At 75.4% G+C, this 56,582-nt stretch carries 51 protein-coding genes and 1 riboswitch (2 of these 52 running past the window's edge); of the genes, 25 read left to right on the top strand and 26 right to left on the bottom strand.

The features are described 5' to 3' along the window. Positions 1-740 carry the 5' portion of a phosphorothioated DNA-binding restriction endonuclease gene (locus BUE37_RS12675; protein ID WP_073420459.1) on the bottom strand. Its footprint begins 112 nt before the window's first position, so 740 of the gene's 852 nt are visible here — the first part of the coding sequence; it begins with the start codon at positions 738-740; the stop codon falls past the left edge of the window. A gap of 146 nt (positions 741-886) precedes the next feature. Here BUE37_RS12675 and BUE37_RS12670 point away from each other — a divergent pair, with 146 nt between their 5' ends. The 3 genes from BUE37_RS12670 (at position 887) to BUE37_RS12660 (ending at position 3,754) form a co-directional block, all read left to right on the top strand. Next, entirely contained in the window at positions 887-1,399 is a 513-nt protein-coding gene (locus tag BUE37_RS12670; RefSeq protein WP_073420458.1) for an HNH endonuclease, read from the top strand. 151 nt (positions 1,400-1,550) lie between these two features. Then, positions 1,551-2,426, top strand: coding sequence for a hypothetical protein (locus BUE37_RS12665; RefSeq protein ID WP_073420457.1), 876 nt, complete (start codon positions 1,551-1,553; stop codon positions 2,424-2,426). Continuing rightward, complete coding sequence (locus BUE37_RS12660; RefSeq protein ID WP_073420456.1) at positions 2,423-3,754, top strand: DUF4407 domain-containing protein; 1,332 nt, start codon at positions 2,423-2,425, stop codon at positions 3,752-3,754. Before BUE37_RS12665 ends, BUE37_RS12660 begins: the two co-directional genes overlap by 4 nt. Here BUE37_RS12660 and bla read toward each other — a convergent pair. The 4 genes from bla to BUE37_RS12640 are packed head-to-tail and all read right to left on the bottom strand — an operon-like array spanning position 3,751 to position 7,621. Continuing rightward, on the bottom strand, positions 3,751-4,659 hold the full coding sequence (gene bla, locus BUE37_RS12655; RefSeq protein ID WP_083628596.1) for a class A beta-lactamase: 909 nt from the start codon (positions 4,657-4,659) through the stop codon (positions 3,751-3,753). The two genes, BUE37_RS12660 and bla, sit on opposite strands and share 4 nt — an antisense overlap. A gap of 10 nt (positions 4,660-4,669) precedes the next feature. Next, positions 4,670-5,185 (bottom strand): HAD domain-containing protein, encoded by a 516-nt coding sequence (locus BUE37_RS12650; RefSeq protein WP_139252939.1) that lies wholly within the window; start codon positions 5,183-5,185, stop codon positions 4,670-4,672. A gap of 27 nt (positions 5,186-5,212) precedes the next feature. Further along, positions 5,213-6,394, bottom strand: a complete 1,182-nt coding sequence (locus BUE37_RS12645) for a hypothetical protein (protein WP_073420454.1) — start codon at positions 6,392-6,394, stop codon at positions 5,213-5,215. Between the two features lie 15 nt (positions 6,395-6,409). Further along, positions 6,410-7,621 (bottom strand): hypothetical protein, encoded by a 1,212-nt coding sequence (locus BUE37_RS12640; RefSeq protein ID WP_073420453.1) that lies wholly within the window; start codon positions 7,619-7,621, stop codon positions 6,410-6,412. A gap of 162 nt (positions 7,622-7,783) precedes the next feature. Here BUE37_RS12640 and BUE37_RS12635 point away from each other — a divergent pair, with 162 nt between their 5' ends. Then, positions 7,784-8,527, top strand: a complete 744-nt coding sequence (locus BUE37_RS12635; RefSeq protein ID WP_073420452.1) for an endonuclease/exonuclease/phosphatase family protein — start codon at positions 7,784-7,786, stop codon at positions 8,525-8,527. On the opposite strand, the gene BUE37_RS12630 is transcribed toward BUE37_RS12635, so the two are convergent. Both BUE37_RS12630 and BUE37_RS12625 read right to left on the bottom strand, forming a co-directional pair. Then, entirely contained in the window at positions 8,517-9,716 is a 1,200-nt protein-coding gene (locus BUE37_RS12630; RefSeq protein WP_073420451.1) for an SMP-30/gluconolactonase/LRE family protein, read from the bottom strand. The two genes, BUE37_RS12635 and BUE37_RS12630, sit on opposite strands and share 11 nt — an antisense overlap. 164 nt (positions 9,717-9,880) lie before the next feature. After that, complete coding sequence (locus tag BUE37_RS12625) at positions 9,881-10,723, bottom strand: trypsin-like serine protease (RefSeq protein ID WP_175562860.1); 843 nt, start codon at positions 10,721-10,723, stop codon at positions 9,881-9,883. Between the two features lie 130 nt (positions 10,724-10,853). Between BUE37_RS12625 and BUE37_RS12620 the strand changes: the two genes are divergently transcribed. Then, positions 10,854-11,666, top strand: a complete 813-nt coding sequence (locus BUE37_RS12620; protein WP_073420449.1) for a hypothetical protein — start codon at positions 10,854-10,856, stop codon at positions 11,664-11,666. Positions 11,667-11,757: 91 nt separating this feature from the next. Continuing rightward, positions 11,758-13,149, top strand: coding sequence for a DUF4407 domain-containing protein (locus BUE37_RS12615; protein WP_073420448.1), 1,392 nt, complete (start codon positions 11,758-11,760; stop codon positions 13,147-13,149). A 143-nt stretch (positions 13,150-13,292) separates the two neighbouring features. On the opposite strand, the gene BUE37_RS12610 is transcribed toward BUE37_RS12615, so the two are convergent. The 6 genes from BUE37_RS12610 to BUE37_RS12585 all read right to left on the bottom strand — a co-directional run bounded on the left by BUE37_RS12610 (position 13,293) and on the right by BUE37_RS12585 (position 18,233). Then, on the bottom strand, positions 13,293-13,664 hold the full coding sequence (locus BUE37_RS12610; RefSeq protein WP_073420447.1) for a DUF1330 domain-containing protein: 372 nt from the start codon (positions 13,662-13,664) through the stop codon (positions 13,293-13,295). Positions 13,665-13,694: 30 nt separating this feature from the next. Then, complete coding sequence (locus BUE37_RS12605) at positions 13,695-14,435, bottom strand: hypothetical protein (RefSeq protein WP_073420446.1); 741 nt, start codon at positions 14,433-14,435, stop codon at positions 13,695-13,697. Then, a complete protein-coding gene (locus tag BUE37_RS12600; RefSeq protein WP_073420445.1) occupies positions 14,432-15,112 on the bottom strand; it encodes a helix-turn-helix domain-containing protein in 681 nt (226 codons plus the stop codon). Before BUE37_RS12600 ends, BUE37_RS12605 begins: the two co-directional genes overlap by 4 nt. A gap of 94 nt (positions 15,113-15,206) precedes the next feature. Further along, positions 15,207-15,830: an Rv1352/Rv1906c domain-containing protein gene (locus tag BUE37_RS23355; RefSeq protein WP_175562859.1), complete on the bottom strand. Its 624-nt coding sequence runs from the start codon at positions 15,828-15,830 to the stop codon at positions 15,207-15,209. Positions 15,831-16,253: 423 nt separating this feature from the next. Further along, positions 16,254-17,654, bottom strand: a complete 1,401-nt coding sequence (locus tag BUE37_RS12590) for an ADP-ribosylglycohydrolase family protein (RefSeq protein WP_073420443.1) — start codon at positions 17,652-17,654, stop codon at positions 16,254-16,256. A 36-nt stretch (positions 17,655-17,690) separates the two neighbouring features. Continuing rightward, positions 17,691-18,233, bottom strand: coding sequence for a DUF2510 domain-containing protein (locus BUE37_RS12585; RefSeq protein WP_073420442.1), 543 nt, complete (start codon positions 18,231-18,233; stop codon positions 17,691-17,693). 192 nt (positions 18,234-18,425) lie between these two features. Here BUE37_RS12585 and BUE37_RS12580 point away from each other — a divergent pair, with 192 nt between their 5' ends. Together BUE37_RS12580 and BUE37_RS12575 are read left to right on the top strand one after the other, a co-directional pair. Continuing rightward, positions 18,426-21,701: a TM0106 family RecB-like putative nuclease gene (locus BUE37_RS12580; protein ID WP_073420441.1), complete on the top strand. Its 3,276-nt coding sequence runs from the start codon at positions 18,426-18,428 to the stop codon at positions 21,699-21,701. Beyond that, complete coding sequence (locus BUE37_RS12575) at positions 21,694-22,116, top strand: hypothetical protein (protein ID WP_073420440.1); 423 nt, start codon at positions 21,694-21,696, stop codon at positions 22,114-22,116. The genes BUE37_RS12580 and BUE37_RS12575 overlap by 8 nt, the downstream gene beginning before the upstream one ends. 92 nt (positions 22,117-22,208) lie before the next feature. Here the strand turns inward: BUE37_RS12575 and BUE37_RS12570 are convergent, their stop codons facing one another. Continuing rightward, complete coding sequence (locus BUE37_RS12570) at positions 22,209-22,724, bottom strand: C40 family peptidase (RefSeq protein WP_073420439.1); 516 nt, start codon at positions 22,722-22,724, stop codon at positions 22,209-22,211. Positions 22,725-22,736: 12 nt separating this feature from the next. Continuing rightward, positions 22,737-22,888: riboswitch (cyclic di-AMP (ydaO/yuaA leader) on the bottom strand. Between the two features lie 358 nt (positions 22,889-23,246). On the opposite strand from BUE37_RS12570, the gene BUE37_RS23855 reads away from it, so the two are divergent. Both BUE37_RS23855 and BUE37_RS12565 read left to right on the top strand, forming a co-directional pair. Continuing rightward, positions 23,247-23,399 (top strand): hypothetical protein, encoded by a 153-nt coding sequence (locus BUE37_RS23855; RefSeq protein WP_175562858.1) that lies wholly within the window; start codon positions 23,247-23,249, stop codon positions 23,397-23,399. 224 nt (positions 23,400-23,623) lie between these two features. Further along, complete coding sequence (locus BUE37_RS12565; RefSeq protein ID WP_073420438.1) at positions 23,624-24,100, top strand: hypothetical protein; 477 nt, start codon at positions 23,624-23,626, stop codon at positions 24,098-24,100. A gap of 45 nt (positions 24,101-24,145) precedes the next feature. On the opposite strand, the gene BUE37_RS12560 is transcribed toward BUE37_RS12565, so the two are convergent. The 6 genes from BUE37_RS12560 to BUE37_RS12535 form a co-directional block, all read right to left on the bottom strand. Then, positions 24,146-25,045 (bottom strand): SMP-30/gluconolactonase/LRE family protein, encoded by a 900-nt coding sequence (locus tag BUE37_RS12560; RefSeq protein ID WP_073420437.1) that lies wholly within the window; start codon positions 25,043-25,045, stop codon positions 24,146-24,148. Positions 25,046-25,055: 10 nt separating this feature from the next. Then, positions 25,056-25,979, bottom strand: coding sequence for a fumarylacetoacetate hydrolase family protein (locus tag BUE37_RS12555; protein WP_073420436.1), 924 nt, complete (start codon positions 25,977-25,979; stop codon positions 25,056-25,058). 13 nt (positions 25,980-25,992) lie between these two features. Next, positions 25,993-26,922 (bottom strand): MBL fold metallo-hydrolase, encoded by a 930-nt coding sequence (locus BUE37_RS12550; RefSeq protein ID WP_073420435.1) that lies wholly within the window; start codon positions 26,920-26,922, stop codon positions 25,993-25,995. Continuing rightward, on the bottom strand, positions 26,919-28,355 hold the full coding sequence (locus tag BUE37_RS12545) for an amidohydrolase family protein (RefSeq protein WP_073420434.1): 1,437 nt from the start codon (positions 28,353-28,355) through the stop codon (positions 26,919-26,921). The genes BUE37_RS12550 and BUE37_RS12545 overlap by 4 nt, the downstream gene beginning before the upstream one ends. Before the next feature lie 83 nt (positions 28,356-28,438). Next, the gene (locus tag BUE37_RS12540; RefSeq protein WP_073420433.1) at positions 28,439-29,299 is read right to left on the bottom strand and encodes a LysR family transcriptional regulator; all 861 of its coding nucleotides are present in this window, start codon (positions 29,297-29,299) and stop codon (positions 28,439-28,441) included. 128 nt (positions 29,300-29,427) lie between these two features. After that, positions 29,428-30,591: an RtcB family protein gene (locus tag BUE37_RS12535; RefSeq protein WP_073420432.1), complete on the bottom strand. Its 1,164-nt coding sequence runs from the start codon at positions 30,589-30,591 to the stop codon at positions 29,428-29,430. Between the two features lie 208 nt (positions 30,592-30,799). Here BUE37_RS12535 and BUE37_RS12530 point away from each other — a divergent pair, with 208 nt between their 5' ends. The 3 genes from BUE37_RS12530 (at position 30,800) to BUE37_RS12525 (ending at position 32,453) form a co-directional block, all read left to right on the top strand. Further along, positions 30,800-31,501 carry a TIGR03557 family F420-dependent LLM class oxidoreductase gene (locus BUE37_RS12530; protein WP_245794574.1) on the top strand — a complete coding sequence of 234 codons (702 nt, stop codon included), beginning with the start codon at positions 30,800-30,802 and terminating at the stop codon, positions 31,499-31,501. Positions 31,502-31,522: 21 nt separating this feature from the next. Then, on the top strand, positions 31,523-31,765 hold the full coding sequence (locus BUE37_RS24520; protein WP_245794571.1) for an LLM class oxidoreductase: 243 nt from the start codon (positions 31,523-31,525) through the stop codon (positions 31,763-31,765). A 91-nt stretch (positions 31,766-31,856) separates the two neighbouring features. Further along, a complete protein-coding gene (locus tag BUE37_RS12525) occupies positions 31,857-32,453 on the top strand; it encodes an HD domain-containing protein (RefSeq protein WP_073420431.1) in 597 nt (198 codons plus the stop codon). Positions 32,454-32,541: 88 nt separating this feature from the next. Here BUE37_RS12525 and BUE37_RS12520 read toward each other — a convergent pair whose 3' ends face one another. Next, complete coding sequence (locus BUE37_RS12520) at positions 32,542-33,543, bottom strand: zinc-binding alcohol dehydrogenase family protein (protein ID WP_073420430.1); 1,002 nt, start codon at positions 33,541-33,543, stop codon at positions 32,542-32,544. 80 nt (positions 33,544-33,623) lie between these two features. On the opposite strand from BUE37_RS12520, the gene BUE37_RS12515 reads away from it, so the two are divergent. Continuing rightward, positions 33,624-33,986, top strand: a complete 363-nt coding sequence (locus BUE37_RS12515) for a winged helix-turn-helix transcriptional regulator (RefSeq protein WP_073420819.1) — start codon at positions 33,624-33,626, stop codon at positions 33,984-33,986. 3 nt (positions 33,987-33,989) lie between these two features. Here the strand turns inward: BUE37_RS12515 and BUE37_RS23850 are convergent, their stop codons facing one another. Beyond that, positions 33,990-34,430 carry an ATP-binding protein gene (locus BUE37_RS23850; protein WP_073420429.1) on the bottom strand — a complete coding sequence of 147 codons (441 nt, stop codon included), beginning with the start codon at positions 34,428-34,430 and terminating at the stop codon, positions 33,990-33,992. A gap of 69 nt (positions 34,431-34,499) precedes the next feature. Here BUE37_RS23850 and BUE37_RS23845 point away from each other — a divergent pair, with 69 nt between their 5' ends. Both BUE37_RS23845 and BUE37_RS12500 read left to right on the top strand, forming a co-directional pair. Then, positions 34,500-34,850 carry an STAS domain-containing protein gene (locus BUE37_RS23845; protein WP_073420428.1) on the top strand — a complete coding sequence of 117 codons (351 nt, stop codon included), beginning with the start codon at positions 34,500-34,502 and terminating at the stop codon, positions 34,848-34,850. An 11-nt stretch (positions 34,851-34,861) separates the two neighbouring features. Further along, positions 34,862-37,117, top strand: coding sequence for a SpoIIE family protein phosphatase (locus BUE37_RS12500; RefSeq protein WP_083628593.1), 2,256 nt, complete (start codon positions 34,862-34,864; stop codon positions 37,115-37,117). A 3-nt stretch (positions 37,118-37,120) separates the two neighbouring features. On the opposite strand, the gene ilvA is transcribed toward BUE37_RS12500, so the two are convergent. From ilvA to BUE37_RS12485, 3 genes are all read right to left on the bottom strand, one after another. Then, positions 37,121-38,404 carry a threonine ammonia-lyase IlvA gene (ilvA, locus tag BUE37_RS12495; protein ID WP_073420427.1) on the bottom strand — a complete coding sequence of 428 codons (1,284 nt, stop codon included), beginning with the start codon at positions 38,402-38,404 and terminating at the stop codon, positions 37,121-37,123. 215 nt (positions 38,405-38,619) lie between these two features. After that, the gene (locus BUE37_RS12490; protein ID WP_073420426.1) at positions 38,620-44,676 is read right to left on the bottom strand and encodes a DUF4011 domain-containing protein; all 6,057 of its coding nucleotides are present in this window, start codon (positions 44,674-44,676) and stop codon (positions 38,620-38,622) included. A gap of 122 nt (positions 44,677-44,798) precedes the next feature. Then, positions 44,799-45,686, bottom strand: coding sequence for an isocitrate lyase/PEP mutase family protein (locus BUE37_RS12485; RefSeq protein WP_175562857.1), 888 nt, complete (start codon positions 45,684-45,686; stop codon positions 44,799-44,801). 189 nt (positions 45,687-45,875) lie between these two features. Here BUE37_RS12485 and BUE37_RS12480 point away from each other — a divergent pair, with 189 nt between their 5' ends. The 7 genes from BUE37_RS12480 to BUE37_RS23840 all read left to right on the top strand — a co-directional run bounded on the left by BUE37_RS12480 (position 45,876) and on the right by BUE37_RS23840 (position 53,114). Continuing rightward, positions 45,876-46,568 carry a GntR family transcriptional regulator gene (locus BUE37_RS12480; protein ID WP_073420424.1) on the top strand — a complete coding sequence of 231 codons (693 nt, stop codon included), beginning with the start codon at positions 45,876-45,878 and terminating at the stop codon, positions 46,566-46,568. Continuing rightward, positions 46,565-48,625 carry a hydantoinase/oxoprolinase family protein gene (locus tag BUE37_RS12475; RefSeq protein ID WP_073420423.1) on the top strand — a complete coding sequence of 687 codons (2,061 nt, stop codon included), beginning with the start codon at positions 46,565-46,567 and terminating at the stop codon, positions 48,623-48,625. Before BUE37_RS12480 ends, BUE37_RS12475 begins: the two co-directional genes overlap by 4 nt. Before the next feature lies 1 nt (position 48,626). Further along, the gene (locus BUE37_RS12470) at positions 48,627-50,504 is read left to right on the top strand and encodes a hydantoinase B/oxoprolinase family protein (protein WP_073420422.1); all 1,878 of its coding nucleotides are present in this window, start codon (positions 48,627-48,629) and stop codon (positions 50,502-50,504) included. Next, positions 50,501-51,121 carry an isochorismatase family protein gene (locus BUE37_RS12465; protein WP_073420817.1) on the top strand — a complete coding sequence of 207 codons (621 nt, stop codon included), beginning with the start codon at positions 50,501-50,503 and terminating at the stop codon, positions 51,119-51,121. Before BUE37_RS12470 ends, BUE37_RS12465 begins: the two co-directional genes overlap by 4 nt. A gap of 128 nt (positions 51,122-51,249) precedes the next feature. Further along, the gene (locus BUE37_RS12460; RefSeq protein WP_073420421.1) at positions 51,250-51,789 is read left to right on the top strand and encodes a hypothetical protein; all 540 of its coding nucleotides are present in this window, start codon (positions 51,250-51,252) and stop codon (positions 51,787-51,789) included. Positions 51,790-52,037: 248 nt separating this feature from the next. Then, positions 52,038-52,493, top strand: coding sequence for an NUDIX hydrolase (locus tag BUE37_RS12455; RefSeq protein ID WP_073420420.1), 456 nt, complete (start codon positions 52,038-52,040; stop codon positions 52,491-52,493). Positions 52,494-52,970: 477 nt separating this feature from the next. Further along, a complete protein-coding gene (locus BUE37_RS23840) occupies positions 52,971-53,114 on the top strand; it encodes a hypothetical protein (RefSeq protein ID WP_175562856.1) in 144 nt (47 codons plus the stop codon). Between the two features lie 64 nt (positions 53,115-53,178). Here BUE37_RS23840 and BUE37_RS12450 read toward each other — a convergent pair whose 3' ends face one another. Beyond that, positions 53,179-55,365 carry an MMPL family transporter gene (locus BUE37_RS12450; RefSeq protein ID WP_073420419.1) on the bottom strand — a complete coding sequence of 729 codons (2,187 nt, stop codon included), beginning with the start codon at positions 55,363-55,365 and terminating at the stop codon, positions 53,179-53,181. A gap of 102 nt (positions 55,366-55,467) precedes the next feature. On the opposite strand from BUE37_RS12450, the gene BUE37_RS12445 reads away from it, so the two are divergent. Further along, positions 55,468-56,199: a TetR/AcrR family transcriptional regulator gene (locus BUE37_RS12445; RefSeq protein ID WP_073420418.1), complete on the top strand. Its 732-nt coding sequence runs from the start codon at positions 55,468-55,470 to the stop codon at positions 56,197-56,199. Between the two features lie 100 nt (positions 56,200-56,299). Beyond that, positions 56,300-56,582 carry the 5' end (the start) of a hypothetical protein gene (locus tag BUE37_RS12440; protein WP_083628591.1) on the top strand. The gene runs 689 nt beyond the window's last position, so 283 of the gene's 972 nt are visible here — the first part of the coding sequence; it begins with the start codon at positions 56,300-56,302; its stop codon lies beyond the right edge, outside the window.

Below are 56,582 nucleotides of genomic sequence, written 5' to 3'. Positions count from 1 at the left end.
TAGACCGCCTGGCCGTGCGGCGTGCGAGCGGAGAAGCGCTGCGACACCACGACGGTCAGCTCGTCGTCGAGGCCGAGGACGCCGCGGTCGAACAGCTTGTGGTGCAGCGAGCAGAGCGCCAGAACGTTGTCGAGCTCGTCGGGCCCGTCGACGGTGAACCAGCGGATGTGCGCCGCCTTGAGCGCCACGGGCATGCCGCCGACCTGACCGTCGAAGCCACAGAAGGCGCACTGCCGGTCCCACGCCTCGAGCACCTGCGTCGGCCAGGTGCTGCTGCGCTTCCGCTCGGCGACGGGATCGCCCGCGCCGCCGTGCAGGAGCTCCGGGTTGAGTCCGACGGCGATGAGCACGTCGGGCGCCACGGTGGCCGGGAAGTGTGCCTCCACCAAGCCGCGGGCGACGTCGCCCACCAGCGCCGGACGGGACCGCAGCGCAGCTTCGAGTGACTCCTCGAACCGCCCGGTCACCCCAGCCCGCAGGGTGCTCACCTTGTCCATGGGCACATCCCGGTCCAGCGTCCAGACGCCGTCGGACCGCAGCCGAGTGAAGGGGTAGGCGGCGCTCTGCGCGCGCCCCGTCCGCGACGGTCGCCCGAACTCCTCGAGCAGGTCCGCGAGCTCCTGTTCGGCGACGTCCCAGGGCAGCTCGCTCGATCCGCTGGCCGCCAGCCGGCTCAGCGCGAGCAGCACCAGCAGCGGCTTGTGCGGTGAGCGGCGTCCGTCCTGCTGGTGCTGGCGCAGCTACGCCAACTGCTCGAGGACCGCGGCCGCCTGAGGATCCGGAACCGTCACGACCCCCAGTCTCTCCGACGGCGGCGCCCCCCTCCGGAGCGAGACGCCGGGGGCCCGGCTGCAACGGGATGCACGAGACAGCCGACCCTCCTCGCGTGACCGCGACCGCCTCCGTCCTCGAACCGTCAGACGTCTACGGCGATGTGGTGAGCGGCGTGCTGCACGAGGTCCTCGGCCGGCCGTGGCTCGTCGCGCTCCTCGCCGTCCTCGCGCTGGTGAAGGTGGTCGGGGTTGGGCGCGCCGTCGTCCACGGCCGGCACCCGCGCGACCCCGTCCGGCGGCTCTCCCGGACCGACCGGCGCGTGGTCCTCGACCGGGCCAGCCACCGGTGCGAGCACCACTCCCTCGTCGAGGGCCGCTGCCGCGCGACCGAGGACCTGCAGGCCGACCACGTGCACCCGCACAGCCGGGGCGGCGCCACCGCCGTCGAGAACGGGCAGGCGCTCTGCCGGCGGCACAACAAGCAGAAGTCGGCGCGCGTGCCGTGGGACTGGCAGCTCCGCCGGCTGGCCCGCCGGCGGGTGGCCTACTCCCCGCCCGGAGTCCCGACGGCGGTCGTGCGCCGGCCGCACCGCCCGTCCGAGGTGACCTCGCCCACGCCTGCTTGAGCGCTGCGGGTGCCGTCTGACCCGAACGGGTGAGCGCACCGTGCCTTCCGTCGGTCCCGCCCGGTACGACTTCCCCTGGACTTCGATCCGATCGAGTTCCGGTGGTCCGAGGTTGTGCTGACGGCGGGGACGTCCCGCAGGTGGGGGAGACGTGTTCCGGGAGCCGCTGCGCCGCGATCCGCTCGTCGTCGGGTGGGCGGCGGTTCTGCTCCTGGCCGGCTTCGTCGCGCTGAGCAACAACACCGAGTGGAGCGGCTCGCTCGAGGCCGACCGCGTCGCCGGCTTCCTCAAGGACCTCGCCGAGGCCTTCCTCTGGTCCTTCTTCCTCCTCCTGCTCCTCGCCTGGCTGCGCGCCAAGGCGTGGCGGGACACCGGCGGCGGCCGCGGACCCGCCCGCGGGCCGCGCCCGCCGCAGCGGCGGGACTCGTCGCTGCCGTGGACCGACCGCTGGATCCGCGACTGGCGCGAGGAGGCCGCCTCCGGCAGGACGGCGACCGGGGTGGAGCCGCAGCTGCTCGCCTGCCGGCACGGCATCGCCGCCGACGCCGGCGCCTCCGACACCCAGGTGCCCGTCCTGCGCGCCCTCTCGGTGAGCCACACGATCGTCCGGCCGGGCTCGGCCGTCCTCGTCACCTGGTGCTTCGAGCACGCCCGCGACGTCGTCGTCGACGGCCGCGGCGGCCACCCGCCCTGCGGCGAGGCGCTCGTCCACGTGCACGCCAGCCGCCGCATCGAGGTCACCGGCCGCAACCGCTTCTCGACGACGCCCGCGGCCACGCCCGTCGTCGTCGCGGTGGCCGTTCCCCAGCTCGACCTGCCCACCGTCGCCGCCCCGCCGCCGGTGTCCCTGTACGCCGACGTCGCCGCCACCGTCGGCGCCCCCTCGCCCGTCACCCAGCGGCTCGACGCCTTCTGGGCCACCCAGGACGCACTGCACCCGCGGATCGAGGTGACGCCGCGGCTCGTCGGCGTCCCCGGCTCGCTGGTCGACAGCCTGCGCCGCGCCACCCGGAAGGACCCCCGGTGACGTCCCTCAGCCGAGCCGCCCTCAGCGAGCACCTGCTCACCGTCGCCGGCGCCAACCGCGAGGTCCTGCGCGAGGCGCCGAAGGAGCGCGGCAAGCAGGTCGCGATGGGTGCGGTCCTGCTCTCCACCGCCGGCCTCGCCGTCGTCTCGGCGAGTTACGCCCTGCACATCGCGCTCCACCTGTGGGTCCCGGTCGCGGTCGTCGGCGGCCTCGTGTGGGGGCTGGTCATCCTCAACCTCGACCGCTGGCTGGTGGTCTCCTCGCCACGCCTGAAGCACTGGTGGAGCACGTTGGCCATGGCGCTGCCGCGCGTGGTGCTCGCCGTCCTCATCGGCGCCGTCGTCTCCACCCCGCTGACGCTCGCCGTCTTCAGCGCCGAGATCGCCACCGAGGTGGAGGTCATGGCCGCCGAGGCCGAGGACGAGTTCAACCAGCGCATGCAGGCCGACAGCCGGACCGTGGACCTGCGGGACAAGCAGACGCGGATCGCCGAGCTGGAGGCCGACCTCGCCGACGGCGTCACCCAGGCCGACGTCGACGAGGACCCCGCCGTCGTCGACATGCAGCGCCGGCTGGACGAGGTGACCGCGCGCTACGAGGCCGCGGAGGCGGCCTACAACGCCGAGATCGACGGCACCGGCGGCACCGGCGACCAGGGATTCGGCCCGGCCACCGACGCCCGCCGCGCCGACCGCGACCGGCTGCGCGCCGAACGCGACGCCCTCGCCGCGGAGCTCGACACGCTCAAGGCGCAGACCTTCGAGTCGCTGCAGGGCGAGGAGGCGCAGAAGACCGTCGACCAGCAGAACGAGTTGGCCGGCCTGCGCGCCGACGTCACCTCGCTGCAGCGGCGGCTCGCCGCCGAGGCCGCCGCGCACGAGGCGGCGGTCGACGACAGCGACGGCATCCTCGCCCGGCTCACCGCCATGTCCCGCCTGGAGGAGGGCAACCCGACCCTGGCGACGGCGCACCGGCTGCTGTTCTGGTTCATGACGGCGATCGAGTGCCTGCCGATCCTGTTCAAGACGATGCTCGCGCTCGCCCCGCCGTCCCTCTACGAGCGCCTGCTCGCCCTCGGCGACGAGAAGGTCGAGGAGCGCGTGCGGCTGCGGATGCAGACCGAGTACGAGGAGGCGGAGGTTCTGGCGCGGTCGGCGCTCGCGGCCGCCGAGGCGCGGGCGGCGCGGACGCTGGAGGCCGAGTCGCGGGCGACCGGGATGGTGCTCGAGGCCCAGCTCGACGTCACCCGCGACGGCGTCGACCGCTGGCGCGACGAGCAGCTGGCGCGCTCACCGCACGTAAACGGCACCGTCCTCACCAAGCGCTAGCCGAGTCCCGCGACGACGACCCGGGCCGCCTCCGCGATGAGTGCGTCGTCGTGGCCGGCGTCCGGCTCGTCCCGGCTCGACATCACCGCCAGCACGATCGGCGCCCGCCCGGGCGGGGTGAGCACGGCGACGTCGTTGCGGGTGCCGTAGGCGCCGGTGCCGGTCTTGTCGCCGACGTCCCAGTCGGCGGGCACGCCGGCGCGGACCAGCGCGTCGCCGGTGGTGTTGCGCCGCAGCCAGTCGAGGAGGTGCGCGCGGTCCTCCTCGGCGATGCGCGGTCCGTCCACCGCGTAGGCGCGCAGCGACCCGGCCAGCGCGCGGGGCGTCGTCGTGTCGCGGGGATCGCCGGGGACGGCGCTGTTGAGCTCCGGCTCGGTGCGGGCGACCTCGGTGACGTCGTCGCCGATGGCCTCGAGCGCCGCGTCGAGTCCGGCCGGCCCGCCGAGCTCGCGCAGCAGCAGGTTGAGCGCGGTGTTGTCGCTGGAGCGCACCGCTGCGTCGCACAGCTCCGCGAGCGTCATGCTCCCGCCGACCCGGGTCTCGGTCACCGGCGAGTACGCCGTCGTCAGGTCCGCGGGGGTGACGGGCACCGGCCGCTGCAGGTCCGCCGGCGACGTCCGCGCCAGCAGCGCCCCGGCCGCCAGCGCCTTGATCGTGCTGGCGTAGGCGAACCGCTCGTCGGCCCGGTGCTCGAGCGTCGCGCCCGAGCCCGTGTCGACGGCGAAGACACCCAGCCGCGCGTCGAACCGCGCCTCCAGGGCGGCGAGGTCCCCGGCGACGTCCGGGGCCGGTGCGCTCGTGGCGGTGGAGGTGGTGGTCGCCGGGGGAGGAGCAGCCGACGGCGAACCGCAGCCCGCCAAGGCGACGGTCACGCAGACGAGACCGGTCAGCGGGGCACGGCGCACGCCCGCCGTTCTACCCGAGCCACTCCTCGACCCGGTCGAGCTGCTCGTGGGTGAGCCCGACGTAGAGGTCCGGCGCGACGACGAGCACGTGCGGGTTCGCGGCCAGCCAGTCGCCGGTGTCGTCGGCCTGCTCGGCGAGGTCGTCGTCGATCCACACGATCCGCCGGTCGGGCTCGGCCGCGGCCACCTCCTGCGCGGCGGTGAGCTTCCACCAGCCCGAGCCGCCGCCGAAGACGCCGAGGAATCCGGTGGGCGCTGCGCCGGCGCGGGCGTGCACGCGCAGCCCGCGCGGCAGGCCCATCGGCTCGGCGAGCAGCCGGTCGGCGTCGCCGGCCCAGGTGGTCAGCCACTGGATCTCCACCCGGCCCGACTCGTGCAGCTCCCGCAGCCGGGCGGTGATGGTCGGGTCCCACGCCAGCCGGTAAACGTTGAACGACCCCTGCTGCCACCCCGCAGGCAGCTCGCGGCGGGGCGCGTTGAGCACGCCGTCGACGTCCAGCAGCAGGATCGGACGGTCATCGGCCATGCCCATGCCTACACGCCGGGGCGGCGCTCAGCCGACCAGGTGCGCGACGTCAGCCCCGGCGCACACCCCGGACGCGAGCAGGATGCCGCCGTCGGCGGAGAGCGCGAGGTCGGTGGGGGCGCCGCGGTCCTCGCACAGGATCACCTGCTCGCCGACCTCACCGGTGGCGAGGTCCACGGGTGCGACGGTGTGGACGTCGCCGTCGCCGAGGTTCAGCCACACCCGTCCGTCCGGGCTGACGGCGACCTCGGCGGCCAGGTGCGGCAGCGCGTGCGCCGCCAGCACGGCGCCGTCGCGGACCGTCACGAGCCGGTGGTCGGCGCCGCTGGTGCTGAGCGAGACCACGGCGGTGCCGTCGGCGAGCACCTGCAGCGCGTGGCCGTGGCCCTCGCTGCCGTCGCCGATGACGTCGACCGGCGCGCCGACCAGCCGCAGGCCGGCGTCGTACTCGGCGAGCACGGCGTCGGAGTCGCCCTCGCCGGGCGCCCGGTAGGTCGTCACCAGTGCGACCAGCCCGCCGTCGGGGCGCAGCGCCAGGCCGGCGACGGTCGCGCCGCCGGGTGCCGCGACCTGCAGGTCGGCGCTCGCGGTGACCGTCCCCGTCGCGACGTCGACCGCCGCCAGCCGGGTGACCTCGTCCCCGCCGACGACGTACCAGCGCAGCGCCGCGTACAGGGTGCGGCCGTCGGGGGACAGGACGGCGGTCGCGCGGTCGGCGGTGCCGAGCTGCGGATCGGCCGGCAGGACGCGGAGCTCCGGCTCCTCCGCACCCGGCGCCTGCACGGTGAACGCGACGTCGAGCGCTTCCTCGTCGTCGCCACCGTCGCCGGACAGCACCGGACCGACGGTCACGACGGTGCCGTCGTCGGCCACGTGCACCTCGGCGCCGAAGCCGCCGCCGGCGTACGGGGCGCCCGCGGTGACGGTGCCGACGGCGAGCCCGTCCGCGCCGGGCACCAGCTCGACCAGCGCGCTGCCCGGGCCGCGGCCGATGCGGGTGTCACCGGCCAGCAGCACGAGGAACGAGCCGTCGTCGAGGGCGACCGCGTCGCGGGGCGTCAGGTCGTCGTCGACGTCGGCGAGGTCGACGGTGTCGAGCAGCCCGGGCGAGGGGACGGCGGGCGCCGTCGCGGTGCCGGCCACGGCGGACGAGCAGCCGGCCAGCAGGACCGCGGAGCAGAGCAGCGCGAGGAGGAGGCGGGTACGCACGGGAGATCCTCCCGGTCAGCCGAGGAGGACGGCGAGGGCGCGGTAGAGGCTCTCGTCCTGCTCGCAGGCGACGGTGGCGGCGACCGTGCGCCCGTCCGCGGCGAGGGCGAGCGGGGCCGGGATCCCGGCCGGGCAGAGCTCGACGTCCGCGACGACCTCACCCGTGTCGAGCTGCACGGCGGCCAGGCCGACGCCCTCCCCGGACCGTCCGTGCACCAGGTGGGCGTGGGTGCCGCCGGGTGCGACGGCGAGGTCGGTACCGATGCCGGGCAGGACGGTGGTTGCGGACACCGCGCCGTCCCGGACGGTGACCAGCCGGCCCTCCCCGGTGTCGAGGTCGCCGGCGAGGACGGAGGCCAGCACGCTGCCGTCGGCCAGCACCGCGAGCGCGTAGCCGGTGCTCTCCTCCTCGTCCACCAGCTCGACGGGCGTGCCGAGCGGCTGCAGGTCGGCGTCGTACTGCGCGAGGACGGCGCCGTCGACGTCGCCCTCGGCGTCACGGTCGGTGCGCACCAGCGCGGCCAGCCCGCCGTCGGGACGGAGCGCCAGCTCGGTGGCGACCGCCTGGCCCGGCGTCTCCACCGCCAGCGGCGCGCTCGTGGTGACCTCCCCGGTGGCGACGTCGACCGCCGCGAGCCGGTTGACCGTGCCGCCGTCGACGGTCCAGCGCAGGCTGGCGACGAGGGTCGCGCCGTCGGGGGAGAGGACGCCGGTGCCGAGGTCGGGGGTGCCGAGCTCGGCGTCGGCGGCGATGCGCACGAGCTCCGGCTCATCCTCGTCCGGCGCGAGGACGGCCAGCGCCAGGTCCTGCTCGCGGCCGCCGTCGCCGCTGCCGGGGTCACCGGGTTCGGGCAGCACGGGTGCCAGCGCGACGACGGTGCCGTCGGGTGCCACGTGCACCTCGCCGAGGTCGGCGAACGGGGCGCCCTCGGTCACGGTGCCGACGGCGAGGCCGCCGTCACCGGGGACCAGCTCGACGACGGCGCTGCGGTGGTCGCCACCGAGGTCGCCGGTCCTCAGGACGACGAAGCCGCCGTCCGGGGCGGCGGCGACGTCGGAGACGCGCAGGTCGCCGTCGACGGCGGCGTCGAGCTCGGTGGCCCCGAGGACCTCGGTGAGCGGGCCGGCGGCGGGCGTCGCGGAGCCCGGAGTGGCGGTGCCGGCGACGGTGGACGAGCAGCCGGTCACGAACAGCAGGGCGACGGCGCCGAGCCGGGACGAGCGCATGCGGGGACTCCTGGGGATCGGGGAGGACTGCCCGCACTCTCGGTCGGCGATCTTGCGGAGACCTTGCGTCTCGCCAACACGGGGGATGCGCACCGCGCGCCGGACCCGTTCCGGTACCCGGGCACGTCAGGGTGTCGGGACACCGCCGACTTGAGGAGCACCGTGCGCATCGGCACCTGGAACGTCAACCGTGTCTACCGCGACTCGGAGAGGGCCCCCGGCATCAAGGCCTGGCTGACCGGACAGCAGGTGGACCTCTGGCTTCTCACGGAGATCCACGGCGACTGGCATGCGCGGGGGGACGGACTCACCGTGTCGCCGAAGCGGAGTTGGGGGGCAGAGCGGCAGCGCTGGGCGGCGATCGAGACGTCCTTGACCGTTACGAAGCTTGCGCCTTCGCTCGGACCGCAGCACCCGGGTGAGGAGGGCCTTGCGATGGCTCGCGTTCGATGCGACGACGCCAATGTCCTTGTTGCATGCTCGGTCCTCCCGCTGGAGGGATCGGGGGAGAACTGGGTGGGGCTCCCGGAGGGACGCCTCAAGCAATTCCGCTTCGTGCTCCGGCATCACATCGACCGCATCAACTCCGAACGGCGGGCGGGCGAAGCGGTCATCTGGGGTGGCGACTTCACGCAGGAGTTGAAGGCTCCGTACTCCGGTGGCACGCCCGATGGTGCGGAGGCGCTGCGGTCAGCATTCGAGGAGCTGGACCTCCGGCCGCTCACCGAGTCGGTCGAGCGCCTCAAGAGCGACCATCCCGCGATTGACCACCTAGCCGTCAGCCCCGAGTTGGCCACGGGACCGGCAGAGACGCATCGACCGCCGTGGTCGGATGGGAAGTACCTCAGTGACCACGCTGCCTATACGGCCGAGATCGCCTGCCCCGGACGCTCCGTCATTCGATGAGGAAGGCCAGGTCGGACCAGACGCCGTCCTCGGTGCAGCCCGCGGTGACGACCACCGTCTGCCCGTCGGTCGCGAGCGCGAGCGGTGCCGCGTACCCGTTCGGGCAGAGCGGGACGTCGTCGACGACCTTGCCCATCGCGACGTCGACCGCCGCGAGGTGGGCCCCGCCCTCGCCGCGGTCGAAGTCGCCGCTGTAGCTGGCGTACACGCGGTCCCCGGACGGAGTGACGGCGAGGTCGAGCGCGGGCCCGGGCAGGTCCGCGGCCGACCGCACCGCGCCGTCCCGCACGCTCACCAGCCGCGACGTCCCGGGGTGCTCCCCGGGCGTCTCGACCGACACCACGACCGTCCCGTCCGGCAGCACGGCCAGCGCGAAGCCGCTGCTGTCCTCCTCGTCGACCACCTCCACCGGCGCACCGACGGGCCGCAGGCCGGCGTCGAACTCCGCGACCAGGGTGCGGTTCAGGGATCCCGCGGCGTCCCGGTCGGCCGTCACGAGCACGGCGACACCGCCGTCCGGGCGCAGCGCCACCTCGTGGGCGCCCACCGTCCCCGGCGACTCCACGCCCAGCGGCGCGGTCGCCGTCACCTCGCCGGTGGCGACGTCGACGGCGGCCAGCCGGGTCGCCGTCCGGCCGTCCACGGTCCAGCGCAGGCTCGCGTACAGCGTGGCGCCGTCGGCGGAGAGGACGCCGCTGCCCGATTCGGGGCCGCCCATCCCGTCCACCGCGCCCACCGGCCGCAGCTCCACCTGGGGGCTGCCCGGCGCGAGAACGGCCAGCGCGAGGTCCGGTCCGTCGGAGCCGTCGAGGGCGACGTCGCCGGACTCGGGCGGGACCGAGGCCAGCGCGACGACCGTCCCGTCCGCCCCGGCCACGAGTTCACTGGGGTGCGCGAAGGCGGGCGCCTCGGTCACCGCGCCGACGGTCGGGCCGCCGTCGCCGGGGACCAGCTGGACGAACGCGCTGCGACCGCTGCTCCCCGCCTCCGCGATGAGCAGTGCGGTGACGCCGCCGTCGGGGGTGGCGACGACGTCGGCCACGCGCAGCAGCCCGTCGGCGCTGGGGTCGAGCGAGGTGGCGGCGGGCGGTGCGGCGACCGAGGCCGCCGGGCTCGAGGTGCCGGCGACGCTGGTCGAGCAACCGGCGAGGAGGAGCACGGCGACGGCGCCGAGTCGGGACGGACGCATGGCGGGGGCTCCTGGGTGCGGGGGAGCCGCCCGGTCCGGCGGCCCTCGCTCGCAGGGTGGGCCGCCGTGCTTGACCTCCACTTGCGTCCGACGAGGACCGGCCCGGAGACGACGGAGGCCGCCCCACCGCGACGCTGCGGCGGGACGGCCCCGTCAGGACTGCGTCAGAGGGTGACGAACTCGATCTCGTCGGCCTCGTCGCCGGCCTTGTCCAGGATGAAGTCGATGACGTCCTGGGTGTCGGTCCGGTAGGCGAAGCCGGTGCCGGCGCAGGCGCCGTTCATCACGAACGAGTTCACCGCGGTCACGGTGTCGCCGACGAGGACCGGGCCGCCGGAGTCGCCGAAGCACGTGCCGCCGCGGCCGCCGCCGGGGTTGGTCGACAGCTTCACGTTGTAGCCGCCGGCGTTGGTGCCGTTGAGCCCGATGACGAAGCTCTCGGCGGTGAGCCTCTCGCGGTAGGCGACCTGCTTGGTCTGGCTGCCGTTGCTCTCCTGCACGCCGTAGCCGGAGATCGTCGTGGTCGCCGAGTTGCCCGGGTGCGAGCGCTTGTAGCTGTCCAGCGAGCCGGCGGTGGCCAGCGAGGCGTACTCGGTGATGTCCGGGTACACCTCCGTCACCGGCTCGTCGAGGATCATCAGCCCGGCGTCCTTGGTCTCGGGGATGTTGCCGAGCCCGGTGTAGCCGTACGAGTAGATCTCCGACGACGTCACGCCGTACTCGTCGTCGTACGGGTAGGCAGTGCCCAGCGCCTGGACGTCCTGCTCGAAGTACACCCGCGCGCTCGTGGCCACGGTGCCCTGGTCGTCCAGGGTCACGCAGTGCCCGGCCGTCAGGAAGACGGTGTCGGTGAGCAGGCTGCCGGAGCAGCGGTGGGTGGCGTTGCCGTCGGCGTCGAAGAAGACGGCGAGACCGACGTAGTCGTGCTCGTTGTCGTCGGTGAAGTTGCCCGTGATCGCCTGCGCGGCGGTCCCTCCGGCCAGCACCAGCGCCGATGCCAGTGCCACCGTGGTGACGGTCTTCCGCATCCGGTTTCCCCCTCGGTCACGTGCCGGCCTCGTGCCGGCCGCCGGAGGTTAGGCAGACTTGCTAACGACACGCCAGAGCGGAGACGGATCGTTCCGTAGCGTGAGGGGCGTGGAGACGCCGGACCCGCAGCTCACCGCCCTCGTCGACCGGTACCGCCACCTCGTCGAGCACGGGGCGACGGTCGTGGTCGAGCAGGGACGCGAGATCCACCTCGGTGACATCGAGGCCCGCACCGTCGTCTTCCGCCGCGACGACGGGATCCACCAGGTCGACCGCTTCGACCGTGGGCACCAGTGGTTCGAGATGGAGGCGCGGGACCTCGCCGAGGTCGAGCTCCTGATCGCCGACCGCTTCGGCTCCTCGGTGCACCGGCATCCCGACGCCTGGCGCTTCGACTGCGTGCAGCGTGCCGACGGCCGCGTCGAGGTGCGCCAGGACGGTCGCCTGCGGGCCACCTTCGCCGACCTGCACGGTGCCCGCGTCTTCTCCGGCTTCGCCGCCCTGACGCCGGCGGAGCTGACGGCCACACCGCCGCGGGCCGGCCGGACGGGGTGGGCGCCTCCCGTCGACGACGAGACGCGCGCCGTCCTCGACCGGCTGCGCGACGTCAGGGACCTCGCCGTCGACGAGGACCGCTGCGAGGTGCACCTGGACGAGCACCGGAGGGGCGCCCGCCTCACCCGGGTCAGCGGCGTCTGGCACGTGTGGGAGGGCAACGACCACTCCGTCCCCGGCCCGCCGACCCTCATGACGACGGCGGCCGACGTCGTCGAGCACCACCTGCGCCTCCGCTTCGCCGGCGACCCCGCCCCCGGCGAGCCCGTCGGCGAGCTCGTGCGCGACGGCGTCGTGGTCGCCCGCGGCGCCGGCGTCACCACCGGGCTGCTTCACGCGCTCGGGGACGGCGTGGGACGCGTGTGACGACCGGGTCCCGACCACGACCGGGACTGCCGATCACTCGGGGGAGCGGCGGACGAACCACGACCCCCGGCGCTCGGGGAGTGCTGACCACATGGCTGGACGACGACGGCTCCAGGACCGTCTCGCGGTCCTCGGCGGCGCGCGGCCCGACCTGCTCGAGTCGGCGCCGGGTGCGCGGCCGCGGTTCGCCGCGCTCGGCGGCGTCCTGCTGAGCACCGGTGGCCTCGCCGTCGCGTCGGCGTCGTTCGCCCTGCACATGGCCCTCGGCGTCTGGTGGCCGTTCGCGCTGCTGCTCGGCCTCGGCTGGGGCGCCGTCGTGGTCAACCTCGACCGGATGCTGCTCGTCGGCATGGCGCACGACGCCTCGCTCAAGCGGAACCTCGCCCTCGCCGTCCCGCGCGTGGGGCTGGCGCTGGTCCTCGGTGTCGTCGTCGCCACCCCGCTGACGCTGCAGGTGTTCCACAAGGAGATCGACGCCGAGATCACCGTCATGCAGGCCGAGGCCGCCGACGCCTACCGCGAGTCGCTCGAGGCCGACGCGCGCTTCGCCGGGCTGGACGAGCTGCGCGAGAAGGTGGCGCTGGAGCAGGACGTCGTCGCCACCGGCGGCTCGGCCGACCCCGCGCTGGTCGCCGTCCAGGCCGACCTGACCGCCACGCAGGCCGCCTACGACGCCGCCCTCGCCACCCAGCGCGACCTCGAGGCCCGCGCGCAGTGCGAGCTCGACGGCACCTGCGGCACCGGCGACGCCGGTACCGGCGAGGCCTACCTGCAGGCCCGGGCCGCCGCCGACGCGCAGGCCGGCGTCGTCGCCTCGGCCCGTGCTGAGCTGGACGACGCAACTGATGCCGCCGCCGGCGCGGAGGCGCGCAGCGCCGACCTCGCCGCCGCCGCGCTCGCCACCGACTCCGCCGAGCTGGCCCGGCTGACCGCCGAGCTCGACCGGCTGCAGGCCGCCTTCGACAGCACCAACGAGGGCTCGGGCGGCATCCTCCTGCGCCTGGAGGCGCTCGACCGGCTCAGCGAGCGCAACGCCACCCTGGCCGCGGCCAAGTTCATGCTGTCGCTGCTGTTCATGTGCGTGGAGATCCTGCCGGTGCTCATGAAGGTGCTGCTCAACTTCGGCCCGCCGACGGCCTACGACCGGCTCGCGGCGCTGCGCGACAGCGGCGATGTGGACATCGAGGAGCTGCAGCAGCAGTCGCGGCGCTCGGTGGCCGAGGCCAAGGAGGAGCTGCTGGTCATGGCCGAGCAGGAGCGGCTGGACCGGCAGAAGGCCGCGATCCGCGTCCGCCGGCTCGCCGCGCTGGCCCAGGAGCAGATCGACGCCGAGGAGGCCGCGCGCCCGGTGCCGCAGCCTGCGCCTCCCGTGGACGAAGCCGGCCGCATCTGGGACACCGGCCCGATCCGGCTGGCCCGCTCGGCCGCCCGCACCATCCGCCCGACCCGCCGCCCGGGCGCCCGGGTGACCTCCGGCGTCTGACCGGCTCGCCGGTCACGCACCTGGACGCTCCCCTCGGGTGGTGTCCTGCCGGACGCTCGTGCTCTGCCCACGGTGACGGGGCAGAGCACGACTGTCTCTAGGGGGACATCGCGTCCCGTCGGCGCAGCCGCGCCCGGTGAGGATCAGCCGCGCTGCCACTCCGTGGTCGGCTGCAGCACGGCCTCGGTCAGCGCCTCGGTGCGGAAGTGCGTGAACTGCTGGTACTCGGGATCGGCCACCATGCGGCTGAACGCCTCGCGCGAGGGATAGCGGACCAGCAGTACGGCGTCCCAGTCCTGCCCCTGCTCGGCCACCAGCGGGGTGCCGCCGTTGCCCGCGTAGAGGACCTCGCCGCCGTGGCGGGCGAGGAACGTCTCCGACAGGGCCTTCGCGTACTTGTCGTAGGACGCGCGCCCGCCCTCGGCGAACCGGAGCAGGTTGAGCATCACCACCGGGCCGCCCGGGTCCTCCTGGAGGAAGCGCTTGAGATCGGCACCGCGGGGATCGATCGCCATGGCCGGACGCTAGCAACGCGCCTCCGGGGCTCAGCCCAGGAGCAGTCGCCACACGGCGTAGCCGTCGTCGGCCGCGTCGCCCAGTGCCCGCCACTCGGCGGCGTCCGGATCCCCCAGCACGCGGTCGAGTCGCTGCAGCCGTTTGCGGTCGCTGCCGGCGAAGCGGGCCCGCTCGGCAAGTGGGTCGCTCATCAGGCTCGCGAGGAAGGCGGCGTCGCCGCTGTGCCGGGCGCGGTCCCGGGTGGTGGTCTGCCAGGCCGCCGCCTTGAGCACCAGCGCGCCCAGGAGGTCCCGTACCGGCACGGTCGCCGACCGGCTCCCCTTGACGACGGCGAGAGGTGTCGCCCGTCGCAGCGCCTGGTGGCCGCCGTCGATCTGGATGGTGTCCCCGCCGGCCGCGGTCCGCAGCGACCAGCGCGGCGGGGAGTGGTCGGGCGCCAGGACGTCGACGACGGCGCCGTCGGCCTGGCGGCGGAAGCGGTACACCTTGCCGGTGCTGTCCGGCTCCGGGCGCAGGTCGAGCTGGCGCACCGCCTGCACGCAGCGGCTCAGGCCGGCCCGGTCGCTGAGGAGGTCGGCCAGCACGTCGACGTCCTGACTGGCCCGGGTGGGCGCCCGGCCGGCGGCGATCCCGTGCAGCATGACCATCTGCCCGCCCACGAGCACCCAGCCCGCCGGATCGAGCTGCGCGGCGATGTCGAGCACGAGGTCCCACAGCCGGTCGAGCGCACCGGTCAGCGGCGGGAGGACGACCGTCGCGGGAGCGGTCATCCCCGAAAGGCGACCAGCGCCGCGGTGAGCAGGTCCAGCCCTGCCCGCCTGGTGCGGACGTCGGAGGACTCGGCCAGGTCGACGGCGACCACCGCCACCGGCATGTGCTGCCGGCCGGCCAGCGGCAGGTCGGCGAACCTCGGGACGCGGACGACGACGTTCGGCTCCCCTCGGTCCGACAGGCCGAGGTCCCGGCGGAGTCGCTCGAGCGTGCCCTCGGTGCAGTAGCCCTCGACCGCCGCGCCGGCGGCGACGATGTCCGCTCCCACCGCGTCGGCCGCGGACAGCCCCGAGGCGACGAAGCCCTCCACCGCGGACACCCGGTCGCGGTACGCCGGGAGTGCCCGCAGCTCCCGGCGGTCGGCGCGCTCACGTGCCGCCGCCACCACCTGCTCGGCGTCCGAGGACCGGAGCCGCGCCGCGACCCGGGACCGGGCCGACCGGTCCAGCCAGTCCGCGCGCTCGCCGGACAGCTCCCAGAGGGTCGCCCAGGCGGTCGGTGCCGCGAGGAGGCGGCCCGGGCCGACGGGCATCCGGGCGCGCTCGTCCACCGCGTCGTCCGGGAGGACCAGAGTCCGGCCGATCCGCTCCGCCGGCAGGGTCCCGGTCCGGACCAGCCGGCGCACCTCCTGGGCGCTGACGCCCAACCGGGCCGCTGCCTCGTCGACGGTCAGCACGGGCGACTCCTCGGTTGCAGAATTGGTGCGCTAGCGCATCAATTCTGCAGCACCGCCGTTGTGGCGAGGCGGCGGCTCGCCGGTCATATGTCGATCAGGCGATGCGGCTCCAGGTGCCGCAGTCATCGGTCCGGAAAGCCACGTCGGTGGGGAGGACCTCGACGTAAGCCTGTCCGTCGACGAAGTAGTCGGAGGCGATGATTGCGTCGAGCTCACCCGTGAGGTCGCTCAGCCGCTGCCAGGAGCAGGTGGAACCTCCTGTCGATCGGTAGGTACCCGCCTGAACGTCGCTCCCGACCATAAAAGTGCCGTCCTGGAAGGCGGTGCTGACGTCGGGGCCCGCGAAGTCCGCTGGCGTCCAGCGACCGCAGTCGTCGGTGGAGAAGGCCACATCCGTGGGCAGGACCTCGACGTAAGCCTGCCCATCCAGGAAGTAGTCAGAGGCCAGGATGGCGTCGATGTCACCGCTCACGTCGCTCAACCGCTGCCAGGAACACAGTCCGCCGCCGGCGCTGCGATAGAGGCCGGGGGTGATGTCGGCACCCACGAGGTAGGTGCCGTCACCGAATCCGGGAGGCTCGGGGGCCACCTCCGGCGAGGGCTGAGGCGGCTCGATGGCGGTGGTGGTCGGCACCGGGACGCCGTCGGCTTCTTCTTGCGCGTCGCCGGGTCCGGATACGGCGCTCACGAGCAGACCGATGAAGAGGAGCACCACCACGGATGCGGCGATCGCACCCAGGATCGAGTACGGACGACCGCCGTGCTGCGGTCCGCCGGGAGGTGGTGGGCCCCAACCCGGTGGCGGACCCCATCCCGGAGGAGGTCCCGGCGGCGGTCCCGAAGGTGGCATCCCCGGCGGACCCCAGGGCGGCCCTGGCGGCCCCCACGGCGGAGCGCCTGCGGGCATCCCGGGCGACGGGCCCCAGACGGGGGGTGGGGGAGGTGGCGGAGGACCCGACCGCGTCCATGGCGGCGGAAAGCCGCCGGGCGTGGGTCGGCCATCGCCAGGGTGGCCCTCGCCTCCCGGCTGGTGCATCGATGTGGTCCCTTCGTCGATGAGTGCGACCGCGGGAGTATCCGGTGTCCGGGCAGCCTGCGGAGAACTGGTCCGCCCGGAAGTGGCGCGACGTCCCCTCGGGCGTCAGCGGGTGGCGGCCAACCGCTCCAGCGCCGCGGTGAAGGACGCGTTCCACAGGCCGAGGTGGGGCCAGCGCTCGGCCACGTGTGCCGTCGCCTCCTCCACCGACATCCCCTGCTCGCGCACCAGCCAGCCGCGCAGCACCAGCCCGGTGCGGGACGCCCCGCCGTGGCAGTGCACGAGCACCCGGTGTCCCTCTGCGTGCAGCGCGGTGAGGTCGTCGAGGACGTCCGCGAGCATCACGTCGAGGTCGACGTTGTGGTCGTTGTCGGCGATGTAGGACATCCGGTGGTTGGTGTGCGGGAACGGCTCACCGAGCCGGCACAGCGAGATGACGGCGAAGTCCTCGTCCGAGTACCGCGCGCCGTCGAGGTTGCCCGCCCAGATCCCCGGCAGGACCTCCACCGGGCCGATCCGCGGGATGACGCCGGGGTCGTACGACGGCACCGGCTTACCGTCCAGCGCCGCGGCCAGCTGCTGCAGGTCGGCCAGCCGCCACACCCGGTCGCCGTGCCCGGGCACCGTCCCGTGCACCGGGGAGGACCACCGCATCGGGATGCCGCCCATCCCGTACACCGCCCCGGCCAGCCCGCCGGCCACGCACGCCACCGTGTCGGTGTCGCCGCCGAGGTCGATGACCAGCCGCAGCACCTCGGCGAAGTCGCGGCCGGTGCGCAGCGCCCACAGCGCCTGCCCGAGCGTCGGCCACACGGCGCCGTTCGACTCCGTCGCCATGGACGGCTCCCAGTCCGGAGCCAGCACCGTCGCCCACCGGTCGCGGTGCTCCTCGGCGACGAGCGACAGGGCGGAAGGGGCGGCGGCCAGCGGGTCGCCGCCGTCGAGTGCCACCCGCATCAGCTCGTGGAGGACGGCACAGCCCTCGCCGGCCGCCGGGTCGCCATGCGTCAGGGCCGAGATGCGCCGGGCGGCGTCCACGGTCGCCTCGGTCCCGTCGCGCGAGAACCGGATTGCCGCCGGCGTCGTCCGCATGAGCGAGCCGTTGCCGGCCGCCCGGCCGGTCCGGGCGAAGTGCTCCGCGGCCGCGCGGTCCCACGGCAGGCCCGACTCGAACACCGCGCGCGTCTGCACGCCGATGTCCGGCGGCCCGGCCGCGGCCCAGGCGGCGAACCGGCCGAACAGGTCGGCCTCGTCCAGCCCGCCCCGCTCGACCAGCGACTGCGCGACCAGCAGCGCCATCTGCGTGTCGTCGGTGAACTCGCCCGGCTCCCACCCGAGCGACCCGCCGCCGCACATCTCCGTCGCCGCACCCCGGGCCGCCGTGGGGAAGCGGGCCGAGAACGCGCCGGGCGGGCCGAACTCGAAGGGCGCCCCCAGCGCGTCGCCCACCGCCGACCCGACCAGCGCCCCGGTCACCCGGTGCGAGCGGTGCAGTCCTGCCGTCACCGGCTCAGTCTCCGTGATCGGTCAGCCGGGACGCCGTCAGCCTCGACGCTGCGTGTGTTCTGTCCACCTGACTCCGTCGAACCAGCGGACGAACTGGGCGTTCATCTGGTCGGGGTACCAGCCAGGCGGAAGCTGCTGCAGGCCCGACTGCGCCTGCTGCACCGGCGCCGAAGGCAACGCCTGCGGCGTCGTCTGCGATGAGTGCGGCGCCGCCGGAGGAATCTGCGGCGGCATGGGTGCCGGGGACGAGACCTGTGGCGTACCCGCAGCCGGCATCGTGCCCTGCCCCTGCTGCTGCATCTGCTGGGCAACCTGCTGAGCGTGGATCTGCTGCTGGTGCCAGGCCTGTTGCTGCCACGCCTGCTGCTGGTGCCATGCCTGGACCTGCTGCTGTACCGCCATGTGTTCCTGCTGGGCGATCATCTGCCGCTGGTGTTCGAGCGCCATCGCCTGCTGGGCGACCTGTACGCGAGCTGCGTTGCGCGTTTGACGGGCGTAGCGGGTCGCGCGCTGCTCCTTGTCCCGGAAGGACACCAGGCCGAACGTCGAGAGCGACACGGTCTTGCGGAGCAGTCCCACGGGTTGTTCCTTTCTTTCGGCAATGGGCGTCCGCATCCTTGCCGCTCCTCCGCGCATTGAGGCGCCTTGGTGAGCGTGTCTGGCACCAAGGGAGGACGGCGCTCTCCGCGTGTGGGCGCTGTGACTCGGCGACGGTGCCCACCGGCGAGGGACCAGCCGATCACGGCGACCACGTGAGAACGTCCCGTCTCGATGTACCGCACCGACGGCTCCCTGGTCCTGAGCCCCACCGACCTGACCCGCCACCAGGCCTGCGCGCACGTGACGACCCTCGACCTCGCCGTCGCCGACGGCCGGCTCAAGCCCCTCGCCGGCGGCCCCGACGACCACGCGCTGCTCATCGCCGACCTCGGCACCGAGCACGAGGAGAAGTACCTCGCGGCGCTGGAGGCCGAGGGGCGCGGCGTCGTCCGCATCCCCACCCGGTTCGACGCCGCCGGCCGCCGCGAGGCCGAGGCGCTCACCGTGCAGGCGATGCGGCAGGGCGTCGACGTCATCGCCCAGGCCGCGTTCTTCGACGGCGTCTGGGGCGGCGCCGCCGACTTCCTCCTCAAGGTCGCGACGCCGTCGAACCTCGGCGCCTGGTCCTACGAGGTCGCCGACGCCAAGCTCGCCCGCCGCGTCAAGGTCCCGGCGCTGCTGCAGATGGCCACCTACGCCGAGCGCCTCGCCGTCCTCCAGGGCAAGGCGCCCGAGCACGTCTGGGTGGTCACCGGCGACGGCGCCACCAACCCCTGGCGGCTGGTCGACGTCGCCGCCTACGCCCGCCGCGCCCGCGCCAAGCTGGCCGGCTTCCTCGCCGACCCGCCGCCCACCGCGCCCGTCCCCGTGCCGTACTGCAGCCAGTGCTCGTGGAAGCCGCGCTGCACCGCCGAGCTGGCCGACGCCGACGACCTCAGCCTCGTCGCCGGCATGCGCGCCGACACCCGCGCCGCCCTGCGTGCCGCCGGCATCACCACCCTCGAGCAGCTCGCCGGCGCCGACCCCGAGACGCTCAAAGCTGCCCGCATCGGCGCCGCCACCCGCGCCCGCGTGCAGGAGCAGGCCCGCGAGCAGCTGCGCGAGCGGCGCACCGGCGTCCCCACCCGCACCCTGCTGCCGCCCACGAAGGGCCTCGGCCTGCTCCGGCTGCCCGAGCCCAGCGACGGCGACCTCTACCTCGACTTCGAGGGCGACCCGCACTCCGCCGACGGCGCGGGCCTCGAGTACCTCGCCGGCATCGGCCGCCGCGACGGCAGCTTCACCGCGCTGTGGGCGCACGACCCCGCCGCCGAGAAGCAGATGGTCGCCGACCTGATCGACCTGATCCTCGACGCCTGGCGCGCCGACCGCGGCATGCACGTCTACCACTACGCCGCCTACGAGGTCAGCGCGCTCAAGCGGCTGACCGGCCGCTACGGCGTCCGCGAGGCCGAGCTCGACGAGCTGCTGCGCAACGAGCGCTTCGTCGACCTCTATCCCGTCGTCAAGCAGTCGATGCGGATCAGCAAGGGCTCGTACTCGATCAAGAAGGTCGAGGCGTTCTACGGCCGCGAGCACACCGGCGACGTCGCCGACGCCATGGGCAGCGTCATCGCCTACGAGAAGTGGCTCGCCGACCGCGACCCGCAGCGCCTCGTCGACATCGAGCTCTACAACAAGGACGACGTCGACTCCACCCGCGAGCTGCACGACTGGCTGGAGACCCAGCGCGAGGAGCTCGAGCGGGAGTTCGGCGGCCAGGACCGCCCGCTGCTGTCGGAGGCCACCGGCCCGGTCGAGCGCACCGACGCCGAGCTGGCCGAGCTGGCGCTGGTCGACCGGCTCAAGGACGCCGGGCACGACCTGCTCGGCGACCTCGTGCAGTGGCACCGCCGCGAGGCCCGCCCCGGCTGGTGGGAGTTCTTCGCCCGCAAGGAGATGGACGACGACGCGCTCGTCGAGGACGGCACCGCGCTCGGCCGGCTGGGGGCTCCGGTGGAGGTCGGCCAGGAGAAGCGGTCGAAGTTCTACGAGTACCGCTTCCCGCCGCAGGACACGAAGCTGTCGGTCGGGTCCACGGCGGTCGACGTCGACCAGCGGGCGGGCATCGGCACCGTCGTCGCGCTCGACTCCGCCGAGGGCCGCGTCGTCGTCAAGACGGCGAAGGCCCCGGCCACGCCGCGCGCACTCGGGCCGAGCGGTCCGCTCGACGACAAGGGCATGCGCGCCGCCATCACCGCGACCGCCGACGACGTGCTCGCCGGCACGCCCTGCCTCGGGCAGGCGCTGCTCGAGCGGCGGGTGCCGGCCGACTGCCGCCGTCGTCCCGACGAGCAGGCCGGCGACGCCGTCGTCCGGATCGGGCTGCGCCTGGACGGCGAGGTGCTCGCCGTCCAGGGCCCGCCCGGCAGCGGCAAGACCCGTGCGGCGTCGATGCTCATCCGCGCGCTGCTCGACGCCGGCAAGAAGGTCGGCGTCACGGCCACCTCGCACGCCGTCATCGGCAACGTGCTGTCGGCCGTCGACCGGCCCGCGCTGCAGAAGTGCGACGAGCACCAGGCGTGCGGCGCGCCCGGCGTCGAGTGGTCGAAGGACGGCAAGGACGTCGCCCGGCGGCTCGTCGACGGCGACGTGCGGCTCGTCGGCGGGACGGCGTGGTTCTGGACGCAGCCCGACCTCGCCGAGGCCGTCGACGTGCTCGTCGTCGACGAGGCGGGGCAGTTCTCGCTGGCCAACGCGGTCGCCGTCGCCCGGGCCGGGAAGTCGCTCGTCCTGCTCGGCGACCCGCAGCAGCTCGCCCAGCCCTCGCAGGGCGTGCACCCCGGCGACTCGGGGCTCTCGGCGCTGGAGCACCTGCTCGAGGGGCACCCGACCGTGCCCGAGGGCCGCGGGATCTTCCTCGACACGACCTACCGGATGCACCCGGCGCTGACGCGGTTCGTGTCGGACCTGGCGTACGAGGGCCGGCTGGAGTCGGCGGCGCTGCGCGAGCGGATCACCGTGCGGCCGGGCGGGCTGGTGTCGGGCAGCGGGCTGGCGGTGCGGTCGGTGGCGCACACGGTGCCGGCGGCCGCGTCGTCGATGGAGGAGGCCGCCGAGGTGGCCGCCGTCTGGCGGTCGCTGCAGGGCGTCGGCTGGGTCGACGCCGAGGGCGCCGAGCGGCCCGTCGGGCCGGACGACGTGCTCGTCGTCGCGCCGTACAACAACCAGGTGGCGCTGATCCGCTCGCTGCTGCCCGACGGCGCGCGGGTCGGGACGGTGGACCGGTTCCAGGGGCAGGAGGCGCCGGTCGTCGTCTACTCGACGACGTCGACGTCGGCCGACGAGGCGCCGCGCGGGGTGTCGTTCCTGTACGACCTCAACCGGCTCAACGTGGCGGTGTCGCGGGCGAAGGCGCTGGCGGTCGTGGTGATGAGCCCGCAGCTGCTCGACGCGCAGGTGCGGACGCCGGAGCAGCTGCGGCAGGTCAACGCGATGTGCCGGCTGGCCGAGCTGGCCGGTGTCTGACACCGCGGAGCTGGCCGGCCTGCTCGGCGTCGGCGCGGACGTGCTGGTGCGCGCGCTCGGCGACGGCTGGACGGAGGTCGCCGGGCCGCCGCACGAGCGGTGGTTCGTGAGCGGGCGCCCGGTGCAGGTGGCCGTCGGCTGGGACGGGTTCGGCTTCACGCTGGCCCGCCCGGAGCCGCGGTGGTCCGGGAACGAGCTGGTGTGGGAGTTCGCGGCCGAGCGCGGCTTCGGCTCCGACGAGGTCGTCTACGAGCGGGCGGTGCTGGCCGAGGCCGCCGAAGAGGTCGCCCGCCGTCGCCGGCGGACGTTCCGCTGGTGCCCGGTGTGCCGCGAGGTCAACGCCCGCGAGCACGTGCACGACAACACCGGCCTGTGCATGCGCTGCGCAGAGCGCCACCTCGGCGTCACGTACTGAGCGGGCCCGGGGAGGGCCGATAGCGCGACAAAGGCCCTCTGAGGACCGGTGACGGCGCCCCGGTCGGCGGTGACCGGGGCGCCGTCCGTCCGTCAGGCGACCCGGCGGGCGCCCTGGTAGCCGGTCATCGAGTCGAGGTTCACGACCGCGACCGGCTTGCCGGCGGTGGACGCGTGCACCATCTGGCCGTTGCCGATGTACATGCCCACGTGCGAGACCGGGCTGTAGAAGAACACCAGGTCACCGGGCTTGAGGTCGGACTTCGCCACCGGGGTGCCGAACGTCGACTGGGCCCGCGAGGTGCGGGGGATCTCCACGCCGGCCGCGCGGTAGGCGAAGCTGGTCAGCCCGGAGCAGTCGAACCGGTCGGGACCGGTCGCGCCGTACTGGTACATGTCACCGCGCTGGGCGAGCGCGGTGTCGACGGCCGCCTGGGCGACGCCGTTCGGAGCGGCCACCGGGGCCGCCGCCACGACCCCGCCACCACCGCCGCCGCCTGCGGCAGCCGAGGCCGGGAGGGGCGAGAGCGCGATGCCGGCTCCGGCGATGGCCGCGACGGCGATGCCGCGGAACGAGCGACGGGCGAGGGGCGTGCGTGCAGTCGTCATGGACGACGGTTCTCCTGTTCTCCACGGTCGCCTACCGGGTTAGCTGACGGGTTCGGGCGGGGGAGTCGCCCGGCGCGAGAGGTCGCGCTTCACCCCTGGGACTCGATGGGTCCCCGGTCCGGAGGGCGGCTGGCTGCCGGCGTCCGGTTCGGCGTGGTCCGGCGGGTGTCACACGGGTTCGTGACGGGGGCCCGGCCAGGACCAGCGGGAACGGTAGGGAGGGCCTCGGACCGTCACAACCGCCCGAGGGGCGCGCCACGCCCGGTCCCGGGCCGTGGACTTGACGGCGGCCACGCATCCGACACGCCACCGCCACCAGCGCCGATGCCTCTCCGGAGCCGGCGGCGCGCGACCGCGGACGCGCGGGGACACGCCGTGCTCCACGAGAAAGGACGGCGCGGTGCGTCCGCACGCGGTGTCAGGAGCCGCCCACGGACGGGCGGTCTCCGAGCGTGGGGACGTAGCGGTTGCCGGACGCGTTGACGGGGCACGGAACGGGGGATCGAGAGAGAGGAGCACCCCATGGGAATGATGAGGAACCTCATCGCCTCCGGCGTGGCCGCGAAGGTCGTGCAGGAGCTCAAGAAGCCGCAGAACCAGGCGAAGATCAAGCAGTTCGTCCGCGACTTCCAGGCCAAGCAGAAGAAGGGCGGCACCGGCGGCCGCGCCTACTGACCGCTGATCCGCCCGCGGCCCCCGTCCCACCCCGGGACGGGGGCCGCGGTGCGTCCGGGGCCGGTGCGACGGTCCGTTGCGGTTCCGAGACGGCTCGGTCCCCGGCGTCCCGGACGGCGACCCGACCCCGTGTGACGCTCGCCGGCGTCTCTCCGCGACGCCGGCGCCGACCTCCCCGGGAGGCGCTGCCGGCGCGCGTCCGCACGACCACCACGGGGTGCCCCATGAACCAGTCCTCCGCCCGCCGCCGACTCGGCGCGCTTCCCGTCCTGCTCGCCACGGGCCTCCTCCTCGCCGGTTGCGGGGACGACGGCGAGACCGGCCTCCCCGCGCCCACCTCCACCCCGTCGGCCCCGGCGACGTCGTCCGCGGCGGCCCCGACCACGCCCGCCCCGACGACGCCCGCCCCCGAGCCCGCGGTGGCCCCTGCCCCCACGCCGGAGGTGACGCCGGCTCCCGTGGTCGTGGACTTCCTCATGCCCGCCGTGGTCGGCATGACGCTGCAGGACGCCCAGGACCTGATCCAGACCAACGGCGTCTTCCTCAGCCTGTCCCACGACCTGCTGGGCAGCCGCAACCAGGTCCTCGACGCCAACCGGCGGGTCTGCACCCAGAACATCGCACCCGGCCAGCGGGTCACCGGGGACGTCGACGGCGCCATCGACCTCGGCGCGGTCAAGCTCGACGAGCTCTGCCCCTGACGTCCGGCCGCGGCCCCGTCCCGGTGGGACGGGGCCGCGGTGCGGTCAGGGCCGGCCGGCGTGCGGGACGTCGACCTCCGTCGCGAGCAGCACCGCCTCGCGCACCGGCGCGCGGTTGTGCTCGTAGAAGTCCGGCGCCGCGCACATGAGCAGCGTCCGGCCGTCCTCGCCGCCGAGCATGCAGGCGTAGACGCCCAGCCCCTCGGGCGCGGCGACGGCGTCGACGATCTCGCCGCCCTCGGCCACCCGCACGACCCGCCCACCGACGGCGTCGGCCGCCCAGATGCAGCCGTCGGCGTCGAGCGCGCAGCCGTCCGGCGCGACGGCGAGCTGCCCGAGCACCTCGTCCACGGTGCGCCCGGTGACCTCCGGCCCGAGCGACGCCCACACCCGCCGGTTGGTCAGCGACCCGTCGTCGCCGAGGTCGAACGCCGTGTACCGGTTGCCCAGCGTCTCGCCGACGACCAGCGTGCCGCCGTCCGGCGTGATGACCGAGCCGTTCGGGAACTGCAGCCCCTCGGCCGCGACCGACACCGTGCCGTCGGGGTCGATCCGCTTGAGCGACGCCGTCGCCGCGTCCCCGCCGCCCATCAGGTCGAAGCCGAAGTCGCCGACGAACACGTGCCCGCCCGGGCCGACGACGAGGTCGTTGAGGTGCCCGCCGCAGTGCTCGGTCAGGTCGGCGTAGGTCGACAGCGCCGAGCCGTCCCAGCGCAGCACCTCGTGGGTCTTCATCGACACGACCACCAGCGACCCGTCCGGCAACCAGCCCTGCCCGGACGGCTGCCCGGGCACCTCGAACCGCACGGTCTCCTGCCCGTCGGCGGTCACCGTGCTCACCGTGTGCCGGTAGAAGTCCGACACCCACCACGTGCCCTCGTGCCAGCGCGGCCCCTCGAAGAACCCGCCGCCGGTCAGCACCGTCCGCACCTCGCGCTCTGCCATGCCGCGGACCCTAGGAGCCCGACGCCGGCGGCCCCAACGGAACGGGATCCGGGCCGGCGACGACCGGCGCCGTCACCGTGCCGATCCGCTCGATCGTCACCGCCACCTCCACGCCCGGCCGCAGCCACGGGTGCCGCTCCTCGCCGTGCAGCGACCGCAGCTCCAGCAGGCAGCCGGTGCCGACCGTGCCGCTGCCGACGACGTCGCCCGGCCGCAGCTCCGTTCCCCGCGAGGCGTAGGCGAGCATCTGCCCGAACGACCAGCGGACGTCGGCCCAGCTGCCGCCGCCCTGCTCGACGCCGTCGACCGAGGCGCTCATCCGCAGCGCGTAGCCGTGCCCGGAGCGGTACGGCTCCAGCTCGTCGGGCGTGACGAGGACCGGGCCGATCGTCGTCGCGCCGTCCTTGCCCTTCGCCGGTCCGAGGCCGATCTTCGACTCGACGCCCTGCACGTCGCGGGCGCTCCAGTCGACGAACACCGTGTAGCCGGCGATCGCCGCCTCGGCCTCCTCCGGCGTCAGGTCCGACCCGCCCCGGCCGACGACCGCGGCCACCTCGACCTCGTAGTCGAACGCCTCCGAGCCGGGGGAGACCGGCACCGGCTCGCCCGGACCGCGGACGGCCGCCGGGTTGGTGAAGTAGAAGACCGGCTGCTCGAACCAGACCGGGGACACCTCCCGCCCGAACGCGGCCGCGGCGTTGCGCGCGTGCTGCTCGAAGGACAGGAAGTCGCGCACCGACGGCGGCCGCGGCACCGGCGCGCGCAGCACCAGCCCCTCCTCCGGCAGCACCTCGGCCGGCTTGCGTTCGGCAGCCGCGGCGAGGTCGGGCAGCAGGTCGACCAGGGCGGCGTCGAACCCGTGCGCCCGCCCGTCGCGCAGCAGCCCGGCCCGCTCGGCGCCGTCGGCCGGCGAGACGTAGGTGACCCAGCGCATCAGCTCTCCTCCCTCACGCGCGGCAGCCGATCGGGCCGCCGTGGAACTCGACCATGTCCGGCCAGATGTCGGCCAGCGGGAGCCGCTCGCCCGGCGGCCGCCCGTCCAGCTCGGCGTAGGCGCGGTGCAGGTTGCCCACCAGCCGCTCGGACTCCTGCCACCCCGCGTACGGGTTGTCCGCGCGCCGCCGGGCGGTCTCCAGGGGTGTCCACCCGGCCGCGTGGCCCTCCCGCGCCGTCGCGTCGACGAAGGCCGCGTAGCCGGCCAGGTCGTCGAGCAGCCGGGTCACCTCCGCGCCGCGGCACACCGGCCCGTGCCCGGGCACGAGCACCTCCGGCTCCAGCGCGCGCAGCGCCTCGACCGCCCGCGGGTACCCGGACACGCTGCCCTCGGCGAGGAACGGCTGGCCGCCCGCGAAGGCGATGTCCCCGGCGAAGACCACCCGCTCGGCGGGCAGCCAGGCGACGACGTCGCCGCGCGTGTGCGCCGGCCCGACCGCGTGCAGCTCCACCGCCCGCTCGCCCAGGTGCAGCGTCATCGCGCCGGTGAACGTCAGATCGGGCGGCCGCACCTCGAGCCGGCCGTAGTCGGGCCCGGTGAGGACCTGGGCGGCGAGCAGGCCGCTGGCCAGCTGGTCCTCCCGGCTGTGTGCGTGCCCGACCACCGGCGTGCCCTCGGGGACCAGCCAGTTGCCGAAGGTGTGGTCGCCGTGGTGGTGGGTGTTCACCACCGCGCGCAGCCGGCCGGGGGCGACGCCGGCGACCGCCCCGAACAGCGCCCGGTTGCGTGCCTCGGTCGAGGTGGTGTCGACCATCAGGCCCGCGCCGTCGTCGCCGGTGACGACGCCGGTGTTGTTGATCATCCAGCTGCCGTCGGGCTGCACGTAGGCGAAGACGCCCGGTGCCACCTGCTCGAGGGCGGCCGCGGAGATCGCGGTGCTCACCGGACCGCCGGCTGCGGGCGGTTGGCCTGGAAGAGCGGCTCCATGACGTCCCATCCGTTCTCGGGGGTGCCGGGCAGTGTGACCCCGGCGTCGGACAGCCGCTGCAGCAGGCCGTCGCAGACCTCGTCCGCCTGCCGGCCCAGCGCGGCGAGGTCGTGGTCCACCAGCGCGCCGTCGCGCTTCACCACCCGGCCGTCCACCAGCACGGTGCGCACGTCGGCGACCGTGGTCTGGAAGACCAGCGAGCCGACGACGTCCGGCCGCGGGTGCATCTCGAACGAACCGCCGCCCACCACGACGACGTCGCCGCGCTTGCCCGGCGTCAGCGAGCCGATCCGGTCGCCCATGCCCATCGCGTCCGCGGCGTTGACCGTCGTCCAGGTGAGCGCCTCGCGGGCCGTCGTCGTCACGGTCTCCGGCATCCGGCCGGCCAGGTTGACCGCCTGCGTGGCGTCCCAGCGGTCGAAGCCGAGGCCGAAGCGCATCTCGTGCCACAGGTCGCCGGAGTTCAGGCTGATGACGTCGGCCGACAGGGTCGGGGCGATCCCGTGTCGCCGGCACCGCTCGAACACCGGCCGGCCCATGCCCATGTTCAGCTCGGTCTCCACCGAGATCGACACCTTGCCGCCGGTGCGGGCCAGCGCCGCCCACTCGTCGTCGTCGAGGGTGTTGCAGTGCACGTGCACGATGTCGGGCCCGAGCTGGCCGGCCTCGTCGAGCTCGCGGATGCCGCCGGTCACGCAGCTGCCCCACACGCAGCCGGTGTGGCTGACCACCAGCGCGCCGAGCTCCCGGGCGACGGCGAGCTCGTCGAGCGTGTGCTGCCACGGCTGGCCGAACACCTCGCTCAGCGAGACGCCGAGGGTGACCAGGCCACGCGGGTCGGGGAAGTGCTGCCCGGCGAGCCGGCGAAGGTCGCGCACGCGGTCGTCGTGGGTGCCGAACTGCGGGTCGGCCGGCCGGCTCTCGAAGAACCCGTGGCAGTGCGCCGCTCGCACGCCGGACTCGACGATCCCGGCGACCGCCGCGTCGGAGTGCGCCGGGGTGTTGTTGGTGTGCGAGAAGTCGAGCAGCGTCGTGACGCCGGCGTTGAGCGCGTCGGCGCCGCCGAGCAGCTGGCCGACCCGCACGTCCTCGGGCGTCATCGCCGGCGAGATGGCCAGCCGGATGCCGAAGTAGTAGTCGCCGAGCGTCCAGTCGGCGCAGATCCCGCGCACCACAGACTGCCAGGTGTGCCGGTGGGTGTCGATCAGCCCGGGCAGCACGACGCCGCCGGTGGCGTCGACCACCTCGGCGTCGTCGACCTGCAGGGAGGGGGCGACGGCGACGATCGCGCCGTCCTCGATGAGCACGTCCCCGGTGGGCAGGTCGCCGATGGCGGGGTCCATCGAGACGACGTGGCCACCGGTGACGAGGGTGCGGTGCTGGGCCATGGGGTGCCTCCGCGGCGTCGGGAAGTGGGCCCGACCACTCCACACCCGGCGCGGCGCCGGATCATGTGCCGGATCGGCAACGGTCAGCCGGCCGCCACCGCGTCGGCGGCCCGCCGGAACGACTCCACCGCCGGCCGCCGGTCGGCCACGCGGGTGACGACGGCGACCTCGACCGGTGGCGCGTCGAGCGGCACGAACCGGACGTCGGGGCGCGGGAAGAAGGCCGCGGCGGCCGCGCCGTGCATGCCGATCCGCCCGGTGGTCGCGACGGCCGCGGGGATCGACGCCGGGTGCCGCACCGCGCTGCCCCGCCCGTCCATGCCGGCCGGGCCGACCCAGTCGCGGAAGCGCGGGTGCGCCGAGGACATCCGCAGCCACGGCTCGTCGGCGACGTCGTCGCGGGTGAGCAGCGGGGCGTCGGCCAGTGGGGAGGAGGCCGGCACGACGACGACCGACGGCGTCCGCAGCACGGTGCGGAACTCCAGCCCGTCGACGGCGCCCAGGTGTTGCACCAGGCCGACGTCGAGGTCGCCGCGGCGGACGGCGTCGTACTGGTCGTCCATGTCGAGGTCCTCGAACAGCAGGTGCACGCCCGGCGCGGCCGCGGTGACCACGTCGCGCAGGGCGGGCCAGCGGTCGGCCGCACCGAAGCCGAGGACGCCGACCCGCAGCGCGCCGTCGTCGGGCTCCCTCGGCGCGGCGGCGTCGGGCAGCCGGTCGAGTGCGGCGAGCACCGTGCGGGCGTGCGCGGCGACCCGCTCGCCGGCCGGGGTGAGCGCCACCCGCCGGCTGGTGCGCTCGACCAGCCGGGCGCCGACGTCGCGCTCCAGGCGCTGGATGCGGCGGGAGAAGTGGCCGGGGTCGAGGTAGTGCCGCCGCGCCGACCGGCCGAAGTGCAGCTCCTCGGCGAGCGTGAGCAGGTAGCGCAGCGACTCGACGTCCACGGCCCACCTCCGGCGCCGGCCGGCTCCGTCGCCGCCCGCGCGGCCCACTGTCCTGCACGCGGCACCGGTCCGGGAAGCGGTCGTGCTCTGCACACACCCGTGTGCAGAGCACGACCGTCCCCGGGACCTCAGTCGCCCTTGACGTTCACCACCTGGCGGAGCGTGTGCCGGATCTCCACCAGATCCGCGGCGTCGGCCATGACGACGTCAATGGACTTGTAGGCATCCGGGTGCTCGTCGAGGAAGGCGTCCGACCGGCCCCAGGCGATGCCCGACATCCGCGCGTCCAGGTCGGCCCGGGTGAACCGCTTGCGCGCCGCCGACCGGGAGAACGCCCGGCCCGCGCCGTGCGGCGAGCTGGTCAGCGACGCCTCGTCGCCCCTGCCGACGACGACGTAGCTCGCCGTCCCCATCGAGCCCGGGATCAGCCCCCACTGGCCCGCGCGCGCGGAGATCGCGCCCTTCCGGGACAGCCACACCTCGCGCCCGTAGTGCGTCTCGCGCTCGGTGTAGTTGTGGTGGCAGTTCACCGTCTCGAGCCGCTCGACCTCGGTCCCCAGGAACCGGCCGAGCTGGTCGACGACGCGGTCCATCATCTCCTCGCGGTTGAGGTAGGCGAACCGCTGCGCCCACCGCAGCGCCTCGATGTAGGCCTCGAACTCCGGCTCTCCCTCCTCCAGGTACGCGAGGTCCCGGTCGGCCAGCTCGACGCCCTTCGCCCGGCAGCGCTCCTGCGCGATCCGGATGTGCCGGGACGCCAGCTTGTTGCCGACGCCGCGCGAGCCGGAGTGCAGGAAGGTCCACACCCGGTCGGCCTCGTCGAGCGACACCTCGATGAAGTGGTTGCCCGAGCCGAGCGAGCCCAGCTGCAGCGGCCACGAGTCCGCGACCGTGTCGGCCTGGTCCGCGCCGGGCAGGGCGCGCAGCTCCTCCACCCGCGGGACGGCGGTCTCGCGCAGCTTGCGGTTGCGGCCGCCGGCGGACAGCGGGATCGAGCGGGAGATCTGGCCGTGCAGGACGGCGAGGTCGCGCCCGGCGAGGTCGCCGGCGGTGAACGGGGTGCGCACGGCCATCATCCCGCAGCCGATGTCCACGCCGACCGCCGCCGGGATGATCGCGCCGTCGGTCGGGATAACCGAGCCGACGGTCGCGCCCTTGCCCAGGTGGGCGTCGGGCATCAGCGCCAGGTGCGGGTGGATGAACGGGAGTGCGGCGGTGCGCTCGGCCTGCTCGCGGGTCGAGTCCTCGAGGATCGACGCCCAGCTGAGCAGGCGGTCGCTGATCTTCTCCATGGTCCTTTCGTCTCTGCGGTGCGGGGCCCGGTCCCCGCGGTCGGTGGGGCCGGTGCAGTGAACGCGCTCGGCTCGCGCGGCGCGACCGGATTACCCCGCGACGGCCCCGCGGACCCGGCGTCGCGGACCCCGGCGTGCCGTTTCCGTTCCGCACGCCACGGGCAGCCCCGCTGCGACCGCCGGACATCCAGCAGTGAGGACGCACGTCATGCAGGTCGGACTGAAGCTCGCCACCGAGGCCTTCCCGCCGGAGGAGGTCGTCCGCCAGACGGTCCGCGCCGAGGAGGCGGGCTTCGACTTCGTCGAGATGAGCGACCACTTCCACCCGTGGCTGGACACCCAGGGGCACAGCGGGTTCACCTGGTCGATGCTCGGCGCGATGGCCGCGAAGACGGAGCGGATCGGCCTGGTCACCGGCGTGACCTGCCCGATCATTCGGTACCACCCCGCCGTCATCGCGCAGGCCGCGGCGACGGTGCAGATCCTCTCCGGCGGCCGGTTCACCCTCGGCATCGGCGCGGGGGAGCGGCTCAACGAGCACGTCGTCGGCACCGGCTGGCCGGCCGTGCACGTGCGGCACGAGATGCTCCGCGAGGCGCTGCAGATCATCAAGCTGCTCTGGCAGGGCGGGTACCGGACCTTCGAGGGCAAGTACCTGCAGCTCGAGGACGCCCGCGTCTTCGACCTCCCCGAGCAGCTGCCGGTCATCGCCGTCGCCAGCGGCGGGCCGCACGCCTCCCGGCTGGCCGCCGAGTACGGCGACGGGCTGTTCGCCACCGAGCCGCGCGAGGACCTCGTCAGCGCCTTCCGCGAGGCCGGCGGCTCCGGCCCGCACTACGCCGAGGTGCCGATGGCCTGGGCCGAGACCGAGGACGCCGCGATCCAGGAGGCCCTGGAGAAGAGCCGCTAGGCGCTCACCGGCTGGAAGGTCATGAGCGAGCTGCCCAACCCGGTCAACTTCGACGCCGCCAGCCAGACGGTGAAGGAGGACGACATCCGCGGCCAGTTCTCCGTCGGGCCCGACCTCGACCTGCACGTGCAGCAGGCGCAGCCCTACGTCGACGCCGGCTTCGACCACCTGGTGCTGCAGAACGTCGGCCCCGACCCCGACGGCTTCATCGACGCCTGCGCCGGCGGGCTGATCGAGCGGGTCCGGGCGCTGAAGGCCTCCTGACGCCGCCGTCCCTGCCGATCTCCGCAGCGGTCCTGCCACCGCGCGCGGCAGCGGGGGAGGAGGGCGCGGCCCGGCGGCAGACTCGCCGGCCGTGACCTCCTCCCTCCCCGCGTTGCCCGACACCCCCGCCTGCCGCCTCGCGCGGGAGGTGGTCGCCGAGTTCTCCTCGCCGGCGCTGGTGAACCACTGCCTGCGCAGCTACCTGTGGGCCGCCGACCACGCCCGCCGGCACGGCATCGCGTTCGACGACGAGCTGCTGTTCGTCGCGGCGATGGTGCACGACCTCGGCCTGTCCCCGGTCTTCGACAGCGCGACGCTGCCGTTCGAGGACGCCGGCGGCGCCGTCGGGTGGGTGTTCGCCGCGGGCGCGGGCTGGCCGGTGGAGCGCCGCCGCCGGGTCGCGGAGATCGTCGTCGCGCACATGGCGCCGGAGGTCGACGTCGCGGCCGACCCCGAGGGGCACCTGCTGGAGCTCGCCACCGGGCTCGACATCTCCGGGCGCGACCCGGAGGCGTGGCCCGCCGACCTGCGCGCCGCCGTCCTCGCCGGGTACCCGCGGCTCGGCCTGATCGACGAGTTCGTCGCCTGCTTCACCGACCAGGCCCGCCGCAAGCCCGACTCCCTCGCCGGCCGGTTCACCGCGGCCGGCTTCGCCGACCGCGCCCGCGCCAACCCGCTGGACAGGTAGCCCGGGACCGGGTCGTGCCCTGCCCACGGAGCCAGGTCCTGCTCTGGCCACGGGGACGGGGCAGAGCACGACCTCCCCGGGGAGGACGTCAGGAGGCGGTGAGGACGACCTTCCCGATCGTCGACGACGACTCGACCCGCCGGTGCGCCTCGGCCAGGGTCGCCGCGTCGACCGGCGACAGCCGCGCGGTCAGCGTGGTGCGCAGCACCCCGGCGTCGACCAGCCGCGCCACCTCGTCGAGCAGCTCGCGCTGGGCGGTGCTCTCCGGGTCGTGCAGCGGCCGGCTGAACATGAACTCCCAGTGCCAGCCCTGGCTACGCTCCTTGAGCGGCAGGGTGTCGAGGCCCTCGGGCTCGTCGATGGCCACCACCGAGCCGCCGACCGTCATCACCCGCGCGAAGGTCTCGACCATCCCGGCCGAGTACGGGCTGAACACGTACCGCACCCCGCCCGGCGCCACCCGCGCCACCTCGGCCACCAGGTCGCGGCGGTCGACGACCTCGTGCGCGCCGAGCCCGCGCACCCACTCCTCCGCCTCCGGCCGCGACACCGCGGCGACCACGGTCAGCCCGGTGAGCTGCCGGGCGAGCTGCACGAGCACCGACCCGACCCCGCCGGCCGCGCCCATCACCAGCAGCGTGCCCGTGCTCTCCCGGGTCAGCGCCCAGCGCTCGAACAGCGTCTCCCAGGCGGTGATCGTCGTCAGCGGCAGCGCAGCCGCCTCCGCCCAGTCCAGCGACGCCGGCGCGTGCCCGGCGATCCGCTCGTCGACCAGGTGGTAGCGGGCGTTCGTGCCGGGCCGGGCGATGGAGCCCGCGTGGTAGACGGCGTCCCCGACGGCGAAGGCGGTCACCGCCTCGCCCACCGCGACCACCGTGCCGGCCGCGTCGAAGCCGAGCACCCGCGGCTGCCCGCCCGGGTCCGCGCCGCGGCGCAGCTTGACGTCGACCGGGTTCACCGAGACCGCCCGCACCTCGACGAGCAGGTCGTGCGGGCCGGGCGCGGGGACGTCGAGCTCGACGTCGGTGAGCACGTCGGGGGAGCCGGGGGAGGAGTAGGCGACGGCGGGCATGCGGGACGGGAGGGACATGCCGACGACGCTATGCGCGGGGTACCGGTTTCCCGCAAGGGAGCTTGGTTTCTCCGGGGAACCACGGCAGGGTGGGGGCCGTGACGACGGCGCACCTGCCCACCTGCGGGCCCAAGGACGTGTACGCGGCGAACTGCCCCTGCCGGTCGGTGCTCGACCTGCTGGCCGACAAGTGGAGCGCGCTGGCCCTCGGCGCCCTCGAGGACGGGCCGCGCCGGTTCGGCGCCGTGCGGCAGCGGCTGCAGGGCATCAGCCCGAAGGTGCTCACCGCGGTGCTGCGCCGGCTGGAGGAGGCCAGGCTGGTCGACCGGACGGTCTACCCGGCCGTCCCCCTGCACGTGGAGTACGCGCTCACCGACCTCGGCCGCGACGCCACCGTGCCGCTGGCCGCGCTGCGCACCTGGGTCGAGCAGAACATCGACCGGTTCCCGGCGCGCGCCTGAGGCTCACCCCCGGTCGAGCAGCCGCAGCGCCGGGCGGGACAGCCGCTTCTCCAGGCTCACCCGGTGCCGACCGTCGGGGTCGCGGCGGAAGTCCAGCGAGTCGACCAGCGCCTGCATCAGCCGCAGGCCCGCGCCGCCGTCGCCGTCGAGGCCGGCCGCGGTCAGCGAGGACCGGGCCGCGGCCTCGTCCCGGTCGAAGCCGGAGCCGTCGTCGATCACGGTGATCCGGCAGACGGTGTCGTCGATCGCGACCGACACCTCGTACCCGGCGTGGTCACCGGCGTGCCGGACGACGTTCGCGCACGCCTCGGTGAGCGCCAGCGTCGTCTCCTCGACGACCGGCCGCTCGACCTTCAGGTGCTCCAGCGCCTGGCGGCACAGGCCGCGGATGAACGGCACGCTGTCGACGTCGACGGGCAACGTCACGGTGAACGAGATGTCCACGCCGGGCCCCTCTCTGCAACAGCGGGTTACGCTCCTCCGGTCCGTCACCCGTGGAGGAGGAGCCCGATCGTGCAGTTCGCCGTCGACCGAGCATCGGTCAACGGCCGGCCCGGGCTGAGGGTACGCGGAGAACTCGACATCGCGACGGTGCCCCGGCTGGCCGAGGGCGTCGCCGCCGAGCTGGCCGCCCGGCCGCGGTCGCTGGTCATCGACCTCACCGACACCGTGTTCATGGACTCCGCGGGCGCCCGCGAACTGGCCCGCGCCGCGAAGCAGTCCGCCGCGGCCGGCGTCGCGCTCCAGGTGGTCTGCCCGCGGGAGAACAAGCCGGTCCGCCTGGTCATCGACCTGCTGGAGCTCCACCGCCTCGTCCCGGTGGTCGAGGTCGCGGGCCTCACCGGCGGGGAGGTCGGGTCGTAGGGTCGGTCGCGATGACCAGCACCCCGACCGGCACTCCGACCGGGACCCCGGCCGATCCGCCGCCGTCCCCGGCTCCCGACCCCGTCCGACGGCGGGTCGACGACGAGGCGCTGGCCCGCTGCGCCGAGGAGCCGATCGCGGTCCCGGGGGCGGTCCAGCCGCACGGCGCGCTGCTCGCGGTCACCGAGCCGGGCCTCGAGGTCGTCGTCGCCTCGGCCAACGCCGCGCAGGTGCTCGGCACCGACCCCGCCGGGCGGACGCTGGCCGACCTGCTGGCTCCCGCCGAGCTCGACCGGCTGCGCGCGGCGCTGGCCGCGGACCTGTCGGAGGCCGACCCGCTGCGGGTGGCACCCGGCGGCGCGGAGCTCGACCTGGTCCTGTCCCGCAGCGGCGACCTGCTGGTCACCGAGTGGGAGCCGGTCGCCGGGGCCGAGCAGGCGGGCGCGGCCTGGCACCGCCGGCTACCGACCGTGCTGCAGCGGCTGTCGGCACCGACGTCGCTCGAGGGCCTCACCGGCGTCCTCGCCCGCGAGGTGCGCGCGCTCACCGGCTTCGACCGGGTGATGGTCTACCGCTTCGACGCCGAGTGGAACGGCGAGGTGGTCGCCGAGGACCGGCGCCCCGACCTCGAGCCCTTCCTCGGCCTGCACTACCCGGCCAGCGACATCCCCGCCCAGGCCCGCGCCCTGTACGCGACCAACTGGATGCGGCTCATCCCCGACGCCACCTACACCCCCGTCCCGCTCGAGCCGCCGCTGGTGCCGGACACCGGCCGGCCGCTGGACCTCTCCGGCGCGATGTTGCGCAGCGTCTCCCCGGTGCACCTGGAGTACCTGGCCAACATGGGCGTCACCGCGTCGATGTCGGTCTCGCTTCTCGACCGCGGGAGGCTCTGGGGGCTCATCGCCTGCCACTCCTACAGCGGCGCCCACCGGCCCTCCTACGCCGACCGCACCGCCGCGGAGTTCCTCGGCCGCACCGCCTCGCTGCTGCTGCACACCACCGTGGAGGCCGGCGACCGCGACGCCGCGGTCGGCGTCACCCGGCGCGAGGCCGACCTGGTCGGCGCGATCGGCCGCAGCCCGCGCACCCCGGCCGCCGCGCTCGTCGACGGCGAGGTCACCGTGCTCGACCTGCTGCCCGCCGCCGGCGCCGCGGTGCGCCTGGACGGGCGGCTGCACCTGCTCGGGAGGACCCCGCCGGCTGAGCGGGTCGCCGAGGTCGTACCCGCGGTGCTGCGCGCCGGCGGGGTCACCGACGCCCTCGGCCGCGACGTGCCCGGCGCCGCCGACCTCGCCGCCGACGCCAGCGGCGTGCTCGCCGTCGAGGTCGGCGGCGCGCGCGGCGACTTCCTCGCCTGGTTCCGGCCGGAGACCCCGCGCGAGGTCACCTGGGGCGGCGACCCGCGCACCTCCAAGGTGACCGCGGGCCGGCTGTCCCCGCGCCGCTCGTTCGCCCGCTGGACCGAGACCGTCCGCGGCACCTCCCGCCCGTGGCACCAGCACGAGGTCGCCGCCGCCCGCGCGCTGGCCACCCACCTCGGCGAGGCCGTGCTCGCCCGCGCCGGGGAGGACGACCGGCTCTCCGCGGCGCTGCAGCGCACCCTGCTGCTCGAGGAGCTGCCGAAGGTGCCCGGCGTCGCGCTCGGCGCGCGGTACCGGCCCAGCGAAGCCGACGTCGTCGGCGGCGACTGGTACGACCTCGTGCCGCTGCCCAGCGGCCGGCTCGCGATAGTCCTCGGCGACGTCGCCGGGCACGGGCTGTCCGCGGCGGCGGTGACCGCGCAGCTGCGGCACGCCCTGCGGGCCTCGCTGCTGCGCGACGAGGGCCCGGCCGCGGCGCTCACCGAGCTCAACCGGCTGGTCGGCGCGCTGCTGCCGGGCGAGATGGCCACCGCCGTCGTCGCCCAGCTCGACCCCGCCACCGGCGAGCTGGCGCTGGCCAACGCCGGGCACCTGCCGGCCGTGCACGCCGGCGGCGGCGGCGCGCGGCTGGTCACCGACGGCCGCGGTCCCGCCCTCGGCCTGCTCGACGACGCCGACTACGGGCAGACGGCGCTGCGCCTGGACGCCGGCGACCGGCTGCTGCTCTACAGCGACGGCCTGGTCGAGCGGCGCGGCCGGCCGCTGCCCGAGGGCATCGAGGCGGTGCGGGAGGCGGTGGCTGCCGGCGCGGGGACGCCGCAGGACGTGGTCGACGCCGTGGTGGCCACGCTCGACCCGCCCGGCACCGACGACGTCACCGTGGTCGGGCTGGCCCGCGTCTGAGGGTCAGGCGCCGCCGCGGACGAGGTAACGGTAGGCCGGCGAGTCCGGGTCCAGGTGCTGGATCCGCAGCGGGCTCGCCGCGGTGCGCGCGAGCAGGCCGGGCAGGCTGTCGGCGCTGCCGAGCTCGATGCCGGTGAGCGCCGCGCCGGTCTCGCGGTTGTCCCGCTTGACGTACTCGAACAGCACGATGTCGTCGTCGGGGCCGAGGACGTCGTCGAGGAAACGGCGCAGCGCGCCCGGCTCCTGCGGGAACTCGACGAGGAAGTAGTGCTTGAGGCCCTGGTGCACCAGGGACCGCTCGACCACCTCGGCGTACCGGCTGACGTCGTTGTTGCCGCCCGACAGCAGGCAGACGACGGTCTGCCCGGGCTCGACCCGCACGGTGCCGCCGGTCAGCGCCGCCGTGGCCAGGGCGCCCGCGGGCTCGGCGATGATCCCCTCGACCTGGTAGAGCTCGAGCATCTCGGTGCAGACCTGGCCCTCGGGCACGGCCACGAGCTCGGCGCCGGAGTCGCGGACCAGCGGGAAGGTGACGTCGCCGGCCCGGCGCACGGCGGCGCCGTCGACGAACGTGTCGATGGTCGGCAGCTCGACCGGATGCCCGGCCGCCAGCGCCGCGGCCATCCCGGCGGCGCCGGCGGGCTCCACCCCGACGAGCCGGGTGGCGGGGCTCGCCTGCCGCAGCCAGGTGCCACAGCCGGCGAGCAGCCCGCCGCCACCCAGGGGCAGGACGACGACGTCGGGGGCGCGGCCGAGCTGCTCGAGCACCTCGACGGCGACCGTCGCCTGACCGACCACGACCGGCCAGGCGTCGAACGCGGGGACGAGCGTGGCGCCGGTGGCGGCGGCCCGGGCCTTCGCGGCCGCGGCGGCGTCGTCGTAGGTGTCGCCGGCGACGACCAGCTCGACCATGTCACCGCCGAGCGCGCGGATGCGGGCGCGCTTCTGCCGCGGGGTGGTGCCGGGGACGAACACTGCCCCGCGGACGCCGAGCGCCCGGCAGGCGTACGCCACGCCCTGGCCGTGGTTGCCGGCGCTGGCGCACACCACCCCGGCGGCGCGGGCGGCGTCGTCCAGGCGGCTGATCGTGTTGTAGGCGCCGCGCACCTTGTAGGAGCGGCCGACCTGCAGGTCCTCGCGCTTGAGCCACACGTCGGCGCCGGTGAGCGCGGACAGCCGCTCGTTGCGCTGCAGCGGCGTGCGCTCGGCGATCCCGGCGAGCCGGCCGACGGCGTCGCGCACGTCTGCGGGGAAGCGGTCGAGCTCGGGGACGACGGCGGTGCTCACGGGGGTCCATCCTCCCTGGCGGGGCGGGTGTGCTCCCGGGCGGAGTCGTGCTCTGCACACCTGTGCGTGCAGAGCACGACTCCGCTCCGGGACACATGTCTCCTGAGCGCGGTCGTGCTCTGCCCCGCCGGTGTGGGCAGAGCACGACCGCGCCCGGCGGCCCTCCTGCAGGGGCCCGTCACGAGCGTGCGAGTGGCGGGGGGCAGGAGGGTCCTTCAGCAGGCGGTGACGCGGCCGTCGTCGGTGACGGCGAGCCGGCCCCCGGCAGTGCCGCGGTCGAGCACCGCGGCCAGCAGCGGGGTCAGCGACGGCGTGCGGCGGCGGTAGCCGAACACCTCGGCGGTGCGCAGGAACAGATCCTCGCGGGGCAGCCCGCCGACGGCGCGGCAGAGCGCCACCATCGCGTTGACCACCTCCTGCGCCGGCACCTGCTCCAGCGGGCGCGTGGCGCTGGTGGTCTGCCGGCGGTAGACGGTCCAGCCGGCCGGGTCCAGCGACGCCGGCCAGACGACGTCGCCGTCCAGCGTGTGCGGCGGCAGCAGGGCGAGCAGCGCGTCGCGGCGGGCGTCGGTGACCCGGGACAGACCGAACGCGCCGGCGGCGATGCGCGCGAGGCGGTCGCGGTGCACCGGCCCCTCGGCCTTGAGCCCGGCGGCCAGCACCCGGGTGACCAGGCGGGCGTGGCGCGGGTCGGCGAGGGCGTCGAGGACCTTGCGGTCGCCGGCCGGCTTGGGCGCCCAGGCGCGGAAGCGCTGCTCGACGGGCCCGGACTCCGTTGACTCCGCAGACTCCCCGGCCTCCTCGGGCTGCTCGTCGGCGACGGGCGGGACGACGCTCAGCGCGACCGGCGGGACGGCCTCGGGCTCGTCGGCCACCGGGTCGGCGTCGGCGCGGGGGAGCGGCAGCGCGGCGACCGCGGCCGAGACCACCGAGCGCAGCGACGGCAGCCCGCGTGGGCCCGGCTCGGGGGCGGGCTCGGTGGTGACGGGCTCGGGCGCGACGGGCTCCGGCGCGGCGGGCGACTCGACCGCGGGCACGGCCTCGACTACGGTCAGCACCGGCGCGGGGGAGGCGGTGGCCGGCGCGAGCACCGGCGCGGGCGCGGCGTCCACCGCGGCGACCAGGCGGTCGAGCACCGCGTCGCGGTCGCGCAGCCACGACGGCAGCCAGACCCGCTCCACCGCGGGCCAGCCGAGCAGGCCCGACAGCACGTCGACGGGCAGGCCGTCGCGGTCGCCGACGGTGCGCCGCCGCGCCCACGCCGGGCCGTCGAGCAGCACGGCCACGACCGGGGCGTCCGGCGCCCCGGAGCGGGCCAGCGACAGGTCGACGCGGAAGTCCGACAGCCCGACGTCGGTGCGCACGACGAGCCCGCGCGCCCGCAGCGCGCCGGCGATCTCCTCGCGGTGCCGGTCGGGCGTCCCGGGCCGGCGCGCCTCGCGGGGCAGCGCCTCGGTGCCGAGCGCGGCGAGGTCGAGGTAGGCGCGCAGGTGCTTGATGCCGAGCGACGACGTCTGCTCGGCCCGTAGCGCCGACGGGTCGAAGGAGGAGAAGACGACCACCTGCCGGCGCGCGCGGGTGACCGCCACGTTGAGCCGCCGCTCGCCGCCGATGCGGTTGAGCGGGCCGAAGTTCAGCGGCAGCACGCCGCGGTCGTCGGGGCTGAAGCCGGTGGAGAACAGCACGACGTCGCGCTCGTCGCCCTGCACGTTCTCCAGGTTCTTGACGAACAGGCCCTCGCCGTCGGTGCGGTCGAGCGCCTCGGTCAGCCGCTCGTCGCCGGCGTCGCGCAGCAGCGACTCGATGTAGGACCGCTGCTGGGCGTTGAAGGTGACCACGCCGATCGAGGGCACCGCGCCGGGCGAGGCGTCGAAGCGGCGGCGGATCTCCGCGACGACGGCCTTGGCCTCCATGGGGTTGGTGCGCAGCAGCCGCCCGGCGCCCGAGCGGTGGAACGTGCCCTGCACCCGGACCAGCGAGATGCCGTGGCCGTCGACGTCGGGGGTCGCCGGGCCGTGCGCCGGCGCGGGGAAGGAGGACAGCCGGTTGTCGTAGTAGTGCGCGTTGCTGAAGGCGATCAGCGACTCGTCGCGGCTGCGGTAGTGCCAGGACAGCCAGTGCCGCGGCACGCCGGCCTGCACGCACTCCGACAGGATCGACTCCTCGTCCTCCACGGCGACGCCGAGCAGGTCGGGCAGGTCGTCGCCGCCGCCGGCCGCGGGCTCGCCGAAGGACGTCGGGGGCATCTGCCGGCTGTCGCCGACGACCACCGCGGAGCGGGCGCGGCCGAGCGCGCCGACGGCGTCGGCCACCCGGATCTGCGAGGCCTCGTCGAAGACGACCAGGTCGAACTGGCCGGCGCGGACGGGGAAGAAGCGGGCCACCGAGTCGGGGCTGACCAGCACGCACGGCAGCAGCGCGGTCACCAGGTCGCCGTACTGCGTGAGCAGGGCGCGCACGCCGAGTCCGCGGCGGCGGGTGAGCTCCCGCTGCAGCTCGCCGAGCCGGTCGGTGCCCTCGGACCCGACCGCGTCCAGCCGGCGGGTGGTAAGCACGGCGGCGGGCAGCGCGGCGGTGAGATGCCGGCGCACGGCCCGGGAGGCGGCGGTGAACCGGTCGATCGCGCGGCCGTGCGCGGCCTCGTCGAAGGCGTCGAGGCCGGTGGCGGCGCGGCGCTCGGCAGTGGAGGCGGCGGCCAGGCCGTGCTCGAAGGCGCGCGGCGCGTCCTCGGCGGGCAGCCGGCCGCTGACCAGCGCGGCGCGGGCGTCGAGCAGGCCGGCGGCGCGCAGCGGCTCCAGGGTGTCGAGGAACTCCGCCCAGCGGCGCAGCGACATCAGCCCGGAGTGCTCGACGCCGCGCTCGGGGCGGGTCATCGCCCAGCGCAGCAGCACGCCGTCGTCGCCGCACCAGTCGGCCAGCCGGCGCGGGGTGCTGCGGCAGACACGCAGCAGCTCCTCCAGCCCGTCGCGCAGCCGGGCGACCGCGGCGGCCGCCGCGGCCGACGGGCCGGGGCCGGAGACGACGTAGCGGCGCAGCGCGACGGCGAACTCCCGCGCGCTGTCGGCGACCGCGCCGGCGCGGCGCAGCCAGGCCACCTGGCCCTCGAGCAGGTCGGGCTCCAGCAGCGGGTTCCAGCCGGCCGGGACCGACAGGCCGGGGATGACGGCGGCGCGCGCGGCGATCCCCGCGGCGGCGCTCTGCACCCGCCACAGCGCCGCGGTCAGCTCGGGCACGTCGCGCAGCCGCACGGCGACACCCGGGCGCAGCACCGGCGCGAGCTGGGCGCGCACCTCGCGCAGCCCCTCCTGGCGGGCCCACATCCGCCCCGCCTGCGCGGTCTGCGCGGCGACGAACAGCTCGCCCAGCGGCAGCGCGAGCGCCTCCGGCGTGGCCAGCTCCAGGCCCGGGTGCACCGTGCCCGCGAAGGCGGCCACCTCGGCCAGCACCGCCGTCGTCGCGGCGGTCCAGCGCTCGGTGGGCACCTCGTCGAGGACGTCGAGGCCGACGGCGGGCCCGGACAGCAGGTGGGCCAGGTCGTCGAGGTCGCCGGGGCTGCGCACCTCGCGCAGCGCCCGCGCCAGGTGCTCCTCCGCGGGCAGCGCGCGCATCGCGTCGTCGACGGCGATGGCGGCCCGGTGCGCGGCGGGGAGGTCGACCCGCGCGGTGTCGACGAACGCCCACGGGTGCCGCGGCGAGGGCCGCACCAGGTCGGCGACGTCGGGCAGCAGGGCCAGCGCCCTGCGCACCGCGGTGAGCGTGTCCTCCGGGGCGGCCGCGGCGAACGACTGCGCCACCGGCAGCGCCGGCACGTCCCCGCCGACGGCGAGCCGCGCGGTGCGCGCCGAGTAGTAGGACATGCCGGCCGCGTTGACCGCGTGCAGCCGGTCGGCGTAGCGGGCGAGCGTGCGGCGGGCGGCGCGCAGGTCCTCGCCGTCGGCGGCCAGGGCCTGCTCGTCGGCGACGACGACGGCCTCCAGCGCGTCGCGGAGCCGGGCCCGGACGGCGGTGGCGCGGGCCCGCTCGTCGTGCAGGTCGAGCACCAGCGGGCCGAGGCCCACGGCGTCGAGGCGGCGGGCGACGACGTCGAGCGCGGCCCGCTTCTCGGCGACGAACAGCACCCGGCGGCCGTCGGCGACGGCGCGGGCGAGCAGGTTGGTGATGGTCTGCGACTTGCCGGTGCCGGGCGGGCCCTCGAGCACGAACGTGCGCCCGGCGACGCCCTCGGCGACCGCCTTCAGCTGCGAGGCGTCGGCGGGCACCGGGCAGCGGGCGGCGAGCTCGTCGAGGTCGACGTCGGCGGCCGCGGCCGGCACCGGGTCGGCGAAGGGCTCGGCCGGCGCGTGCACCAGGTGGCCGACCAGCGGGCTCGCGGCGAGCTCGGCCCACGACTCGTCGAGGTCGCGCCACAGCCGGTAGCGGGCGAACTGCAGGACGGCGAGGTCGGCGGTGGCCTCGACGCGGAAGGGCAGCCCGGCGTCGAGGAGCGCCTGGCGCACGGTGGCCAGCGCGCTGTCGACGTCGAGGTCGCCGTCGGCCCCGGCCAACCCGGGGATCTCCAGGCCGTGCTCCCGGCGCAGCTTCTCCAGCAGGCACCAGTTCGGGCTGGCGCCGGCGGCGTCGTCGGCGGTGAGCCGGTAGGCGCCGGTGCGCCCGGCGGGGGAGAGGACCACCGGCAGCAGCACCAGCGGCGAGCGCAGCGGGCGGCCGTCGAGCTCCCAGGACAGGCTGCCGATCGCGACGTAGAGGTTGTTGGCGCCGGTCTCCTCGCGCACCGTCCGGGCCCGGTGCGCCAGCCCGCGCAGTCGCGGGAGGTAGGCGCCGTCGCTCAGGTCGGCGTAGACCTCGCGGCGCTCGTGCAGCACCTCGCCGAGCACGCCGACCGGCAGCTCGCGCGCCGAGCGCAGGCCGCGCACGTTGTCGGCCGGGCGCAGCCGGTCGCTGGGCACGAGGGTGACCGCGCCGTCGCCGGCGAGCAGCTCGGCCAGCGTGGCGAGGTAGAGGCCGGGGACGACCAGCGGCAGCCCGGCGCCCTCGGTGTAGTTGACCAGCCGGTTGCGCAGGCTCAGGTCGAGCAGGCTGTTCTTCCACTGCTGCACCCGCGGCGGCACGCCGGGGCGGCTGCCGGGCACCGGGGCGGCGTGCCGGCCGGCCGGGCGGACGGTCGGGTCGTGCTCGTCGGCGCGGTACTCGACCACCTGCAGCGCGCCGTCGGGGCCGCGCAGCCGGGCGGGCAGCGGCAGGATCCCGTCGCGGCGGGCGCGGTGGACGTCGGTGACGCCCAGCAGCCGGTCGGCCGCGCCGGTGAGCCACGCGTCGGCGGCGGCGCGGTGCAGTCGGTCGGCGTCGGGGTCCTCGATACCGCGGCTGGTGAGCAGCGTCGTCTCCACCAGCCGGACCAGCCCGAGGGCGACCAGGTCGGCGAGCGGGGCGACGTCGGTGGTGGCGGCGCTCTCGGCGCTGCGCTCCTCGCGCCAGTAGCCGAGGAAGGCGTGCCCGTCGGCGATCCACAGCAGCGTGCGGACGCCGGCCGCCTCCAGCGCGGCGGCGAGGGTGACGGTGGTGTCCAGCGGGGTGCCGACGCGGCCGTCGAGCACGTCGGCGGGGGTGCGCACCCGCTGGGCGATGTGCGCCCAGTCGGCGGGTGCCTCGCTGTGCCGGATGCCGCGGGCGCGCATCGCGGCGGCGACCGCGGCGACGATCTCGTCGACCCGGTCGGGCCCGGCCGCGTAGCCCTGCACGGACGGGTCGTCGGTGCGCTCGTGCAGCAGCGCCGCGGCCTCGTCGAGCAGCGCCGGCACCGCGGGGTGGTTGGGCTGCACGTGCGCGGCGAGCATCTCCAGCGCCAGCGGCACGGGGGAGGCCAGCCACTGGCTCGCGGCGAGCACGTGCACGGGGACGGCGGTGCCGCCGACGTCGGTGCCCCCGGCGACGACGTCGATCTCGATGACGCCGGGCCGCTGCTCCTCGATGTGCAGCATCGCGGCGGCGTCCATGACCAGGCCGACGTCGCTGAGCACCGTGGTGGCGTCGCCGTCGAGGTCGACGGGGACCTCGACGACGCTGCCGATCGGGCCCTCGGCGTCGCGCACACCCAGGCGCACGACGGCGCCCTCGACCGCGGCGCCGCGGGTGGTGACCGCGAGCCGGGACACGACCGGGACGCGGTTGACGGCGAGCGCGTAGGACAGCACCGGGGTGCTGGTGGCCGCGATCGCCACGGCCGCCCGGGGAGCACCGTCGTGCGGATGCGGCCGGGTGTCCGTGGTGCTCACGGTGTCCTGTCTACCGGTCCGGACGGACCGGTCCGGACATCCCCGCGAGCGTCTGGGACGGGTGTGACGGACGGGGAGAGACGTTGCCCTCCGGTCGCCCCCGGGTGCCGATGTGGACGGACTCAGCCGGCGAAGCGCTGCTCGAGGTCCTGCACCTCGGGCAGGCCCACGAGGTCGGTGAACTCGCCGAAGGTGGGCAGCCCGTCTAGGGGCGGGACGCCCTGCTGCTTGAGCGAGGCGAGCAGCGACCGGACGCCGGCCGTGGCCGCCAGCAGCGTGCCGATCGGGTAGATGACCAGCGCGAACCCGAGCTCGGCCATGCGCTCCAGCGACAGCGGCGGCGTGCGCCCGCCCTCGGCCCAGTTGAAGACCAGCGGCGCCACCCCGGCGAGCTCGCCGGCCACGCGCTCGACGTCGGCCTCGGTGGTCGGCGCCTCGACGAACAGCAGGTCGGCGCCGGCCCCGGCGTAGGCGCGGGCGCGGGCGAGCGCGTCGTCGACCCCGGTGACGGCGACGGCGTCGGTGCGGGCGATGAGCACCAGGTCGGGGTCGCGCCGGGCGGCCGCGGCGGCGCGGATCTTGCCCACCATCTCTCCGGCGCCGATGAGCGCCTTGCCGCTCATGTGCCCGCACTTCTTGGGCATCACCTGGTCCTCGAGCTGGATGCCCGCGACCCCGGCCTGCTCGTAGAGCTGCACCGTGCGGACGACGTTGATCGCGTTGCCGTAGCCGGTGTCGGCGTCGGCGATGACCGGCACGTCGACGGCGGCGGCGATGCGGCGCGCGTTGTCGACCATCTCCGCGCCCGACAGCAGGCCGACGTCGGGCCGGCCGAGCAGCCCCGCCGTCGTGCCGAAACCGGTCATGTAGACCGCGTCGAAGCCGGCCTGCTCGACCAGCCGGGCGGTCAGCGCGTCGTAGGCGCCCGGCGCCATCAGCGGGCCGGGGCCGGCGAGCAGCTCGCGCAGCCGCGCCCGCGGGGCCCGCGCACCGCTCAGCAGATCCGCCACGGTGGCCTCCTCGTGTGTCGTCCCGGTCCCGCGCGGTTGCATACAGCGACCGTCGCGGTGGCCGTGCGTCGTCGCGAGTCTGCACCGTCCCCGACGTGCAGGGCAACGGTCCGGAGAGTTCCGCCGGGGCCCTTGTGCGCACCCGCGGCCACCCCTACCTTGCATGCAATCCCCGAGGAGGTGTGACCGTTGACACGCCCTCTGACGTCCGCCGAGCGCGCCCTGGCGACCCTCCGCGACCTGATCATGGGCGGCGACCTGGCTCCCGGCGCGCGGCTCGGCGAGGTGGAGCTGGCCGAGCGGCTCGGGGTGAGCCGCACGCCGGTCCGCGAGGCGCTGTCCCGGCTGGCGTCCGAGGGGCTGGTGGAGCTCGTCCCCAACCGCGGCGCCCGGGTGGCTACCTGGACGGTCGCCGAGCTCGAGGGCGTGTTCGACCTGCGCTCGGTCCTGGAGCCGCAGCTCACCGCGCACGCCGTCCCGAACGCCCGCCCGGCCGACGTCGACGCCCTCGACGACCTCGCCCGCCGGATGCTCGCCGTCGGCACCCCCGGCCCGGACCAGGACCTCGACGCGCTCGTCCCGCTCAACCGCGCGTTCCACGACCGGCTGGTCGCCCTCGCCGCGCACCCCACGCTGGCGGCCGCGCTGGCCGCCGCCATCCACCCGCCGATCGTGCGGCGCAACTTCCTCACCTACGACGAGGAGTCGCTGCGCCGCAGCCTGGCGCACCACGCCGAGATCGTCGCCGCCCTGCGCGCCGGCGACCCGGAGTGGGCCCGCGCCGTCATGACCTCGCACATCGCCAACGCCCGGGCCGTGATGGTCCGGGCGGCCCGGCTGCAGGCCACCGATCCCGCGACCCGCACTGAGGAGACCGCATGAGCTACCGGCTCGGAGTCGACGTCGGGGGCACCTTCACCGACGTCCTGCTCGTCGACGAGGACAGCGGCGCGACCTGGCGCGCCAAGACCGCCTCCACCCCGGCCGACCAGGCAGTCGGCGTCCTCACCGGCATCGGGAAGGTGTGCGCCGACGCCGGCATCTCGATGCGCGAGGTGGCGCAGGTGCTGCACGGCACCACGGTGGCCACCAACGCGATCCTCGAGGGCAAGGGCGCCCGCGTCGGGCTGGTCACCACGCGGGGCTTCCGGCAGGTCCTGCAGATCGCCCGCTCGTTCGTGCCCGGCGGGCTGGCCGGCTGGATCATCTGGCCCAAGCCCGAGCCGCTGGCCGACCTCGAGGACACCGTCGAGGTCGAGGGCCGGGTGGCCAGCGACGGGTCGGAGGTGCGCCCGCTCGACGAGGCCGACGTGCGGGCGCAGCTCGAGCGCCTCGCCGGCCGCGGCGTGCAGGCCCTCGCCGTCAGCCTGGTCAACTCCTTCGCCGACGCCTCGCACGAGCGGCGCATCCGGGAGATCGCCACCGACGTGCTGCCCGGCGTCCCGGTGTCGCTGAGCTCGGACGTGCTGCCGGAGCTGCGCGAGTACGAGCGCACGCTCACCACCGTCGCCAACGGCTACGTGCAGCCGCAGGTGGAGAAGTACGTGCGGCACCTGTCCGAGGGGCTGCGCGAGGGCGGGGTGGCCGGCGAGCTGTCGATCCTGCGCAGCGACGGCGGCCTGCAGTCGGCCGACGCCGCGGTGGAGGCGCCGGTGAGCATGCTGCTGTCGGGCCCCGCCGGCGGGGTGACCGGCGCGGTGTGGGTGGCCGAGCAGTGCGGCCACCGCGACCTCATCACCTTCGACATGGGCGGCACCTCCACCGACGTGGCGCTGGTGCGCGACCTCGCCCCGCGGATCGGCCGCGAGACGAAGGTCGGCGACCTCACGGTGCGGGCCTCCAGCGTCGACGTGCGCACCGTCGGGGCCGGCGGCGGCTCGATCGCGCACGTGCCCGAGCTGACCCGCGCGCTGCGCGTCGGCCCGCAGTCCGCCGGCGCCGACCCCGGCCCCGCGGCCTACGGCAAGGGCGGCGTCGAGCCCACGGTCACCGACGCCAACGTCGTCCTGGGCTACCTGCCCTCGGACCTCGCCGGCGGCGAGATCACCCTCGACGTGCAGGCCGCGCGCGACGCCGTGAGCAAGGTGGCCGAGGCGATGGGCCTGGACTCCCCGGAGGCCGCGGCCGCCGGGATCGTCGACATCGTCAACGAGAACATGCTCGGCGGGCTGCGCCTGGTCTCGGTGCAGCAGGGCTTCGACCCCCGCGACTTCGCGCTGGTCGCCTTCGGCGGCGCCGGGCCGCTGCACGCCAACGCGCTCGGCGTGCTCACCGGCGCGTGGCCGGTCATCGTGCCGCCGTCGCCCGGGGTGCTGTGCGCCCTCGGCGACGCCACCACCAGCCGCCGCGACGAGTCCGCCCGCACCGTGCTGCGGCGCTTCGGGCAGCTCGGCGACGGCGAGCTGGTGCAGGTGCTGCGCGAGCTCGCCGACGACGCCGGGCAGCGGCTGGCCGCCCACGGCACGCCCCGGGAGCAGCAGACGGTCGGCTACCAGGTCGACGTCCGCTACCACGGGCAGGGCTTCGAGATCCCCGTCGAGGTCGACCCCGCGTGGCTCGACGGCGGCAGCCCGCTGGCCGAGCTCGGGCGGGCCTTCGACGCCGAGCACGACCGGCTGTTCTCCTTCCTGCTCACCGTCGACCACGAGCTGGTCAACGCGCGCGCCACCGTCACCGGCCCGCGGCCCGACGTCGCGCCCGTGCGGCTCGAGCCCGGCGACGGCGACCCGAAGGGGGCGCTGGTGAGCGAGTCCCCGGTGCACGTCGGCGGCGAGCGCGTGTCCGCGTCGGTCTACGACCGGGCCCGGCTGCGCGCCGGCGACATCGTCGCCGGTCCCGCGATCGTCACCGAGATGGACAGCACCACCCTCGTCCTGCCCGGGCACGTGGCCACCGTCCACGCGTCCGGCTCGCTGCTGATCACCCCCGTGGAGGGCTGACATGGCACGGATCGTCGAGACGGCCACCGGCACCGTCGAGCGGGTCGACGTCGACCCGGTCACCCTCGACCTCATCGAGAACGGGCTGCGCAACGCCCGCTACGAGATGGACGAGGTGCTGTTCCGCACCGCGCTGTCGCCGGGCATCCGCGAGCAGCACGACGAGTTCCCGCTCATCGCCGACCCCGCCGGGAAGATGGTCGTCGGCCAGTTCGGCCTGTCCATCCCCGACTTCCTCGAGGGCTTCGACGACACCGTCGAGGAGGGCGACGTCCTCCTCACCAGCGACCCCTACGCCTGCGGCGCCGCGATCAGCCACGCCAACGACTGGCTCGTCGTCGTGCCGGTGTTCCACGAGGGCCGGGTGGTCGGGTGGGCCTCGATGTTCGGGCACATGTCCGACGTCGGCGGCAAGACGCCGTCGTCGATGCCCACCGACGCCCGCACCATCTACGAGGAGGGCGTCGTCATCCCGCCCTTCAAGCTCTACCGGAAGGGCGTGCTCAACGAGGACGCGCTGCGGATCGTGCTCAACCAGGTCCGCATGCCCGACTGGAACCGCGCCGACCTCAACGGCCTGGTCGCCGCCTGCCGCACCGCGGGCCGGCGGGTGGTCGAGATGTGCACCCGGTTCGGCACGGCCACCTACCTGTCGGCGCTCGACGCGCTGCTGCAGCGCAACCACGACGCCATGAAGGTGCTGCTGCAGATGGTGTTCGAGGAGGGCCGGACGCTCTCGTTCACCGACTACATCTGCGACGACGGCGTCGGCAACGGGCCCTACGAGCTCAAGCTGTCGCTCACCCGCACCGGCGAGAAGGTGCACCTGGACTTCACCGGCTCCTCGCCGCAGGCGGCCGGGCCGATCAACTACTACATCAACGAGAACCTGACCCGGATGTTCTTCGGGATCTACATGATCACCGTCGCCGACCCGCAGATCCTGTGGAACGACGGCTTCTACCCGCTGGTCGACGTCACGATCCCGGACGGCTCGTACTGGAAGCCCGCGCACCCGGCCGCGCTCAACGGCCGCAACCACGGCATCGGGCGGGTGTTCGACCTCTTCGGCGGGCTGCTCGGGCAGACCAACCCCGCGCTGCTCAACGCCGCCGGCTTCTCCTCCTCGCCGCACTTCATGTACTCCGGCCACTACTCCGGCGGGGAGCGGAAGGGCGAGTGGTTCCAGCTCTACTCGATCGGCTTCGGCGGCATCCCCGGCCGGCCGCTCGGCGACGGCCCCGACGGGCACTCGCTGTGGCCGAGCTTCGTCAACATCCCCTGCGAGTACCTCGAGTCCTACTACCCGCTGCGGATCGAGCGGTGGGAGACCGTGGCCGACACCGGCGGGGCCGGGCTGCACCGCGGCGGCAACGGCGTCGACGTGGCCTACGTGTTCGAGGAGCCCGGCGAGATCGCCATCCACGACGACCGCTGGCTCACCTACCCGTGGGGCGTCAACGGCGGCGAGCCCGGCGCCCGCGGCCGCAAGTGGATCGACCGGGCCGACGGCACCCGCGAGGTGCTGCCCAGCAAGTGCCACGGGGTGTCCGTGCACCCCGGCGACGTCCTGCACTTCGTCACCTGGGGCGGCGGCGGGTGGGGCGACCCGCTCGAGCGCGACCCCGAGCTGGTGGCGCAGGAGGTGCGCCGCGGGCTGGTCACCCAGGACGGCGCCCGGCGCTACGGCGTCGTCGTCTGCGACGGCGGCGAGGTCGACGCCGAGGCCACCGAGACGCTGCGCGACCAGCTGCGCGCCGACCGGCCCGCCGACCTGCCGGTGTTCGACATGGGCCCGCCGGTGGAGGAGCTGCTGGCGCGCTGCGAGGAGGAGACCGGGCTGCCCGCGCCGCGGCGGCCGGTGTGGTCGGCGACGTGACCGGTGCCGGGCCGCACGGCTCGGCGTTCTCCGGCCGGGTGGGCTGGGGGACCCGCCCGGCCGTGCTGGTGATCGACCTCTGCCGCGCCTACACCGAGCCCGGCGGGCCGTTCGCGCTGCCGGACCCGGCGCCCGCGGTGGAGGCGGCGCGGGCGCTGGTGGAGGCCGCCCGCGCCGGCGGGCACCCCGTCGTCTGGACGGCGGTGCGCTACGCGGCCGGGCTCGCCGACGGCGGGCTGTTCGTGCGCAAGGTGCCGGCGCTGGCCGCCTTCGCGGAGGACGCGCCCGGGGACTGGGGCCGGCTCGCGCTGACGCCGTCGCCGGGGGAGCCGGTGGTGGTCAAGCAGTACGCGTCGGCGTTCTCCGGCACCTCGCTCGCCTCCACCCTGCACGCTGCCGGGGTGGACACGGTGGTCGTCGCCGGCGTCTCGACCTCGGGGTGCGTGCGGGCCACGGCGATGGACGCGCTCAACTCCGGCTTCCGCCCGCAGGTGGTGCGGGAGGCGTGCGCCGACCGGAGCGCGGCGCTGCACGAGAACAACCTGGCCGACCTCGACGCCAAGTACGCCGACGTGACCGGCCTCGCCGAGGCGCTCGCCCACCTGGGGCGCGGGTAGACCGCGGCTCCTCCCGGGTGACCCCCTCCCGGGAGGAGCCGCCCCTCCTGGGGCGGGTGTGACGGGCCGGCGGCCCGCCCGCGGGTCGCGAAACGGATCCGGCCCGCCCGCTCCGTAGGTTCGCCCGGATGGACACCGCCCGCCTCGACCCGGTCGACCCCGCAACCGACCCCGCCGTCGACCCCGCGGGGGAGCAGGACACCGACGTGCTGCCCACCCGGTCCCGGCACCGCGCGGCGCCGGCGGGGGTGCGCCGGCGGTGGGTCGGCGTCGGCGCGGCGGTCCTGGTGCTGCTCGTCGCCGGGCTGGCCGTGCTGGTCGCCCCGGCCGTACGCGGGGGTGGAGCGCCCGAGGCGCCGCCGCTGTCGGGGCCCGCGCCGGCGAGCGCGCCGCCGGCGGGGCGGACCGCGGTGCCGCCCTCGGCGCCGGAGCCCGCGTCGGAGGCCGCGCCGTCGCCGGACCCGGAGCCCGCCCCGGTCGCGGAGGAGCCCGCGCCCACCGCGACGCCGGAGCTCGAGGTGCCCGCGACCCCGCCCCCGCCCATCGCGCCCGTGGTCCCCGCCCCGTGCGACGACGGCCCGGGGCGCGGCGACGGCCCGGGCAACGGCCACGGGCGCGGGAACGGCCCCGTTGGCGGGCACCGCCCCGGGCCCGACGGCTGCCGCTGACCGGTGTGACGGTCGCGTGACGACTCGTCCCACCGCCGGTGTCGGCGCCCCGGGCGGGACCGCCGCCCGGCAGCCTGCGGTCTCCACCCGCTGACGGAGGAGGCCGGAGATGGCGTGCGAGCACTGCGGGACGAGGCGGCTGCCCGGACGGTTCTGCCACGGCTGCGGGCGCCGGGCGGCGCCCGTACCGACGGGCGGTCGCCGCCCGCTCGACTGAGCCGGGGCGCCGCCCGTGCGAGGGTGGGCCGGTGCCGAGGCGGAGCGCGGGGATCCTGCTGTACCGGCTCGCCCCCGCGCCGCAGGTGCTGCTCGGCCACATGGGCGGGCCGTTCTGGGCGCGGAAGGACGACGGCGCCTGGTCGATCCCGAAGGGCGAGCACGGCGACGACGAGGAGCCGCTCGCCGCAGCCCGGCGCGAGTTCGAGGAGGAGCTCGGCAGCCCCGTGCCCGCGGCGGCGCTGATCCCGCTCGGTGAGCTGCGGGCCGGGTCGAAGCTGCTCACCGTGTGGGCGGGGGAGGGCGACCTCGACGCCGGCGCGATCGTCAGCGGCACGTTCGAGCTCGAGTGGCCGCCGCGGTCGGGGCGGGTCCAGCACTTCCCGGAGGTGGACCGGGCCGCCTGGTTCGGTCTCGACGAGGCACGGGTCAAGCTGGTGAAGGGGCAGGTGCCCTACCTCGACCGCCTGGCGGCGCTGCTCGCCTGATCACGACGGTCGTCCCCGCCGGTTGTCGACGCCCGTTGTCGACCTGCGGTCGTCTCCCGGGCGCCGAGGCAGCACCGGGTCGATGAGCGGCGCGCGGGTGGCCGCACGGCGTCCCCGGTACCGGCCGGGGGAACGGCGTGGGTCGGTCGGGTGACGCTTCGTCCCACCGCGGCGCCGGCGCTGTCGCCGGGGCGCGGGAGCTGTCACCCTCGGCGGCCACCGTCACCGGGAGGTCCCGTGAGCACCGCGCACCGCTGTTCCGGCCAGGCCTGCGCCTGCGCCCCCGCGTCCCGTCCGGTCGCCACCGCCGTCGTCCGCCGGCGCCCGCGCTGGGGCGCCGGGCCGACGGGCGACGTCGCCCAGGTGACGGATCGCTGACGAGTCGTCCCACCCGTCACACGCGGCGCGGGCACGTCGGCGCGGGGTGGCAGGGTCCTGGCTCCCCGGTCCGACGGACCCCGAGCGAGGAGACCCCGCGTGCTCTGTGAGACCTGCGCCGCCGAGACGCACCCCGGCCCGGTGTGCCAGCGCTGCGCCACGCTGGCGCAGCTGACCCAGCCGGTGCTCCGGCTGGAGACCCGCCGCCGCCCGCCGGTGCCCCCGGCCGTTCCCGCCCGCTGACGCGGCACCGGCTCCGCGGGGAGTCCCGCGGAGCCGGTGCGATCGAGGCGCAGAGCCCGGTAGGTCAGGCCATGCCGGCCGGCTCCAGCGGCCGCGCCGCCGGCGCCGGGGGCTCCTCGTCGTCGGACTCCGTGATGCCGTACCGCGCGTAGAGGCGGCCCAGCGGCCCCGGCGCCCACCAGTTGGCCCGGCCGAGCAGCCGCATCGTCGCCGGCACCAGGAGCGTCCGGACGACGGTCGCGTCCACCACGATGGCGATCGCCATCGCCACGCCGATCATCTTGATGAAGGTGATCCCCGACGTGGAGAAGGCGCCGATCACCACGAGCAGCAGCAGCGCGGCGCTGGTGATGATCCCGCCGGTGCGCTGCAGCCCGGTGGCCACCGCGGCGGTGTTGTCGCCGGTGAGGTCGTACTGCTCGCGGATGCGGGACATGAGGAACACCTCGTAGTCCATCGACAGCCCGAACACGATCGCCAGCACCAGGATCGGCTGCGTTGCCTCGATGAAGCCGGTCGGCGTGAAGCCCAGGGGCCCCGACAGGTTGCCGTCCTGGAAGATCCACACCAGCGCGCCGAACGAGGCGCCCAGCGACAGCACGTTCATCAGCACCGCCTTGACCGGCAGCACCACCGAGCCGAAGGCGAGGAACAACAGCACGAACGTCGTCCCGACGACGAGCAGCGCCATCCACGGCAGCAGCGAGCCGAGGCTGTCGAGCAGGTCGGTCATCACCGCGCTCTCCCCGCCGACGAGCACCTCGCCGCCCGGCGGCGCCGGCACGTCTCGGACGTCGCCCACCAGCGCGCGGGCGTCGGCGTCGACCGGGTCGCCGGCGTAGGCCACCGACACCCGCGCCGTCGTCCCCTCGGCGCCGGTCACCGTGGCGCCCTCCACCTGGGGCAGCGCGGCGACGTCGGCCACGTAGGACTCGAGCGCGGCGGCGCCGGCGGGGGAGTCGACCGGGTCGGCCAGGCTGACGACGGCGGTCACCGGGCCCGACGGCGAGGTCGGGAAGTCCTCGTCGATCGTCTCGGCCACCACCCGGCTCTCCGTGCCGGCCGGCAGCACGCGGACGTCGATGGCGCCGAACTGCACCCGCAGGAACGGCAGGGCCAGCACCACGAGCAGCCCGACGACGGCGACGGTCACGAGCACCGGGCGCCGCATCACCCCGCGGGCGACCCGCTCCCACCAGCCGCGGCCCGGGACGGTGGCCACCGCGCGCCGGTGCCACGGCAGCGCCAGCGCGTCGACCCGCGGGCCGAGCACCGCCAGCAGCGCCGGCAGCAGCGTCAGCGCGGCGAGCATCGCGACGAGCACCGCGGCCACCCCGCCGAAGCCCATCGAGCGGAGGAACACCTGCGGGAAGACGACGAGGCCGGCCAGCGACAGCGCGACCGTGACGCCGGAGACCGCCACCGTCCGCCCGGCGGTGGCCATCGTGCGGGCGAGGGCCTCCTCGACGCTCGCCCGCCGGCGCACCTCCTCGCGGAACCGGCTCACGACGAACAGGCCGTAGTCGATGGCGAGGCCGAGGCCGAGGATCGTCACGATGTTGACGGCGAACACCGACACCTCGGTGAACAGGCTGACCACCCGCAGCGCGGTGAAGGCGCCGAGGATCGCGGTGACGCCGATCGCCAGCGGCAGGCTCGCCGCGGCCAGGCTGCCGAACACGACGACGAGCAGCACCGCGAGCACCGGCAGCGAGATCATCTCCGCGCGGGCGATGTCCGCGCCGACCCGGTCGTTGATGTCGCGCTCGACCGTGGCGGCACCGCCGACCGACACCTCCAGCCCGGGTGCCGCGAGGTCGTCCTCGATCGCCTCCAGCGCCTCGGTGCGCGCGTCGGCGTCGCCGGCCAGCGTCAGCACGGCGTAGGTGGACCGGCGGTCGTCGCTGACCAGGGGAGGGGCGCCGCCGTCGAACCACGTCGTCGTCCGCTCGACCAGGCCGGCGGGCAGCGCGGCCAGCGAGCCGGTGACCGCCTCGGCGTAGGCCGGGTCGTCCACGGTCAGGTCGTCGCTGCGGTACAGGACGACGACGTCGGCGGCGTCGCGGCCCAGCTCGCTGTCGGCGAGCGCCGCGGCGCGGGAGCTCTCGCTGCCCGGGTCGTCGAAGCCACCGCCGGTGAGCCGGCCGAACACGCCGGTGCCCCACACGGCCGCCACGACGACGGCCAGCGCGCTGAGCGCGAGCACCAGCCGGCGTCGTCGGTACACCACTCGTCCGAGGGCCTCGAACACGGCGACCCCTCCTCGTCCTGATAGATTGGTGAACGCCGTTAGCGAACGGCGGTAACTCTGCATACACCGTTCACTGATGTCAACGGCAGGAGGTGGACGGCGATGGCCGGACCGGTGAACAGGCGGGAGCGGGCGCGCGCCGACACGCTGCGCGACATCCGCGGCGCGGCCCGTCGTGTCCTGGTCGAGCACGGCGTCGAGGGCCTGGCACTGCGGGCGATCGCCCGGGAGGTCGGCCTGACCCCGCCCGCGCTCTACCGCTACTTCGCCAGCCGCGAGGAGCTCGTCGAACGGGTGGTCGCCGACCTCTACGACGAGCTGTGCGACCGGCTGGAGGAGGCCCGCGACGCCGTCGCCCCGCCGCGACCCGGGGTGCAGCTGATGACCGCCGCGCGCACCTTCCGCCGCTGGGCGATCGACCACCCGGCCGAGTTCGGCCTGCTCTTCGGCAACGCGGCTGACGGCGTCGTCCCCGAGAAGGCCGACGACGGCCCCGCGGCCGCCGCCGGCCGGCGCTTCGGCGGCGTCTTCGCCGCGCTCATGGCCGCCGTCTACCTGCAGCAGCCCTTCCCCGTCCCTGCCGACGGCGACCTCGACGAGCGCTACCGGGACCAGCTGCGCGCCTGGTGCGCCAAGCTCCCGGTCGAGCTCCCGCTCGGCGTCATGGCGGTGTTCCTGTCCTCCTGGGTGCGCCTGTACGGGCTGGTGTGCATGGAGGTCTTCGGCCACCTGCGGTTCGCCCTCGACGACGCCGCCTCGCTCTTCGAGGCCGAGATGCACGACGTCGCCGTGCGGCTGGGCATCGAGGCCGACCTCGTTCACCCGGAGGAGTGACCGACCTCACCGCTAGCAATCCGCTTGCTCTAGTTAGCAGGGGCCGGGGCGGGGCATACCTGGGAGGTCAGGCCGTACCCGACCGTTGGAGTCCTCCGTCGTGACCGACCACGCCAAGATCGTCAACCAGCTCCGCGCGCTGGTCCTGCTCACCCAGACCGAGGAGCAGGTCGCCCGCACCCGCGTCTCGCAGGCCCGCACCGACGCCGTGCGCCGCGAGCTCACCCAGAACGCCGACAACGCCGCCGAGCGGACCCGGCTCATCACCGCCGAGCTGCGGGAGCTCGGTGGCGTCCCGGACGTCGTCACCCCCGTCGTCGGCCGGCTCTCCGCCGTGCTCAAGGCCACCTTCGAGCAGGCCGAGCCGCTCGAGGAGGCCCTGC

The sequence above is a fragment of the Geodermatophilus nigrescens genome, assembly GCF_900129495.1.
Taxonomy (GTDB): Bacteria; Actinomycetota; Actinomycetes; order Mycobacteriales; family Geodermatophilaceae; genus Geodermatophilus; species Geodermatophilus nigrescens.
The sequence above is the reverse complement of the archived record's forward strand: the minus strand, read 5'-3'. Positions and strand labels throughout refer to the sequence as shown.

Excerpts from the sequence above, each read along its gene's own strand:
- BUE37_RS12650 (WP_139252939.1), bottom strand. The coding sequence starts at position 5,185 with ATGGCCGATGACCGTCCGATCCTGCTGCTGGACGTCGACGGCGTGCTC.
- BUE37_RS12640 (WP_073420453.1), bottom strand. The coding sequence starts at position 7,621 with ATGCGCTCGTCCCGGCTCGGCGCCGTCGCCCTGCTGTTCGTGACCGGC.
- BUE37_RS12630 (WP_073420451.1), bottom strand. The coding sequence starts at position 9,716 with ATGCGTCCGTCCCGACTCGGCGCCGTCGCCGTGCTCCTCCTCGCCGGT.
- BUE37_RS12615 (WP_073420448.1), top strand. The coding sequence starts at position 11,758 with ATGGCTGGACGACGACGGCTCCAGGACCGTCTCGCGGTCCTCGGCGGC.
- BUE37_RS12610 (WP_073420447.1), bottom strand. The coding sequence starts at position 13,664 with ATGGCGATCGATCCCCGCGGTGCCGATCTCAAGCGCTTCCTCCAGGAG.
- BUE37_RS12605 (WP_073420446.1), bottom strand. The coding sequence starts at position 14,435 with ATGACCGCTCCCGCGACGGTCGTCCTCCCGCCGCTGACCGGTGCGCTC.
- BUE37_RS12580 (WP_073420441.1), top strand. The coding sequence starts at position 18,426 with ATGTACCGCACCGACGGCTCCCTGGTCCTGAGCCCCACCGACCTGACC.
- BUE37_RS12570 (WP_073420439.1), bottom strand. The coding sequence starts at position 22,724 with ATGACGACTGCACGCACGCCCCTCGCCCGTCGCTCGTTCCGCGGCATC.
- BUE37_RS23855 (WP_175562858.1), top strand. The coding sequence starts at position 23,247 with ATGGGAATGATGAGGAACCTCATCGCCTCCGGCGTGGCCGCGAAGGTC.
- BUE37_RS12565 (WP_073420438.1), top strand. The coding sequence starts at position 23,624 with ATGAACCAGTCCTCCGCCCGCCGCCGACTCGGCGCGCTTCCCGTCCTG.
- BUE37_RS12560 (WP_073420437.1), bottom strand. The coding sequence starts at position 25,045 with ATGGCAGAGCGCGAGGTGCGGACGGTGCTGACCGGCGGCGGGTTCTTC.
- BUE37_RS12555 (WP_073420436.1), bottom strand. The coding sequence starts at position 25,979 with ATGCGCTGGGTCACCTACGTCTCGCCGGCCGACGGCGCCGAGCGGGCC.
- BUE37_RS12545 (WP_073420434.1), bottom strand. The coding sequence starts at position 28,355 with ATGGCCCAGCACCGCACCCTCGTCACCGGTGGCCACGTCGTCTCGATG.
- BUE37_RS12535 (WP_073420432.1), bottom strand. The coding sequence starts at position 30,591 with ATGGAGAAGATCAGCGACCGCCTGCTCAGCTGGGCGTCGATCCTCGAG.
- BUE37_RS12530 (WP_245794574.1), top strand. The coding sequence starts at position 30,800 with ATGCAGGTCGGACTGAAGCTCGCCACCGAGGCCTTCCCGCCGGAGGAG.
- BUE37_RS24520 (WP_245794571.1), top strand. The coding sequence starts at position 31,523 with ATGAGCGAGCTGCCCAACCCGGTCAACTTCGACGCCGCCAGCCAGACG.
- BUE37_RS12520 (WP_073420430.1), bottom strand. The coding sequence starts at position 33,543 with ATGTCCCTCCCGTCCCGCATGCCCGCCGTCGCCTACTCCTCCCCCGGC.
- BUE37_RS12500 (WP_083628593.1), top strand. The coding sequence starts at position 34,862 with ATGACCAGCACCCCGACCGGCACTCCGACCGGGACCCCGGCCGATCCG.
- BUE37_RS12475 (WP_073420423.1), top strand. The coding sequence starts at position 46,565 with ATGAGCTACCGGCTCGGAGTCGACGTCGGGGGCACCTTCACCGACGTC.
- BUE37_RS12470 (WP_073420422.1), top strand. The coding sequence starts at position 48,627 with ATGGCACGGATCGTCGAGACGGCCACCGGCACCGTCGAGCGGGTCGAC.
- BUE37_RS12460 (WP_073420421.1), top strand. The coding sequence starts at position 51,250 with ATGGACACCGCCCGCCTCGACCCGGTCGACCCCGCAACCGACCCCGCC.
- BUE37_RS12445 (WP_073420418.1), top strand. The coding sequence starts at position 55,468 with ATGGCCGGACCGGTGAACAGGCGGGAGCGGGCGCGCGCCGACACGCTG.